The 57,671-nt window shown below is 61.0% G+C and carries 40 protein-coding genes (2 of these 40 running past the window's edge); 27 read left to right on the plus strand and 13 right to left on the minus strand.

What is annotated here, in order from left to right:
* From ND528_RS02395 to ND528_RS02415, 5 genes are all read right to left on the minus strand, one after another.
* A protein-coding gene (locus ND528_RS02395) for a non-ribosomal peptide synthase/polyketide synthase (protein ID WP_263469588.1) crosses the window boundary here: on the minus strand, positions 1 to 5,355 show its 5' end (the start). The gene continues 6,960 nt to the left of window position 1, outside the view; only the first 5,355 of its 12,315 coding nucleotides appear in the window; it begins with the start codon at positions 5,353 to 5,355; its stop codon lies beyond the left edge, outside the window.
* 13 nt (positions 5,356 to 5,368) lie between these two features.
* Positions 5,369 to 13,192 (minus strand): non-ribosomal peptide synthetase, encoded by a 7,824-nt coding sequence (locus ND528_RS02400; protein WP_263469589.1) that lies wholly within the window; start codon positions 13,190 to 13,192, stop codon positions 5,369 to 5,371.
* Positions 13,189 to 16,590: an amino acid adenylation domain-containing protein gene (locus ND528_RS02405; protein WP_263469590.1), complete on the minus strand. Its 3,402-nt coding sequence runs from the start codon at positions 16,588 to 16,590 to the stop codon at positions 13,189 to 13,191. The genes ND528_RS02400 and ND528_RS02405 overlap by 4 nt, the downstream gene beginning before the upstream one ends.
* Before the next feature lie 187 nt (positions 16,591 to 16,777).
* Positions 16,778 to 17,761 (minus strand): TauD/TfdA family dioxygenase, encoded by a 984-nt coding sequence (locus ND528_RS02410; protein ID WP_016773893.1) that lies wholly within the window; start codon positions 17,759 to 17,761, stop codon positions 16,778 to 16,780.
* Positions 17,762 to 17,796: 35 nt separating this feature from the next.
* Positions 17,797 to 18,537 (minus strand): thioesterase II family protein, encoded by a 741-nt coding sequence (locus ND528_RS02415; RefSeq protein WP_263469591.1) that lies wholly within the window; start codon positions 18,535 to 18,537, stop codon positions 17,797 to 17,799.
* A 136-nt stretch (positions 18,538 to 18,673) separates the two neighbouring features.
* Here ND528_RS02415 and ND528_RS02420 point away from each other — a divergent pair, with 136 nt between their 5' ends.
* Positions 18,674 to 19,807 carry a cupin-like domain-containing protein gene (locus tag ND528_RS02420; protein ID WP_263469592.1) on the plus strand — a complete coding sequence of 378 codons (1,134 nt, stop codon included), beginning with the start codon at positions 18,674 to 18,676 and terminating at the stop codon, positions 19,805 to 19,807.
* A 111-nt stretch (positions 19,808 to 19,918) separates the two neighbouring features.
* Here ND528_RS02420 and ND528_RS02425 read toward each other — a convergent pair whose 3' ends face one another.
* A complete protein-coding gene (locus ND528_RS02425; RefSeq protein ID WP_263469593.1) occupies positions 19,919 to 21,091 on the minus strand; it encodes an MFS transporter in 1,173 nt (390 codons plus the stop codon).
* Positions 21,092 to 21,336: 245 nt separating this feature from the next.
* Between ND528_RS02425 and ND528_RS02430 the strand changes: the two genes are divergently transcribed.
* The 4 genes from ND528_RS02430 to ND528_RS02445 all read left to right on the plus strand — a co-directional run bounded on the left by ND528_RS02430 (position 21,337) and on the right by ND528_RS02445 (position 25,828).
* Positions 21,337 to 22,341, plus strand: a complete 1,005-nt coding sequence (locus tag ND528_RS02430; RefSeq protein WP_263469594.1) for a family 2 encapsulin nanocompartment cargo protein terpene cyclase — start codon at positions 21,337 to 21,339, stop codon at positions 22,339 to 22,341.
* 90 nt (positions 22,342 to 22,431) lie between these two features.
* Positions 22,432 to 23,232, plus strand: a complete 801-nt coding sequence (locus ND528_RS02435; RefSeq protein WP_130909809.1) for a glucose 1-dehydrogenase — start codon at positions 22,432 to 22,434, stop codon at positions 23,230 to 23,232.
* Positions 23,225 to 25,051, plus strand: a complete 1,827-nt coding sequence (locus tag ND528_RS02440) for a glycoside hydrolase family 15 protein (RefSeq protein WP_263469595.1) — start codon at positions 23,225 to 23,227, stop codon at positions 25,049 to 25,051. The genes ND528_RS02435 and ND528_RS02440 overlap by 8 nt, the downstream gene beginning before the upstream one ends.
* A 387-nt stretch (positions 25,052 to 25,438) precedes the next feature.
* On the plus strand, positions 25,439 to 25,828 hold the full coding sequence (locus ND528_RS02445) for a hypothetical protein (RefSeq protein ID WP_212615755.1): 390 nt from the start codon (positions 25,439 to 25,441) through the stop codon (positions 25,826 to 25,828).
* On the opposite strand, the gene ND528_RS02450 is transcribed toward ND528_RS02445, so the two are convergent.
* On the minus strand, positions 25,800 to 26,432 hold the full coding sequence (locus ND528_RS02450) for a hypothetical protein (protein WP_263469596.1): 633 nt from the start codon (positions 26,430 to 26,432) through the stop codon (positions 25,800 to 25,802). The genes ND528_RS02445 and ND528_RS02450 overlap by 29 nt on opposite strands.
* Positions 26,433 to 26,522: 90 nt before the next feature.
* Here ND528_RS02450 and ND528_RS02455 point away from each other — a divergent pair, with 90 nt between their 5' ends.
* The gene (locus tag ND528_RS02455) at positions 26,523 to 27,410 is read left to right on the plus strand and encodes an alpha/beta fold hydrolase (RefSeq protein WP_263469597.1); all 888 of its coding nucleotides are present in this window, start codon (positions 26,523 to 26,525) and stop codon (positions 27,408 to 27,410) included.
* On the opposite strand, the gene ND528_RS02460 is transcribed toward ND528_RS02455, so the two are convergent.
* Complete coding sequence (locus ND528_RS02460; RefSeq protein WP_263469598.1) at positions 27,379 to 28,362, minus strand: GlxA family transcriptional regulator; 984 nt, start codon at positions 28,360 to 28,362, stop codon at positions 27,379 to 27,381. The genes ND528_RS02455 and ND528_RS02460 overlap by 32 nt on opposite strands.
* Before the next feature lie 89 nt (positions 28,363 to 28,451).
* On the opposite strand from ND528_RS02460, the gene inhA reads away from it, so the two are divergent.
* The 5 genes from inhA to ND528_RS02490 all read left to right on the plus strand — a co-directional run bounded on the left by inhA (position 28,452) and on the right by ND528_RS02490 (position 32,730).
* Positions 28,452 to 29,138: an isonitrile hydratase gene (gene inhA / locus ND528_RS02465; RefSeq protein WP_137215790.1), complete on the plus strand. Its 687-nt coding sequence runs from the start codon at positions 28,452 to 28,454 to the stop codon at positions 29,136 to 29,138.
* A gap of 209 nt (positions 29,139 to 29,347) precedes the next feature.
* Positions 29,348 to 30,139 carry a CPBP family intramembrane glutamic endopeptidase gene (locus tag ND528_RS02475; protein WP_263469599.1) on the plus strand — a complete coding sequence of 264 codons (792 nt, stop codon included), beginning with the start codon at positions 29,348 to 29,350 and terminating at the stop codon, positions 30,137 to 30,139.
* Between the two features lie 102 nt (positions 30,140 to 30,241).
* Positions 30,242 to 31,807 carry a methyl-accepting chemotaxis protein gene (locus ND528_RS02480; RefSeq protein ID WP_212615750.1) on the plus strand — a complete coding sequence of 522 codons (1,566 nt, stop codon included), beginning with the start codon at positions 30,242 to 30,244 and terminating at the stop codon, positions 31,805 to 31,807.
* 350 nt (positions 31,808 to 32,157) lie between these two features.
* A complete protein-coding gene (locus tag ND528_RS02485; protein ID WP_263469600.1) occupies positions 32,158 to 32,304 on the plus strand; it encodes a hypothetical protein in 147 nt (48 codons plus the stop codon).
* 6 nt (positions 32,305 to 32,310) lie between these two features.
* Positions 32,311 to 32,730, plus strand: a complete 420-nt coding sequence (locus ND528_RS02490) for a type II toxin-antitoxin system YafO family toxin (RefSeq protein WP_212615749.1) — start codon at positions 32,311 to 32,313, stop codon at positions 32,728 to 32,730.
* Positions 32,731 to 33,018: 288 nt separating this feature from the next.
* Here the strand turns inward: ND528_RS02490 and ND528_RS02495 are convergent, their stop codons facing one another.
* A complete protein-coding gene (locus ND528_RS02495; RefSeq protein WP_263469803.1) occupies positions 33,019 to 33,384 on the minus strand; it encodes a DUF6124 family protein in 366 nt (121 codons plus the stop codon).
* Between the two features lie 1,136 nt (positions 33,385 to 34,520).
* Positions 34,521 to 35,201: an alpha/beta family hydrolase gene (locus ND528_RS02500; protein ID WP_263469601.1), complete on the minus strand. Its 681-nt coding sequence runs from the start codon at positions 35,199 to 35,201 to the stop codon at positions 34,521 to 34,523.
* Between the two features lie 90 nt (positions 35,202 to 35,291).
* On the opposite strand from ND528_RS02500, the gene ccoN (ND528_RS02505) reads away from it, so the two are divergent.
* The 8 genes from ccoN (ND528_RS02505) (at position 35,292) to ccoP (ND528_RS02540) (ending at position 42,189) form a co-directional block, all read left to right on the plus strand.
* Positions 35,292 to 36,716, plus strand: coding sequence for a cytochrome-c oxidase, cbb3-type subunit I (gene ccoN / locus ND528_RS02505; RefSeq protein ID WP_263469602.1), 1,425 nt, complete (start codon positions 35,292 to 35,294; stop codon positions 36,714 to 36,716).
* A gap of 10 nt (positions 36,717 to 36,726) precedes the next feature.
* On the plus strand, positions 36,727 to 37,335 hold the full coding sequence (gene ccoO, locus ND528_RS02510; protein WP_003223389.1) for a cytochrome-c oxidase, cbb3-type subunit II: 609 nt from the start codon (positions 36,727 to 36,729) through the stop codon (positions 37,333 to 37,335).
* Positions 37,336 to 37,338: 3 nt separating this feature from the next.
* Complete coding sequence (locus ND528_RS02515) at positions 37,339 to 37,536, plus strand: cbb3-type cytochrome oxidase subunit 3 (RefSeq protein WP_042608410.1); 198 nt, start codon at positions 37,339 to 37,341, stop codon at positions 37,534 to 37,536.
* Positions 37,533 to 38,486, plus strand: coding sequence for a cytochrome-c oxidase, cbb3-type subunit III (gene ccoP / locus ND528_RS02520; protein WP_263469603.1), 954 nt, complete (start codon positions 37,533 to 37,535; stop codon positions 38,484 to 38,486). Before ND528_RS02515 ends, ccoP (ND528_RS02520) begins: the two co-directional genes overlap by 4 nt.
* 481 nt (positions 38,487 to 38,967) lie before the next feature.
* Entirely contained in the window at positions 38,968 to 40,410 is a 1,443-nt protein-coding gene (ccoN, locus tag ND528_RS02525) for a cytochrome-c oxidase, cbb3-type subunit I (RefSeq protein WP_024012334.1), read from the plus strand.
* Positions 40,410 to 41,018, plus strand: coding sequence for a cytochrome-c oxidase, cbb3-type subunit II (ccoO, locus tag ND528_RS02530; RefSeq protein ID WP_007917161.1), 609 nt, complete (start codon positions 40,410 to 40,412; stop codon positions 41,016 to 41,018). Before ccoN (ND528_RS02525) ends, ccoO (ND528_RS02530) begins: the two co-directional genes overlap by 1 nt.
* A gap of 5 nt (positions 41,019 to 41,023) precedes the next feature.
* Positions 41,024 to 41,209, plus strand: coding sequence for a CcoQ/FixQ family Cbb3-type cytochrome c oxidase assembly chaperone (locus tag ND528_RS02535; RefSeq protein WP_016775513.1), 186 nt, complete (start codon positions 41,024 to 41,026; stop codon positions 41,207 to 41,209).
* Complete coding sequence (ccoP, locus tag ND528_RS02540; RefSeq protein WP_263469604.1) at positions 41,206 to 42,189, plus strand: cytochrome-c oxidase, cbb3-type subunit III; 984 nt, start codon at positions 41,206 to 41,208, stop codon at positions 42,187 to 42,189. Before ND528_RS02535 ends, ccoP (ND528_RS02540) begins: the two co-directional genes overlap by 4 nt.
* A 122-nt stretch (positions 42,190 to 42,311) precedes the next feature.
* Here ccoP (ND528_RS02540) and ND528_RS02545 read toward each other — a convergent pair whose 3' ends face one another.
* The gene (locus tag ND528_RS02545) at positions 42,312 to 43,304 is read right to left on the minus strand and encodes a metallophosphoesterase family protein (RefSeq protein ID WP_263469605.1); all 993 of its coding nucleotides are present in this window, start codon (positions 43,302 to 43,304) and stop codon (positions 42,312 to 42,314) included.
* A gap of 420 nt (positions 43,305 to 43,724) precedes the next feature.
* Here ND528_RS02545 and ccoG point away from each other — a divergent pair, with 420 nt between their 5' ends.
* The 6 genes from ccoG to hemN all read left to right on the plus strand — a co-directional run bounded on the left by ccoG (position 43,725) and on the right by hemN (position 50,849).
* Positions 43,725 to 45,140, plus strand: a complete 1,416-nt coding sequence (ccoG, locus tag ND528_RS02550; RefSeq protein ID WP_073474016.1) for a cytochrome c oxidase accessory protein CcoG — start codon at positions 43,725 to 43,727, stop codon at positions 45,138 to 45,140.
* Between the two features lie 13 nt (positions 45,141 to 45,153).
* On the plus strand, positions 45,154 to 45,693 hold the full coding sequence (locus tag ND528_RS02555) for a FixH family protein (RefSeq protein ID WP_122705783.1): 540 nt from the start codon (positions 45,154 to 45,156) through the stop codon (positions 45,691 to 45,693).
* Positions 45,694 to 45,906: 213 nt separating this feature from the next.
* Positions 45,907 to 48,357, plus strand: a complete 2,451-nt coding sequence (locus tag ND528_RS02560) for a heavy metal translocating P-type ATPase (protein WP_263469606.1) — start codon at positions 45,907 to 45,909, stop codon at positions 48,355 to 48,357.
* 23 nt (positions 48,358 to 48,380) lie between these two features.
* Positions 48,381 to 48,593 carry a cbb3-type cytochrome oxidase assembly protein CcoS gene (ccoS, locus tag ND528_RS02565; protein WP_130911523.1) on the plus strand — a complete coding sequence of 71 codons (213 nt, stop codon included), beginning with the start codon at positions 48,381 to 48,383 and terminating at the stop codon, positions 48,591 to 48,593.
* Positions 48,586 to 49,269: a sulfite exporter TauE/SafE family protein gene (locus ND528_RS02570; protein ID WP_130911524.1), complete on the plus strand. Its 684-nt coding sequence runs from the start codon at positions 48,586 to 48,588 to the stop codon at positions 49,267 to 49,269. The genes ccoS and ND528_RS02570 overlap by 8 nt, the downstream gene beginning before the upstream one ends.
* A 197-nt stretch (positions 49,270 to 49,466) precedes the next feature.
* Positions 49,467 to 50,849, plus strand: coding sequence for an oxygen-independent coproporphyrinogen III oxidase (hemN, locus tag ND528_RS02575; protein WP_130911525.1), 1,383 nt, complete (start codon positions 49,467 to 49,469; stop codon positions 50,847 to 50,849).
* Here the strand turns inward: hemN and ND528_RS02580 are convergent.
* The gene (locus ND528_RS02580; RefSeq protein ID WP_130911526.1) at positions 50,846 to 51,328 is read right to left on the minus strand and encodes a hypothetical protein; all 483 of its coding nucleotides are present in this window, start codon (positions 51,326 to 51,328) and stop codon (positions 50,846 to 50,848) included. The genes hemN and ND528_RS02580 overlap by 4 nt on opposite strands.
* Positions 51,329 to 51,483: 155 nt before the next feature.
* Here ND528_RS02580 and fnr point away from each other — a divergent pair, with 155 nt between their 5' ends.
* Positions 51,484 to 52,218: a fumarate/nitrate reduction transcriptional regulator Fnr gene (fnr, locus tag ND528_RS02585; protein WP_016773865.1), complete on the plus strand. Its 735-nt coding sequence runs from the start codon at positions 51,484 to 51,486 to the stop codon at positions 52,216 to 52,218.
* A gap of 75 nt (positions 52,219 to 52,293) precedes the next feature.
* Complete coding sequence (locus tag ND528_RS02590; RefSeq protein ID WP_007918333.1) at positions 52,294 to 52,842, plus strand: adenine phosphoribosyltransferase; 549 nt, start codon at positions 52,294 to 52,296, stop codon at positions 52,840 to 52,842.
* A 214-nt stretch (positions 52,843 to 53,056) separates the two neighbouring features.
* Here ND528_RS02590 and ND528_RS02595 read toward each other — a convergent pair whose 3' ends face one another.
* Positions 53,057 to 57,671 carry the 3' portion of an SET domain-containing protein-lysine N-methyltransferase gene (locus ND528_RS02595; protein ID WP_263469607.1) on the minus strand. The gene runs 1,310 nt beyond the window's last position, so 4,615 of the gene's 5,925 nt are visible here — the last part of the coding sequence; the start codon falls outside the window, past its right edge — the gene reads right to left on this strand; its stop codon occupies positions 53,057 to 53,059.

Consider the following 57,671-nt stretch of genomic DNA (forward strand, 5'->3'; position numbering starts at 1 on the left):
CAGACGATGCATCTGTTTGCCCGGCCCCGGCACGGTGCGTCCGTGACAAGCCGACGCCAGTCGGGTCGGCTCGTCGAGTTCGGCCAGTTGCCCGCGCCAGAAGTCCTGCGCGGCTGCCTTGTCCTGGCCTTGCAGCCAGACCAGAAAATCGCGGTAGCGGCCCTGTGCGCTCGGCACCGGCTGGCCGGCGTAATCCTGCAGCACCTCGCCGAACATCCGCGAGTTGCTCCAGCCATCCATGAGGATGTGGTGGCAGGTGAAAATCAGTCGATGGCGATCGTCGGCAGTGCGCAACAGGCACAGGCGCAGCAGCGGCGGATTCTGCAGATCGAAGCCGCGCTCGCGGTCGGCCTGCGCCCGCGCCTCAAGCACCGCCGGCAGATCAGCGGCATCGCGTACATCAACTTCCGGCATTTCCAGGGTCAGTTGGCGATTGATCACCTGCAACGGCGCGTCAAGGCCATCTCGGCCCCAGATGAAACCGGCGCGCAGCACTTCGTGGCGATCGACCACCCGCTGCCAGGCTTGCTGAAACCGCGCAACGTCGAGGCCGTCGATGTCCAGCAGCATCTGATAGACGTAGGCGCTGGCGTCGGCGTCGTACAGGCTGTGGAACAGAATGCCCTGCTGCATCGGCGCCAGCGGATAAATGTCCTCGATGCGCTGGGCGGCAATCGGCAGGCTGTCCAGATGCGCCTGGGACAAACCGGCCAGCGGCACGTCGGACGGCGTGAGGCCGCCAGCATGGCTGAGGCAGTGGTCGATCAATTCGTTCAGTGCCACTTCGTAGGCGCGGGCAAGAGCGGCAATGGTCGCCTCCTCGAAGACGTCGCTGCTGTAGGTCCAGGTCAGGCTCAACTGGCCCTGATAAACCCGGCCATCGATGGTCAGCCAGTTGGCCATCGGCGCGTTTGCGTCCTGACCGGCGCCCTTGTCTTCGGTGGCAGGCCGCCACAAGGCGTCTTCATCGAAGTTGTTATCGAACTGGCCGAGGTAGTTGAACGTCACCTGCGGTTGCGCCAGTTCATGCAGTGCCGCTTGTGCTTCGGCGGTGCCGAGATAACGCAGCAAGCCATAGCCGATGCCCTTGTTGGGGATCGCGCGCAGTTGCTCCTTGATGCCTTTGATCGAGCTTTCCAGGCTGGCGTTTGGTGTCAGGCGTACCGGGAACATGCTGGTGAACCAACCCACGGTGCGGCTCAAATCGATGTCATCGAAGAGGTCTTCGCGGCCATGGCCTTCGAGCTGCACCAACGCACTGTCGCTTGCAGTCCACTCACACAACACTCGCGCCAGTGCGGTCAGCAGCAGGTCGTTGACCTGGGTGCGGTAGACCGCCGGGGCCTGTTGCAGCAACTGCCGGGTGCGTTCGGCATCCAGCCGCGTGTCGACGCTGCGTTCGAAGCGGTTATTCAATTGGCCCTGCGGATTATCCAGCGGCAAACCGAGCGGCGCGTCGCGCAACTGCTCGCGCCAGTAACTCAGTTCGCTGCCCAGCGCCGCGCTGCGCGCATGTTCTTGCAGGCGCAAACCCCAGTCCTTGAACGCGCTGGTCTTGGCCGGCAGATGCACGCGCTGTCCGCTGCTGATCTGCTGATAGGCGCTCTGCAGGTCTTCGAGCAGGATCCGCCACGACACGCCATCGACCACCAGGTGATGAATCACCAGCAACAGACGCTGACTGGCGTCCGGCAAATCGATCAGCGCCGCGCGGATCAGCGGGCCGTTGTGCAGGTCGAGGCTGCGTTGCAGGTCCAGGCACAGCGCTGGCAATGCCGCGCTGTCGTCCAGCATGAAAGTGCGCAACAACGCTTGTGGCTGATCCGCCGCGCCGTGGCTTTGCTGCCAGCCCTGCTCGATTTGGCGATAACGCAGACGCAAGGCGTCATGCTGTTTTTGCACCTGCGCCAAGGCCTGTTGCAGCGCCGCGGCTTGCAGGGTTTTCGCCGGGGTCAGCAGGATCGACTGGTTCCAGTGATGCCGCGCCGGGATGTCGCTGTGGAAAAAATACTGCTGGATCGGCGTCAGTGGTGCGTCGCCAAGCACCTCGCCCTGCTCCGTCTGCACGGCGTCGCTTTGTTGCGCGACGGTGGCCAGACGCTGCACGGTCTGATGCTGAAAAATGTCCTTGGGCGTAAAGCGAATGCCGGCCTGCCGCGCGCGGCTGACCACTTGAATCGAAATGATCGAATCGCCGCCCAGCTCGAAGAAATTATCGTGAAGCCCGACCCGTTCGACCTTGAGTACGTCCTGCCAGATCTCCGCCAGACGCTGTTCCAGTTCGCTGCGCGGCGCCGCGTAGGCTTCTTGCACCTGGTCAACATCCGGCTGCGGCAGTTGCTTGCGATCGAGCTTGCCGTTGGCGGTCAGCGGCAGTCGGTCGAGGAACGCCCAACTCACCGGGACCATATAGTCCGGCAGGGTTTCGCGCAGGTGCAGCTTGATCGAATCACGCAGCGCGCCCTGCTCGTCCGCGTTCAATGTCTCAACCGGCACGACCCAGGTCGCCAGTTGCTGGCCGCTGAGGCCGTCCACCGCCAGCACCACCGCTTCGCGCACCTGCGGATGCTTGAGCAGTTGCGCTTCGATTTCGCCGAGCTCGATGCGGAAACCACGGATCTTCACTTGGTGGTCGATACGACCGATGTACTCGATCACCCCGTCGCCGCGCAGCCGTGCGAGGTCGCCGGTACGGTACAGACGCTGGCCGGCCTTGCGGTTGAACGGATCGGGCACGAAGCGGGTGGCGCTCATGCCGGCCTGATTCAGATAGCCACGGGCCAAACCGGCACCGGCGATGTACAACTCACCGATGCAGCCTTGCGGTACCAGGTTCAGCGAGCTGTCGAGCAAGTACCACGACAGGTCGACAATCGGCGCGCCGATCGGGCTGCTGTGGTTGCTCTGCAGATCCGCCAGCGACAATGGCCGGTAAGTGACGTGCACGGTGGTTTCGGTGATGCCGTACATGTTGATCAGCGTCGGCGTGCGGTCGCCAAAACGCTCGAACCACGGACGCAGATTCTGTACTTCCAGCGCCTCGCCGCCGAACACCACGTAACGCAGGGCATTGCTGCGGCTCGACTCGCAGGCGACCTGCATCAACGGCTTGAACGCCGACGGCGTCTGGTTCAACACGGTGACATTTTCATCGCACAGCAGCGTGTAGAAATCCTCCGGCGAACGGCTGACATCGTGCGGCACCACCACCAGTTTGCCGCCGTACAACAGCGCGCCGAAAATCTCCCACACGGAAAAGTCGAACGCGTAGGAATGGAACAGCGTCCAGCTGTCCTGCGGGCCGAAATCGAACCAGTGCTCGGTGGCGCTGAACAGGCGCATCACGTTGCCGTGCGGCAGCAGCGCGCCTTTGGGTTTGCCGGTGGAACCGGAGGTGTAGATGACGTAGGCCAGATTGTCCGGCGTGGTCAGGCATGGCGGGTTGCTTGCGATGCCGTGCTCCGGCGTTTGATCCAGATCGAGACAGACCAGCCCCGGCGGCAGCGGCAATTGCCCGAGCAAATGGCCCTGGGTCAACAGCAATTGAATACCGCTGTCGTCGATCATGTAGCTCAAGCGGTCATCCGGGTAGCTCGGGTCCAGCGGCACATAGGCGCCGCCCGCTTTCAGCACCGCGAGAATGGCGACGATCATGTCCAGCGAACGCTCCACCGCCACGCCGACGCGCACGTCCGGGCCGACGCCCTGCTCGATCAGCGTATGCGCCCACAGGTTGGCGCGGTGATTGAGCTCGGCGTAAGTCAGGCGTTGCCCGGCACTGCTCACCGCCACCGCATCGGCATGCCGCTCGGCCTGGGCCTCGATGGCTTGCTGGAGGCACTGGGTCAGCGGTTGTTCAATCAGCGGCGGATTCCATTGCGCCAACAGCTGTTGCTGCTGGCCTGCATCGAGCATTGGCAACTGGCCGATACGCTGGCTCGGCTCGGCGACGATCGCTTGCAACAGCGCGATCCAGTGTTGCGCCAGGCACTCGATGGTCGCTGCGTCGAACAGGTCAGTGGCGTACTTGAGCACCGCTTCGATGCCGTGGGCCTGCTCGGTGGTGTTGAGGGTCAGGTCGAATTGCGCGGTCTGGCTCTGCCATTCCAGCGGTTCGATGTTCAGGCCGTTGAGGCGCGTGGCGACGCTCGCACGGCGCTCGGCCTGGTGGTTGAACATCACCTGGAACAGCGGACTGTGGCTGAGGCTGCGGCCCGGCTCCAGCGCTTCGACCAGTTGCTCGAAGGGCAAGTCCTGATGCGCCTGCGCCTCCTGCGCCGTCTGTTTGACCTGACGCAGCAGTTCGATAAACGGCAGCTCTGCGTCGATGTCCGCCTTGAGCACCTGAGTGTTGACGAAGAAGCCGATCAGCCGCTCGATTTCCACCCGGCCACGGTTGGCCACCGGCACGCCGACACGGATGTCGCTTTGCCCGCTGTAGCGATGCAGCAAGGCCTGAAACGAAGCCAGCAGCAACACGAACAGGGTGACGTTTTCCTGCCGGGCAAAGGCCTTGAGGGCATGGCTCAGCGGCGGATCAAGAATCAGGTTATGGCTGGCGCCGGCGAAGCTTTGATCGACCGCGCGCGGGCGATCCAGCGGCAGTTCCAGCACCGGTTGTTCGCCGCCGAGCTTTTCCTGCCAGTAGGTCAGTTGGCGCTCCTGCTCACCGGCCTCCATCCAGTGGCGCTGCCACAAGGCGTAATCGGCGTATTGAATCGGCAGGGCCGGCAGACCGGCGTCGTGACCGAGGTTGAAACCGGCATAGAGCTGCACCAGTTCCTCGATCATCACTTGCAGCGACCAGCCATCGGAAACGATGTGATGCAGGGTCAGCACCAGCACATGCTCATCCGGGTTGACCTGCAGCAGCGCGGCGCGCAGCAACGGGCCGTGCTGCAGATCGAAAGTCTTCTGGCTCTGGGTCTGAACGAAAGCCTCGATCGAGTGCTCCGGGTCATGCGCCAGATCAGCGCTCAGGTGATGAATATCGAGGGTAAAAGGTCCTGCGGGCAGGACCACTTGCAAGGGTTGCGCGCTGTCTTGAGAGAACACCGTGCGCAAGGTTTCGTGGCGTTCGATCAGCGCCGCAATGCTGCGTTCCAGTGCCGGCACATCCAGCGGCCCCTGCAAGCGCAGGGCCGTCGGAATGTTGTAGGCCGCGCTGTGCGGTGCCCACTGCCAGAGGAACCACTGGCGCTGCTGAGCGTAGGACAGCAGCAACGGCTCTTCAGCCGTGCGCTTGAAAACCGGAGCAATGTCAAAGAGGTTGACGCCTTTCTGCTTGAGCAGAACCGCCAGAGCCTTTCTTTGCTTAGCCGAAAGTTGTCCTACCGACTCGATTAACTCTTGCACGCGTTTTTCCCTCTCAAGAAATCAGTTTTTCCAGATCATCGAGGGATAGACGTTTGAGGGCCTCCAGTGATTTAGCCAATTCATCCTGAACGGGCGACATTTCGACGCGCAGCGCTTCGATCCGCGCGCAGAAATCCTTGAGCGTGTCGGTCTCGAACAACGCCTTGAGCGGCACCTTGTCGCCCAGACGTTCCTGCACCCGGGTCACCACCAGCGTTGCCAGTAACGAATGGCCGCCGAGCTGGAAGAAGTTGTCCGCCAGCCCTACCCGCTCGACTTCCAGCACTTCCTGCCAGATCGTCGCGACCTCCCATTGCAGATCGCTTTGCGGCGCCTGGTATTGCTCCTGCGTCGGGCTCTCGCCCAACGCCATCAGCGCCTTGCGATCGAGCTTGCCGTTGGGCGTCAGCGGGATCGCGTCGATCAGGTGCAGATGCCCCGGGACCATGTGCGCCGGCAAGCGACTGGCCAAGGCATTGCGCACCCGCTCGGCCAGCGTCGACCGCTCGCTGTCCGGCGCGGCGACGAGGTAGGCATGCAGGTGTTTGCCTGCGGCGCCGTCCTGCGCCAGTACCACCGCCTCGCGAATATCGTCGAGTTCCAGCAGGCGCGCTTCGATCTCGCTGAGTTCGATGCGGAAACCGCGAATCTTCACCTGATGGTCGGCGCGACCGATGTACTCGATGTTGCCATCGTCGCCCTGGCGCACCAGATCGCCGGTGCGGTACAGGCGCTCGCCGTTGCTCGCGTAAGGATTCGGCACAAAGCGTTCGGCGGTCAGCGCGGCGCGGCGCAGATAGCCGCGCGTCACCCCGGCACCAGCGAGGTACAGCTCGGCCGCCACGCCCTCGGGCAGCACCTGCAATTGACTGTCGAGCAGGTAGGCCACGGTGTTGTCCAGTGGCCGGCCAATGTTCGCCCGCCCCTGCGGCGTGCGCAGGGTGAAGGTCGAATAAGTGGTGTCCTCCGACGGCCCGTAAAGATCGTAGACCTGCTGCACCTGAGTGCTGGCATAGAGGCTGTCGACCAGACTCTGTTTGAGCGGTTCGCCGGCCAGATTGATGGTGCCGACCGACGACGGAATCTGCCCGGCCCGTTGCAACGCGGCAATCGCCGACGGCACGCTGTTGATCAGCGTGACCTGATCGCGCGCCGGCAAGTCCGCCAGCGCCAGGGCGTTGTCGGCCAGCACCAGGCAGCCACCGCAGGCCAGCGTGACGAAGATTTCCCACACCGAGAGATCGAAGCAGATCGAGGTCGAGGCCAGCACGCCGCGCAATTGTTCTTCGCGATAGACCCCAGCCGACCATTGAATCAGCGCCGATAGATTGCCGTGGCTGATCGCTACACCTTTCGGTTTGCCGGTGGAGCCGGAGGTGTAGATCACGTACGCCAGATTGTCTGCCGCGAGATTTACCAGTGGCGCAGTGGCCGGGTATTCGCTGGCGAGGTTCTCGTCCACCAGCAGCACCTGCGCACTCAAGGTTTCGGGCAGCATCGCCAATGCCGCTGGCTCAGTGAGCAGCACCGCCGCGCGGCTGTCGTCGAGCATGTGCAGCAAGCGTTCCTGCGGGTAATCCGGGTCCAGCGGTACGTAGGCGCCACCGGCCTTGAGGATCGCCAGCAAGCCGACCAGCATCTGCGGCGTGCGGCGCATGCACACGCCGACGCGCACTTCCGGCCCGACGCCCATGGCTTGCAGCTTGTGCGCCAGACGATTGGCCCGGGCATCGAGGTTTTGGTAATCGATGGATTGCTCAGCGAACAGCACCGCGTTCGCCTGTGGCTGTCGCTGCACTTGCGCGGCGATGTGCGCCAGCACTGTGCGTTGATCCGGCATGGTAACCGGCGCCTTGCCCCACTCGATCGCTTGTTGCCGTTGTGGCTCGGCGAGCAGTTGCAGCGCGCCCAGCGGCTGCGTGGCGTCGGCGAGGAACTGCTCGAGCAGGCCTTGCAGTTGCCCGCTCAACGCGCGGATCGCTTGAGCGTCGAAACTGGCCTGATCGTAACTCACGCCCAGACTCAGCTCGCGGCCGGTGACCGCGACCAGCGTCAGCGGATAGTTGGTCTGCTCCTGCCGGCGGATTGCCGAGAACTTCAGCCCTGTCTGCGGGCCCTGCGCCAAGGCCTCGGCCATCGGGTAGTTTTCGAATACCAGAATGCTGTCGAACAACGCCCCGGCGCCCGTGCCGGCCCAGCGCTGAATGTCATACAGCGGCGTGTGTTCGTGCTCGCGCAAGGCCAGGTTGAGGTCTTGCACCTGTTGCAGCCATTGGCTGACGCCGATTTCCGGCGATGGCGCCGCCACCACCGGCAAGGTGTTGATGAACAGGCCGATCTGCTGCTCGACGCCCGGCAAATCGGTTGGCCGTCCGGCGACCGTCGCGCCAAACGCCACGTGATCCTGCCCGGTGTAGCGCTGCAACAGCAGCAGCCACGCCGCTTGCACCAGCGTGTTGAGCGTGACTTTCTGCTCGCGGGCAAAGCGGTTCAGTTCGGCGGTCAGCGGTTCGCTGAACACATGCTCGTGATCGGCATAGCCGCTGGCGGCGTGCCTGACCGGCATGGCACTGGCCAGTCGCGTCGGCTGTTCAAGGTCCGCCAGTGCCTTGCTCCAGAACTGCCGACTGGCCTGTTGATCACGCTGGCCGAGCCATTCGATGTAATCGCGATAACGCCCCTGCCCTGCGCTCGGGGTGATGCCGGCGTAGCGTTGCAGCACTTCGCCGAACAACTGCGAAGTGCTCCAGCCGTCCATCAAAATGTGATGGCAGGTGTAGATCAGGTGATAAGTGTTTTCATCGCTGCGCACCAGCGTCACGCGCAACAGCGGTGCGTCGAGCAGATCGAAGCCGTTATGCAGATCTTCAGTGGCGAGATGATCAAGCGCGGCATCCAGGCCAGCGCGACCGCGCCAGTCCTGCACCTGCCACGGCATCTGCACGCGGCTGCGCACCACTTGCACCGGCGCGGCGGCATCCTGCGGCCAGACGAACGCCGTACGCAGAATATCGTGGGCATCGACGGTCTGCTGCCAGGCCTGGCGGAAGCGCTCGGCGTCGAGCTGCTCGACGTCGACGCGCAGCTGATTGGTGTAAGCCGGACTGTCCGGCTCGTTGCGGCTGTGGAACAGAATGCCTTGCTGCATCGGCGACAGCGGGTACAGATCGACGATGTCACGCGGCGCCATCGGCAATGCCGACAGCTGCGCCTGGGTCAGGTTGGCGAGGTTGAAATCCGAGGGTGTCACGCCACCTGTGCCGCTCGCGCAGCAATGTTCGATCAGGCGTTCCAGTTCGCGGCGGTAAGCCTCGGCCAGCGCCTCGATGGTCTCGGCGCGGTACATGCCGGTGCCGAAGGTCCAGGTCAGTTCCAGCTCTCCGCCGAGAACCTGACCGTCAACACTCAGCCAATTGCCCAGCGGCGCCTGCCCATCCTGATTGGCGCCGGTGCTGTCAGCGCTTGGCACGAACAACGCGCCCTGCTCGGCGCTGAACGCGCCGTCGAACTGACCGAGGTAATTGAAGGTCACCCGTGGTTGCGCCAGCGTCTGCAACTCGGCTGCACGCGTGAGGTAACGCAGCACGCCATAACCGATGCCTTTGCCCGGCACCGCGCGCAGTTGTTCCTTGACCGCACACAGCGACGCAGCGGGACTCGTCTGCGGGGTCAGGCGCACCGGGAACAGGCTGCTGAACCAGCCGACCGTGCGGCTCAGGTCGATGTCGTCGAACAGGTCTTCACGACCATGGCCTTCGAGCTGGATCAACACCGACGGCTGCTCGCTCCAGTCACACAACACCCGCGCCAAAGCCGTCAGCAACAGGTCGTTGATTTGCGTGCGGTACGCCGCCGGGGCGACTTTCAATAGCTTGTCGGTCAGTGTCCGGCTCAGGCGCGTACTGGCGCGCGCGGCCTGAGCGCGGGTCTGGCTGTCCTCGGCAAAATCCCGTGGCAGTGACGCGTCGCCGGCCTCAAGGGTTTGGCGCCAATAAGCGCTTTCGGCCGCCAACGTGTCGCTCTGCGCATAACGGTGCAACTGCCCGGCCCAGTCGTGCATCGAACTGCTTTTGCCCGGCGACGCGAGCGCAGTCCCCGCCGCCAATGCGTGGTAAGCCTGCTGCAAGTCTTCAAGCAGAATGCGCCACGACACGCCGTCGACCACCAGGTGATGAATCACCAGCAACAAGCGCTGCTCGGCGTTCGGCAGGTTGACCAGCACCGCGCGCAGCAAGTGCCCGCGTTGCAAATCCAGGCTGCGCTGCGCTGCGTCGGCCACGGCCGGCAACGCATCGAGGCTGTCCAGCTCGCGCAGCCAAAGCAGTTCGGCATCGCGCTGAGTCTGCGGCAACGCCTGCCAGCTATCGCCCGACTGCACAAAGCTCAAGGCCAGCGCTTCGTGCTGCTCGACCAGCGCCGCCAGCGCCTTACGCAAATGTACGGTGTCCAGCGCCAGGGTCGGTTGCAGCATCACTGACTGGTTCCAGTGCTGGCGCTGGGCAATCGGCGTGTCGAAGAAGCGCATCTGGATCGGCAGCAACGGCAACGGCCCGCGTGCCACAGGTGCGGCGACGGCAGCCGGTTTGGATTCGATCAGTCTGGCGACGGCGGCCAGTTGGCCGATGGTCTGTTTTTCGAACAACTGCTTGGGGCTGAGCTTGATGCCCTGGCGCTTGGCCCGGGCGATGATCTGCAAGCTGAGGATCGAGTCGCCACCCAGTTCAAAAAAGTTATCGCTGCTGCCGACCCGTTCGAGCTTGAGCACTTCGGCCCAGATCGCGGCGAGTTTTTCCTCGATCTCACCGACCGGCGCGACGAACTGCTGGCTGACCACGCCGGGCACTGGCAAGGCACGCTTGTCGAGCTTGCCGTTGGCGGTCAGCGGCAGCTTTTCCAGCAACAGCAACTGCGCCGGCACCATGTAATCCGGCAGCCGCGCCTGCAATTGTTCGCGCAGATCCTGCGCCTGCACCTTCGCGCCCACTGCCGGCACGCACCACGCCAGCAGTTGCAGGCGCGCCGGATCGTCATCCAGTGGCAGCGCGAGCACGGCGGCTTCGCTGACGCCATCGAGGCTGAGCAACAGCCGCGCGACCTCTGCGGGCTCGACACGGTAGCCGCGAACTTTGACCTGATCGTCGGCACGACCGATGAATTCCACTGCCTGCTCGCGGTTGCGGCGGACCCGGTCGCCACTGCGGTACACCCGCGCGCCGGGGTTCCCAAACGGATCAGGCAGGAAACGCTCAGCGGTCAGCCCCGGCTGATTCAGGTAGCCAAGGGCAACGCTGTCGCCACCGATGTACAACTCACCGGCAACCTGATCGGCTACCGGGTTGAGCACATCGTCGAGCACATAGACATGAGCACCGGCCAGCGCTGCGCCGATCGGAACACTGCGCGCCTGGGCGGCGAGTTCTTCGACCTCGTGGGTCAGCACGCCCACGGTGGTTTCGCTCGGGCCATAGTGGTTGATCAGACGACAGCCCGGTTTCAGTTGCTGCACACGCTCGACCAGCGCCGGCGAACAGGCTTCGCCGCCGACGATCAGTGCGTGTTCCGGCAGCACATCGGCAGGCTTGGCCGCCTGCAACAGCGCGGCGAGATGCCCGGGGACGATCTTCAGCACGCCAACGCGATGGCAGGCCATGTATTCGGCAAAACGATCCGGGTCGAAGCCGAGTTCTTCCGGCAACACATGCAGCAGTCGGCCAGAGCACAACGCACCGAACAGCACGGTGAAGCCAAGGTCGGCGGCGATGGTCGAGACCAGCGCCATGCTGGCCTCGGGCGCCGGCGCCAGACGTTCGAGTACGCCGCGCACGTAACTGCCCAGCGCGCCGTGGCTGACCAGCACGCCCTTCGGTTGCCCGGTGGAACCGGAGGTGTGAATCACGTAGGCCGGCGACTGCGCATACAGCGTCAGTTCAGGCGCGGACGTCGGCAGTGACTGCCATTGCCCCGGTGCAAACTCCAGACCCTGACAGCCCTCACCCGCCAATTCGCTGACCCGCACATCGCCTTCAGCACCGATCAGCGCCCGCGCCTGGGCAGCGCCGAGCATCTGCTTCAGGCGCGCACTCGGCGCCTTGACGTCGAGTGGCATGTACACCGCACCTGCCTTGAGAATCGCGAACAGGCAAGTCAGCCAGTCCAGCGAACGTTCCAGCAGCACCGCCACCGGTTCGCCGACACTGACGCCCTGCGCGCGCAAATAATGGGCGAGACGATTGGCATCCTGATCCAGCGCCTGGAAAGTGATTGTCTGCTGTAGATCACGAGCGGCCAGCGCTTCTGGTTGCCGGGCCACTTCACGCGCCCAGTGTTGCAACACCGTCAACGCCGGTTCGCGGTGAATGGCAAGCGCAGCAGGCCGCCGCGTGCCTACGGTGTGCAATGGCGCCTGCGGCGAGTTGAGCAACTGTGTAAACAGGTCCAGCAACATCGGCACAAAACCGGCGACCGTTTCCGCCCGATAGAGATCGCTGGCATAGGTCATCTGGCCGTGGATCAGTGCGCCGTCGTCGGTGATGTCCAGCGCCAGATCGAAGTGCGTGCCGTCCTTGGCCAGCGGGTATTCGCTTACAGTCAGGCCGGGCAAGGCCATCGAGCGCTGTTTCTGCATGCCGACGTTCTGGTTGAACTTCGCCTGGAACAGCGGGTTGTGGCCGAGGGTGCGTTCGGCGACCAATTCGTCGACCAGTTGCTCGAACGGCAATTCCTGATGCGCCTGCGCGCCGAACGCCGCTTCACGCACCTGCGCGAGCAAATCGGCGAAGCTGCCGCGCTCATCGACCTGGCAACGCAGCACCTGGGTGTTGACGAAGAAACCGATCAGTCCCTCGACTTCGGCGCGGCCACGGTTGGCATTCGGCACGCCGACACGAATGTCGCGCTCGCCGGCCAGACGCGAAAGGAACAGCGAGAACCCGGCCAGCACCAGCATGAACAGGCTGATGCCCTGGCTGCGCGCAAAAACGTTGAGCTGTTGCGACAGGTCGGTGCCGAAATCAAAGCTCAGGGTCTGTCCTGCAAAGCTTTGCGTCAGCGGTCGGGCAAAGTCCGGCGCCACTTCCAGCAGCGGATGTTCGTCGCCCAATTGCTGACGCCAGTAGTCGAGCTGGCGCTCGCCCTCGCCGGCCTCCAGCCAGCGCCGCTGCCAGATCGCATAGTCGGCGTATTGCAACGGCAGCGCCGGCAGTTGCGGCTCGCGCTGCAGGCTGAACGCCTGATAGCACTGCACGAATTCCTTGACCATGACGTCCATCGACCAGCCATCGGAGACGATGTGATGCATGCTCACCACCAGCACGAACTCATCGTCGGCCAAAGCAAACAGGCTGGCGCGCAACAGCGGGCCGTGGCGCAGATCGAACGGTTGCGCGGTGACGTCTTGCACGTGTTGCGCGAGCAGTTCTTCGCGCTCTTGCGCGGCGGCGCCGGTCAGATCGAAGCGTTCCAGCGCAATACTTTGCTGCTCAAGAATCAGCTGATGCGCTTGATCGCCGTCGGTGTGAAACACCGTGCGCAAGACTTCGTGGCGCGCCAGCAGATGATCGAACGAGCGGCTCAGGGCCGACTCATCCAGCCGGCCTTTGAGACGCAAGCCAGCGGCCATGTTGTATGCCGCGCTGTGCGGTTCCAGTTGCCAGAGGAACAGCAGGCGTTGCTGGGCGAATGAAAGGGGAATCTGCGCGCAGTCGTGGCGGCTGACCGGCAGCGGCAACAGGCTGAAATCCTTGCCCTCCTCGCGCAGCTTGGCGAGAAACAGCCGACGCTGTTCCAGCGGCAGGCCGACGAACCTTTTTGCAATACGTTCCGCCATCGTGCCGCTCATACTTCTTCTCCTTGCAATGCATTCATGAACTGATCCAGGTCGGACCAGTCGTCGTCGCCGCACGTCTCGGCCAGTTGCCCGAGCACCTCGGCGAGATCCGCCAGCAGCGGTTTTTCGAACAGGCTGCGCAGCGGCAGCACCACGCCCATCTGCTCCTTGACCCGGGCAATCACCTGCGCGGCCAGCAACGAATGGCCGCCCAGTTCAAAAAAGTGATCGTCCAGGCCCACACGCGGCACGTGCAGCACCTCGGCCCAGACCTGTGCCAGACACTGCTCGGCCGGCGATTGCGGAGCGCGGTAATCGCCCTGCAACTGCGCCGGATCCGGCGTCGGCAAGGCCTTGCGGTCGAGCTTGCCGCTCGGCGTCAGCGGCAGGTTCGCCAGCAACAGCAGATGCCCCGGCACCATGTAATCCGGCAGGCTGGCTTGCAGCGCAGCGCGGGTCTGCTGACGGAAGGCCGTTTGCGTCGCCGCGCTGGCAAGCACTGCCGGCTCCGTCACTACATAAGCGACCAGTTGCGCACCGCCGGCGAACGGCACCGCCAGCACCGCCGCTTCGCGAACGCCCGGAGATTGCTGCAGGCGCGATTCGATCTCGCCCAGTTCGATGCGGAAGCCGCGAATCTTCACTTGATGATCGACCCGGCCGACATATTCCAGCGCGCCATCGCCGCGCAGCCGCGCACGGTCGCCGGTGCGGTACAGGCGCTGGCCGTCGGCGAAAGGGTCGGCGATGAACCGCTCAGCGCTGAGGCTCGGCTGACGGTGATAACCGCGCGCCAGCCCCGGCCCACCGATGTACAACTCGCCCACCGCGCCTTGCGGCAGCAGGTTCAGATCATCGTCGAGCACGTACAGGCGCCGCGCTGCCAGTCCGTGGCCGATCGGCATGCCACGCCACGACACGTCTTGGGCGGTCAGCGCGGTGCAGTCATGAATCGTCGAGACCACCGTGGCCTCGGTCGGGCCGTAGGTGTTGAGCAGGCGCACATGGCCGAGCCCGGCCTGTTGCCACAAGCGCAAACCGTCCACCGCCATGGCTTCGCCGCCGACGTGAATCTGCCGCAGCGCGCCGAAACTGGCCGGCGGTTTCGCCGCGTATTCCTGCACCAGCCAATACCAATAAGCCGCCGGCAGGTCGGCCAGGGTGATGCGCTGATCGACGATGACCTGATGCAAAGTCGCGCTGTCCCACAACGGCGCGTCGCGCATGACCACGCTGGCGCCGTGGCACAGCGGTGGGAAAAACTGCTCGACGAAGCCATCAAAACTGCTGGTGGCGAATTGCAGAACACGGTCGCCTTCGCGCAGATCGCTGTAGTCGATGGCGCGAGCGATGAACTCGCTCAGCGCGCCATGACTGACCGCGACGCCTTTCGGCCGCCCGGTGGAACCCGAGGTGTAGATCACGTAAGCGAGGTTGTCAGCCTCGACCGTGACCGGCAGGTTGTCGCTCTGCTCGCTGGCGGGCAATTGCTCCAGACACAGGCACTCGATGCCGTCGAGCGGCGGCAGGCTGGCAAGGCTTTGCTGATCACTGAGCAACAGTTGCAAACCACTGTCAGCGAGCACATGGCGCAAGCGTTCGGCCGGGGTTTGCGGATCCAGCGGCACATAGGCACCACCGGCCTTGAGCACGGCCAACAGCGCTACCGCCAATTCCAGCGAACGCCCCAGCGCGACGCCGACCAGCACGTCCGGGCCGACACCCTGTGCGCGCAACTGATGGGCCAAGCGATTGCTGCGGCTGTTGAGTTCGTCGTAGCTGAATGCCCGTGAAGGCGCGGTGGCCAACAGCACCGCCGGCATTTGCGCAGTGCGTGCGACTTGCGCTTCGAACAGGCTTTGCACGCTAGTGAAACGAGGCGCTGGCGCGGTGGCCTGGATCAACCCGTGGCGTTCGCTGTCGGCGAGCATCGCCACTTCGCCGATCAACTGCTGCGGATCGCGGCACACCGACTGGAGAATGTTGCGCCAATGCCCGGCCAGCGCGGCAATGGTTGAGGCATCAAAAATATCCGTGGCGTACGTGAAGGCGGCGAACAGTTGCTCGCCCTCCTCGCGGGTGTCGAGCATCAGGTCGCTGGTGGCCGCGTGTTGCCGAGCGCTGCCGGCCAGTTGCTCTTCGCTCAAATAACCCACGCGCAAGCCTGAAGCGAGTTGCGCCTGATGCAAATCGGTAACCAGCGGCTGGTGGTTGAACATCACTTGAAACAGCGGATTGTGGCTCTGGCTGCGCGCCGGTTGCAGGGCTTCGATCAAGGCGTCGAACGGCAGGTCCTGATGGGCCTGGGCGCCGAGGGCGGCCTGGCGCAGGTTCTGCAGCAGCTCGGCGAATGGCGTTTGTGCAGTAACCGCGCTGCGCAGGATCTGGGTGTTGACGAAGAAGCCGATCAACCCTTCGGTTTCACTGCGGGTGCGGTTGGCGATCAGCCCGCCGACACGAATATCGGTCTGGCCGCTGTAGCGATGCAACAGGGTCTTGAACGCTGCCAGCAACACCACGAACAAGGTCACGCCCTGACGCTGGGCAAGGTTTTTCAGCTCTTCGCGCAGGGCTGCGTCGATCACCGTTTCCAGGCGTGCGCCTTGATGGCTGGCTTGCGCCGGATAAGCGCGGTCGGTGGGCAATTCCAGCACTGGATGTTCGTCGCCCAGTTGCGTGCGCCAGTAGTCCAGTTGCCGCTCGCGCTCACCGGCCTCCAGCCAGCTGCGCTGCCACAGCGCATAGTCGCGGTAATGCACGGTCAGCGGCGCCAGGGTCGGTTCACGCCCGGCGACCAACGCGTCGTAGGTGCGCATGAATTCGTCGATCAGAATGTTCATCGACCAGCCGTCGGCGATGATGTGATGCAGGGTCAGCAGCAATACATGTTCCTGCGCGGCCAGACGCAACAGACGCAGACTCAGCAACGGGCCGTTGTGCAGGTCGAAGGCCTGGGTCGCCTCGGCCATCATGTGCTGCTGCGCCAGCGGCCAGCGCTGGGCTTGGGGCAACTCGCTCAGGTCAGTCACTGGCAGTTTCAGAGGCTGAGGTTCGGCCACGCGCTGGAATGCACGCTCGCCGTCCTGGCCGAAGGTGGTGCGCAAACATTCGTGGCGCGCCGCCAGACGGCTGAAGGCTTGCTCCAATGCCTCGACTTGCAATTCACCATCCAGACGCACCGCCATCGGCAAGTTATAGGCTGCGCTGGTCGGCTCCAGTTGCCAGAGAAACCACATGCGCTGCTGCGCGTAAGACAGGCCGTCACGCTCGGCGATGCCGTCGCAGGCGGTCATGGGAAGCTGCGCAAAATCGATGCCCTCGCGGGCCATGCCAGCGAGGAACAGACGGCGTTTGTCCTGGGGCAATTCGATAAAGCGGCGGGCTAGTTTCTGTGCGTCTGCGGCATTCATGCGTGGAGTCCTTGCTGATCGGCGGCGTGACCTGGAGACCCGGTCGTATCAACAAGAACGAATGGCCCGCGCGATGATTTAGCGCGCCAGCGGCAATCACGGCCCGACGGTACAAAGGCCAGACAGACAAATGCCGAAGCCGGTACAGGCCCGGATTCGGCATTTGAGTTGAAGGGTTGCGAACAGGTCAGCGCACGTCCTGCGAATGCCCCTCGGCCATCGCCACGATGACTTTGCGCGGCCCTTCGAACGGTGAGCGCGCGTGAGCCGAAAGCATGTTGTCGAGCATCAGCACATCGCCCTCCTGCCAGGGGAAACTGATCGCACAGTCGTCGAGCACCGCCCGAATCTGCGCCAGCACCTCGTCTTCGATCGGCGAGCCGTCGCCGTAGTAGACGTTACGCGGCAGGTCTTCTTCGTCAACGATGTCGAGCAGGCTTTCGCGCACGTCCGCTGGCAGGTTGGAGATGTGAAACAGGTGCGCCTGATTGAACCAGACGTGGTCGCCGGTTACCGGGTGCACCGCCACCGCCTGACAGGTCTGCCGCGTGCGCAGCTCACCGTCGTCCTTCCACTCGCAGACAATGCCGTGTGCCTTGCAGTACGCCTCGACGACTTCGCGGTCTTCGGTGTTGAACACATCTTCCCAAGCGACATCTAGGCCATTGCCGAAGTTGCGCACGTACATAAGGCCTTTGCTGACAAAACGCTCGCGGATCGCCACGGGGATGCGCCGGTAGACTTCGCGGCTGTCGGCAATCGGCGTCTCGCCGCCGGACCTGGCGGCGATCATGCTGTAGAACCAGATCTTCATCGGCCAGTCGCGGGAATAGGCCTGTTCGTTGTGCAGCGGAATGCTCTGGTGCGCCGGGTATTCGGTGGAGGTGTACACGCCTTGAGTGACGTTGGTGCGCGGCGTCGAGCCGAACTCGTAGTTCAGCAGCGGATGGCCGAAATTCGCGGCGAACTGGCGAAACTGCTCGGCGCCGTCGAGGCGGAAGCCGCGAAACAGCACGCCACCGTCGCGCAGCAGATGCTCGTCGACCAACGCCTTCAATTCATCGAATACCGCCAACAGATCGGTGTCGGCATCGCCCGCCTCGACCAACAGCGGCAAACGTCCGCGCTGCGGCAGCAACGGCCGCACGGAAAACCCCAGAGCAACAGCCATGACTGGCCTCCTGAAAATGATAGATGAGGCGCGTCTCAGAACGCCGGTTGCACGGCCTGCGCAAGGCGTCGGTGATGCACTTCCAGATGGGTCTTGATCGTGCGAATGACCCGCGCTTCATGTTCATGAATGAAGAAATGCCCGCCGGTCATCATGTCCACCGAGAAACTGCCCAGGGTCTCTTTGCTCCAGCCGATCAGTTGTTCGGTGGTGGCGCGGTCTTCCTTGCCACCGAGCACGTGCACCGGGCAATTGAGCAAGGGCCGCTCGGCAGGCGTGAAGCGGCCGCACATCATGAAATCGGCACGCAGCACTGGCAGGGTCAGGCTCATCAGCTCTTTATTGGCGAGGACTTCTTCGCTGGTGCCCTGAAAGGTGCGCAACTGTTCGATGAGTTCTTCATCACTGCGCGGTTCGGCAAAGCCGCGGTCGTAATCGCTGCGCATGGACGGTGCGGCGGTGCCGGAGGCGAACAGCGCCAGCGGCTCCGGCACACCCAATTCGCGAAAGGCATGGGCCATTTCGCAGGCGAGCAATGCACCGAGGCTATGCCCGAACAACGCGTACGGGCCTTGCAGCCCCGCTTTGTGCTCGCGCGCCAGTTGTCGCGCCAGTGCGCGCATGTCGGTTTGCAGCGGTTCATCGAACCGCGCGCCACGCCCCGGCAGTTCCACCGGTTGCAATTGCAGCCACGTCGGCAGTTGACGCCGCCAGCGGCTGTAAACCATGGCGCTGGCGCCCGAATAGGGCAGGCACAGCAATGTCAGCTTGGTCACCGCGCTTTCCTTGAAAAATGTGTCTGCAAGAAAGACGGATCACTGGCCGGACAAATTAGTCGCCAGGTCGCTAAATTCCCCCGCCAGCCGCTCGTTGCCTGTTCAGGAAAAAAACAACAATCGCGAGGGAATCACCGTGGACCTGCAGAGCATTCTGGGCAAGTTGTTCGCCAACGCCGGCGCGGTCGGCATCGAGGGGGTTTTCCAGTTCATCTTCAGTGCGCAGCAGGCGTACTGGTACGACATCAAGACCAGCCAGCGCACGGAAATCGGGCGCCATCCAAGCCCGGACGTGACCATCGAAGTCGCGGAAAAAGATTTTCTCGGGATCATGGCCGGCGTGGTCAATGTCGAGGAACTGTTCGCCAGCGGTCGCTTGAAGATTGGCGGCAACATGGGCCTGGCGACGATGTTGCCGCAGATCATCGACCACGCCCGCCAGGGTGGCGGCACGGTGGAAAAAGTCGATATGAACACGCGCTACCCGACGCCGCCACGCTTCAGCGAAAAGCTCACTGCCGCGATGCCTCGCCAGACCAGCGTCGAACGTCGTGCGCGCGCCGAGTTGAGCCGGCACGAATTCGAAACTCGTTATTTGCCCAACGGCATTCCGTTGGTGATCAGCAATGCCCTGCACGACTGGCCATTGTTCAGCCTGAGTCGCGAAGAGTCGCTGGTGCATTTCGCCGAACTGCAAGGCATCACCCGCCATGGCGATTACGTGAAGAAGACCTTTTCCACTGAGCGTGATTTCCGCTCGACCTCGATGGCCGAGTTCATCGCCTCGCTGGACAGTCCGGCGGTCAAAGGCGCGGATGGCGAGCCGCCGGCGTACATGGGCAACAACATCCTGCCGGCGCAGTTGTTGCAGCAGATCCAGTACCCGCCCTACTTCGACACGTCGCTGTTCATCCCGCCGCGCATCTGGATCGGCCCCAAGGGCACGCTGACGCCGTTGCACCGCGATGACACCGACAACCTCTTCGCTCAGGTCTGGGGGCAGAAGAAATTCACCCTTGCCGCGCCGCATCACCGCGAGGCACTGGGCACCTGGTCGACCGCGCCCAAGGGTGGTCTGGATGGCTGCGATTTCAACCCCGATGCGCCGGACTATGAACGTTTCCCGGCGGCGCGGGAGGTGACGTTTTTGCAGGTGACGCTGGAGGCTGGGGATCTGCTGTTCCTGCCCGAGGGCTGGTTTCATCAGGTGGAGTCGGTGTCGACCTCGCTGTCAGTCAACTTCTGGGTCGACTCAGGACGCGGCTGGTAACACCGCAAAATAACTGTGGGAGCGAGCCTGCTCGCGAAAGCGTTGTATCAGGTATGAAGATATTTACTGACACACCGCCTTCGCGAGCAGGCTCGCTCCCACAGTGGAATTTCATTTCAAGTGGCGGTAGCTCTGGATCGCTGAAACCAGCACCACCGCCCCCGCCGCTATCGCCAGCCAGAAGCCGCTACGCGCGCCAAACGCATCCACCAGCGCGCCGGAACCGGCGGCGCCGATCGCCACGCCGATGCTCAACCCGGTCACCAGCCAGGTCAGGCCTTCGGTCAGTTTGGCCGCGGGCACGATGCGTTCGATCAGCGCCATCGCAACAATCAGCGTCGGTGAAAAGAACAGCCCGGCGATGAATACCGCGATCGACAAGCCGAGGATGTTGCTCGCCAAAAGCAGCGGCAGCGTGGTCACCGCCGTCGCCACGCCGCCGTAGAGAAACAGGCGCGGCAACGGCAGTTTCGAACGCATCGCACCGAAGGCGATGCCGGCCAGGCATGAACCAATCGCGTACACCGACAAAACAATACTCGCCGCTGCCGGCTGCCCCTGATGTTGAGCGAAAGCGACGCTGACCACATCGATGACTCCGACGATCACGCCCATCGCCAGCATCAACGCCAGCAGCCATTGCACGTCGGTCGAGCGAATGATCGAGCCCTGATGCTGCGACTCCTGCGCGTGCACCGGTGGTTCGGTGCTGCGCTGGGCGACAAACGCCGTCACGCCAATGGCCAGCGCCAACAACGCTGCCAGCGGCCCGGCCTCGGGAAACACCGCGACCGACAGGCCCACCGACAGCGGAGGCCCGACGATAAAACACACTTCGTCGAGCACCGATTCCAGCGCATACGCCGTCTGCAAGTGCGGCTGGCCACGGTAGATTTCGGTCCAGCGCGCCCGCACCATCGCCGACATGCTCGGCATGCACCCGGCCAGCGCGGCGAACAAAAACAATGTCCAGTCCGGCGCCTGCAAACGCGTGCACAGCAGCAACATCAACAACCCGCCGCCACCGGTCAGCGCTGCGATCGGCAGCACCCGCCCCTGCCCGTAACGGTCCACCAACCGCGATACCTGCGGCGCGCAAAACGCCGTGGCCAAAGCAAAAGTCGCCGCCACCGCACCCGCCAGCGCATAACCGCCGTTCAACTGCGCAAGCATGGTGATCAGGCCAATGCCGGTCATGGAAATCGGCATGCGCGCCAGCATCCCGGCCAGTACAAAAGCACGGGCACCGGGGGCGGTGAACAATTCGCGGTAGGGGTTTGCCATCGATTGCAGCCTCATCAGGGGCGGCCAAGTTGCCATAGGCTTGAATGCCGTGGAAGCGCGCAATTGTTGGTGGAATGTGAAAGCCCCTGATCTTTCCAGTGCTGAACAACGATGACCATTGGTCGAAAACCAACGCTGACCTGTCAGACCTGACAGGTGCGCTTCCTTGTCGTTTGCGCTCTGATGAGGCCTTGGATCTTCGCGTATCACCGTGGAACCCTGTACACGCACTCAGGAGCCTCGCCATGGACGAATCGTCAATGCTCGTCTCACCCGAAGCGGAAAAGGCGCCGTGGGCCGTGCCCGCCCTGTATGGCCTGGCGCCATTTCGCAACGACGCCGTGCTGGCGGCCCAGGTGGATGATCGGCTGACGCCGTGGATCGAGCAGGTGGGGATTTTTCCAGGGCGGCACGACAAAGTCCGCGCCATGGGTTTCGGTCGCTTCGCCATGCTCTGTCATACCGACACCGATGAGCCGGATCGGCTGCTGCTCGCCGCGCAATGTTTCGCCGCGCTGTTCGCCGTGGACGATTACTACTGCGACGATGAGCGAACCGGCTCCGAGCCGAGAATGGTCGGGCCGCGCCTTTCCTCGGCGCTGGCGGCGCTGGAGCCGGTTCACTTGAGCGCACGGTTCCGCCCGGGGCTCGAGCAGGCCTTGAACAGCGATCCGGTGCTGGTCGCACTGCGGGCCTATCTGAGGCGGGTCGAGACTTTTGCAACAGCGGCGCAGGTTGCCCGCGTACGCCATGAAATCATTGCCATGTTCGTCACCATGACCGCCGAAGCGGCCTGGCGGATCGAAGGGCTCACGCCCGCGCTCTGGGAATATCTGGCTCAGCGTCAGGTCAACAGTTTCCTGCCGTGCCTGTCGCTGATCGACATCATCGGCGGGTATGAATTGCCCGCCAATGTCTACAGCGCTCCCGAGGTGCGCAAGGTCACGACGCTGGCCGCCAGCGCCACGATCATTGCCAATGATCTGTTTTCCGCGCTGAAGGAACAGCAGGCCGGTATCGGCGATTTCAATCTGCCTATGTTGCTGATCCAGGAACAGGGCTGCTCCCCCGCGCAGGCCATGGCGCAAAGCGCTGCCGTTCACGATGACATCATGCATCTGTATGAGGCGGCGGAACGGGCGGTATTGCCGCACGCCTCGCCGCTGCTCAAACGCTATCTGCGCGGAATCAAGAGCTGGCTGGCCGGCAACGTCGAATGGCATCGCAGCAGTGGCCGCTATCAGGTCTGACGCTGGCGAACTTTTCATGGTTGCAGATGAACTCTCGCCGCAGGCCATCAGTCAGCTACTTAAGTCTCTTGAACCAAGGCGTGAATCGTCATGCAGATTTCCCTCGCTCATCAGGTGGCGCTGGTCACTGGCGCCAGCTCCGGCATCGGCCATGCTGCCGCCAAAGCACTGGCCGCCGCCGGCGCTGCGGTCGTGATCAATTACAACAGCAGCGCCAAACCCGCCGAAGAACTGGCTGCGCAAATCAACGCCGAAGGCGGCAAGGCCCTCGCCATCGGCGCGGATGTTTCGAAAGAGGACGAGGTCGAGCGACTGTTCGCCAAGACCGTCGAAGCCTTCGGCTCGCTGGACATTCTGGTGGCCAACTCCGGTCTGCAAAAAGACGCCGCTGCCGTGGACATGACGCTCGACGACTGGAACACGGTAATCGGCGTCAACCTCACCGGGCAGTTCCTTTGCGCGCGGGCGGCGTTGCGGATTTTCCAGCGTCAGGGCGTGCGCGAAGGCGTGTCGCGCGCGGCGGGCAAGATCATTCACATGAGTTCGGTGCACCAGCGCATTCCATGGGCCGGGCATGTCAATTACGCGGCGTCCAAGGGCGGCGTCGATCAGTTGATGCAGAGCCTCGCCCAGGAAGTCAGCCACCAGCGCATCCGCATCAACAGCATCGCGCCCGGTGCGATCAGCACAGCCATCAACACCGAAGCCACTGAAGGCGCGGCCGGCGACAAACTTCTTGAGCTGATTCCCTACGGACGCATTGGCGATGTCGAGGATGTTGCCAACGCAGTGGTTTTCCTCGCTTCCGATTTGTCCGATTACATCGTCGGCACCACCCTGTTCATTGATGGCGGGATGAGCCTCTATCCGGAGTTTCGCGGCAATGGCTGAGGCTGAAATGGAACAACAAAGTCCCATCGGTGCCCACGGCATCATCGGCGACATGCGCAGCGCCGCTCTAGTCAACGATAAAGGCAGCGTGGATTTTTTCTGCTGGCCGGAGTTCGACAGCCCGACGATCTTCTGCTCGTTGCTCGACACACCTGAAGCAGGGATTTTCCAGCTCGCGCCGGACTTGCCCGATGCGCGCCGCGAACAGATTTACCTGCCCGACACCAACGTTTTGCAGACCCGTTGGCTGAGTGAACACGCGGTGGTGGAAATCACCGACCTGTTGCCGATCGGCGACGATGTCGACGCCCTGCCCCTGCTGATGCGCCGGGTGCGCGTGGTCAGCGGCTCGGCGACGTTCAACCTGCGTTGCGCGGTGCGCCACGACTATGGTCGTGCCGACACCCGGGCCGAGATGGACGCACAGGACGTGACGTTCCACGCCGCTGGCCAGCCGTCGATACGCCTGGCTTCAGATCAGGCGCTGCAGATCGATGCGCAAGCGGCCGTCGCGCAATTTACCCTCGAGCACAACGAAAGCGCCGCGTTCATGCTCGGCGGCAGCGACGACCCGCGCTTTGCCGAGGGTGCCGCCGAATTGTGCATGGAGCGTACCTTGAAGTACTGGCGTGGCTGGATCGGCCAATCCAACTATCGCGGACGCTGGCGGGAAATGGTCAACCGTTCCGCCCTCGCCCTGAAACTGCTGACCTCGCGTCGCCAAGGTGCGATTCTCGCCGCTGCCACTTTCGGCCTGCCGGAAACTCCCGGCGGCGAGCGCAATTGGGATTACCGCTACACGTGGATCCGCGATGCCTCGTTCACCGTTTACGCGTTCATGCGCCTGGGCTTCGTCGATGAGGCCAATCACTACATGCAATGGCTACGCGGGCGAGTCAGCGATTGCTGCGGCAAACCGATGAAACTCAACATCCTCTATGCCATCGACGGTCAGCAGGAATTGCCGGAAACCGAACTCACGCACCTGTCCGGTCACGGCGGTGCGCAACCGGTGCGCATTGGCAATGGTGCTTATGATCAGATCCAGCTGGACATCTTCGGCGAGCTGATGGATGCGGTGTATCTGGTCAACAAGTACGGTGATGCGATTTCCCACGAAGGCTGGCGGCACGTCGGCGAAGTGGTCGATCAGGTCTGTGAGAACTGGCAGAACGAAGATGTCGGCATCTGGGAAATGCGCGGTGAAACCCATCATTTTCTGCACTCGCGGCTGATGTGCTGGGTGGCGCTGGATCGCGCCATCCGGCTGGCTTCCAAGCGTTCGCTGCCGGCGCCGTTCGCCCGTTGGGATCAGACCCGGCAAGCGATCTACACCGACATCTGGGACAACTTCTGGGATGAGGAACGCGGACATTTCGTCCAGTACAAGGGCGGCACTGCGCTGGACGGCTCGATGCTGCTGATGCCGCTGGTGCGTTTCGTCAGCGCCAAGGATCCGCGCTGGCTGTCGACTCTGGAAGCGATCGAAAAAACCCTGGTGCGCGACGGCATGGTCTATCGCTATCGCAACGAAGACGCCAACATCGATGGCCTCAGCGGCACCGAAGGCGCGTTCGCCGCCTGCTCGTTCTGGTACGTCGAATGCCTGGCCCGGGCCGGTCAGGTGGAAAAAGCCCATCTGGAGTTCGAGCAGTTGCTGCGATACGCCAATCCGCTGGGGCTGTACGCCGAAGAGTTCGACAGCCATGGCCGGCATTTGGGCAACACGCCGCAAGCGCTGACGCATCTGGCGCTGATCAGTGCCGCTAGTTTTCTTGATCGCAAATTGAGCGGGGAGAAGAGTTCCTGGCAGCCATAGCGCTGTTTTATCGTCAGCGCATGTCAGACCGATCCCTGACTGGACGGGATTTTTCCGCACCGGGCCTGCCCGCCAGCCAACGGGTACAGGCCCATGCCCAACGTGAAACCTGCGCGGCGGTTACGTCAGGCGACAGTCTGTGTAAAAACTGCGCCTACAAAGACCACTCACGTCATGTTGAAACGCTTGCCGCAACGTGTGCTTACACGCCGAAATACCTTGTTGCCAGCCGTTACATCCACACCTACCATCCAACGCAACGGTCGATATGAAGCCATTACCTCAGTCAGTCCCCTCTCCCTCCGGGAGAGGGCTAGGGTGAGGCGCTTTTGATCTTCTACGGGCACAGCGGAGCTGTCCAACCACCCCCGAATTCAAGGAACCGGAATGCCTCACCACGTCCAGCGCAGCATCGAATCCCCTCTTCGCACCGGCCTGACCCGCACCCAGCTCTGGGAAGACGGCGACCAGGGCCTGATCAAATGCTGGGAAATCGGCCGCCAGCGCGCCGAACGCTTTCCCGAACTGGCCCAGCGCTGCCTGGCCGATGAATTGCCAGTGCTGGGCTGGAAGGGTGGCGTCAGTCGCAGCCTGAAGAAAAACGAGAAGTACGGCTCACTGAAATATCTGGCGCAGTGGCAGGGTCTGCGCGGTGAGGATCTGGATATTGATCTGGCGCAGGAGCGTTCGCTGGTGTGTTCGCGGACGAAGATGAAGGTGACGTTTACCCCGGATCGGACGAAGTATTTCAATCAGATCGCGGAGCTTGAGGCTTAGCCGTGCGGAAGTCCGGGTGGTAGCAATCCGGGTACAGGGCACAGACGCCGTACTGGGCGTCCAGATCGGCCATGTGCTGGTAGAACTGGTCGATTTCCCAAAACGTTTCATCCGCAACGGTCATCAGGTAGAAGTAACTGAGCTGATGATCATTGGGCAGCACCAATGGAAACTCTGCCAGCGCGTCCATCCTCGGCGCATTGGCCAGCGCCGCGAGCATCGGCGTCGGTGCCTGGGACAATTGCTCGAAGTACTTTTGCTTGTATGCCGCCAGACCGATGGCTTCACCTTTTGCTCTGGCATCGATAAGTTGCGCGAGGTTTGCCCGGCGCTGCTCCCAGTACGCCGCCGGCAGGTCGACATTCATTTGTTTCTTGTGTCTGGCCAATGCCTCATCGGCGCTGAGCTGGCGTTGCGGTTCGCCCGGCGCGGCGGCGGATCGTGCGTCCAACTCCTTGAAGGACAGCATGATCGTCGACTTGGCAAACATGCGCTCCATCAGTTCACGGCGCTGCGGGGTGTCCGGCAGTGCCGGTGGCGGCGATGCGCAACCGGTCAGCATCACGACAAGTCCCAACACAACAAGCAGCAGTTTGAGTGACATGTATCGTCCTTGAAGCCAGTCGACAGAATGAGCTGCGCAGTCTATCCGATGGTCTAGGGTTTGGAAGACGTTTGCACGGAGTTGTCAGTCATGATTCAGTCAGTCCTTACCCCTTTTCTGACCATCGCCTATGAACAGCATGGCCCTGCCGGCGGCGACTCGGTGATTCTGCTCCACGGCTTCCCCTACTCGCCGCGTGCCTTCGACGAAGTCGCCCCGGCGCTGGCCGCGCAAGGCTACCGCGTCATCGTGCCGTACTTGCGCGGTTACGGGCCGACCCGGTTCAACAGTGCGCAAACCCTGCGCTCCGGCCAGCAAGTTGCGATGGCGCAGGACCTGCTCGATCTGATGGACGCGCTGGGCATCGAACAAGCCATGCTTTGCGGCTATGACTGGGGCGGTCGGGCGGCCTGCATTGTCGCGGCGTTGTTTCCGGCGCGTGTGCGCGGGCTGGTCAGCGGCGACGGCTACCTCGTGCAGGACATCGCCCATGCGAACCAGCCGTTGGACCCCGAAGACGAGCATAGGCTCTGGTATCAGTACTACTTCCACACGCCGCGTGGCGTCGAGGGCCTTAAGCAGAATCGCCGGGAGTTGTGTCAGTTGCTCTGGCGGCTGTGGTCGCCGACATGGGCGCAAAAGGACGAACGCTACCCGCTGACCGCTGGCGCTTTTGATAATCCTGATTTTCTCGACGTGGTGATTCATTCCTATCGGCATCGCTTCGGATACGCCCCGGGCGATCCAGCCCTGGAGTGGATGGAGGAAGCGCTGGCCACACAGCCGGTGATCAGCGTGCCGAGCATTTCGCTGTGCGGCGCCGATGATGGCGTCGGCCCGCCTTCGCTGATTGATGAAGATGCCGGGCATTTCAGCGGCGTTTACCAGCGGCGCGTGCTCGCGGGCGTCGGCCACAACATTCCCGAAGAAGCGCCGCAGGAAACCCTCAAGGCGATACTGGATCTATTGCAACGCTGACCGAAAAGCGCTCGCGATAAGCCTGCGGTGTCACGCCAATCGCTCGGAGAAAACTGCGCCGCAGCGTCTCTTCACTGCCAAACCCGCAATTGGCGGCGATGCGTTTCACCGGCAGGCCGGTATCGCTGAGCAGTCGCCGAGCGGTTTCGACGCGGATCAATTCGATCGCCCGCGCCGGGGTCTGGCCGGTGTCGGCGCGGTAGTGGCGGATGAAGCTGCGTTCGCTCATGCCGGCCTGTTCGGCGAGGGTCGGGATGCCGAGGTCGCAGGTCAGGTTTTCGGCGATCCAGGCGTGCAGTTCATCGAAGCGGTTGCCCTGTTGTTGCAGCGACAGCGTCACGCTGAATTGCGACTGCCCGCCCGGGCGTTTCAGGAAGACGACCAAGTGCCGGGCGACGTCGAGGGCGATGTCGCGGCCGAGGTCTTCTTCGACCATGGCCAGCGCCAGATCGATACCGGCCGTGACCCCGGCGGAAGTCCACACCGGGCCGTCGTTGATGAAAATCGGATTGGCCTCGACGCGCAGATTGGGATGTTGCGCGGCCAATTGCTCGCAGCGCGTCCAGTGGGTGACCACGCGGCGGCCATCGAGCCAGCCGCTGGCCGCGAGCAGAAAGGCCCCGGTGCATACCGAAGCCACGCGCCGACAATGAGTGCCGTGATCGCGCACCCAGCCAACCAGTTGCTGGTCTTCGGCGGCGGGATAAATGCCCCAGCCACCGGCGATGATCAAGGTATCGCTGGGCGTTTGCGGCAACGGTTCGGCCAGCACCGCCAGACCCGCCGATGACATCACCGCCCCGCCGCCGCTGGCGATCACGCTCGGCGCATACGGCACCGACATTCCGCGCTGGCGGGCCAGATCGTTGGCCGAGGCGAACACCTGCAACGGCCCGGTGACATCGAGAATCTGCATGTTGGCAAACGCGAGGACGTGAATGGCTTTAGGCATTTGGCGTAATTCGTGGGGTGATTGGCGTATGCGCCAGAACCTACGCGCCTACAGTGCAGTCGTCCACTTCTTTCAACGGAGCCACAACGATGACGCTGCAGATCGGTTTTCTGTTATTCCCGCAGGTTCAGCAACTCGACCTGACCGGCCCTTACGACGTGCTCGCCTCGTTGCCCGGCGTGCAGGTGCATCTGGTCTGGAAGGACCTGATGCCGGTGACGTCCAGCACCGGCCTGCTGCTGAAACCGACCACGACGTTCGACGATTGCCCGGATCTGGATGTGATCTGCGTGCCAGGCGGTGGCGGCGTCGGGCCGTTGATGGAAGACCAGCAGACGCTGGATTTCATCAAACGCCAGGCCGCGCAGGCACGTTATGTGACCTCGGTGTGCACCGGCTCGCTGGTGCTCGGCGCGGCGGGTCTGTTGCAGGGCAAGCGGGCGACCACGCATTGGGCGTATCACCAGTTGCTGCCGACGCTGGGAGCAATTGCGGTGAAGGATCGGGTGGTGCGCGACGGCAATCTTTTTACCGGCGGCGGGATCACCGCCGGGATCGATTTTGCCTTGGTGCTGGCGGCGGAACTGGTCGATGCCGACACGGCGCAACTGGTGCAGTTGCAACTGGAATATGCCCCGGCACCGCCGTTCAATGCCGGCAGTCCGGATGTGGCGCCAAGTGCGGTGGTCGATGAAGCGCGGTTGCGCGCGGCGCCTTCGTTGAAGCTGCGCACCGAGATTACCGAACGCGCGGCCGCCAAACTGGGCCTGCGCTGATCTTCAGCCGAATGCAAAACCTGTGGGAGCGAGCCTGCTCGCGAAAGCGGAGTGTCAGTCGCCAGTGACGTCATCTGCAAAACCGCTTTCGCGAGCAGGCTCGCTCCCACATTTGATTTGTGTCTGGCATCACTGCCACACCTTCACTTGTCCCACCTCCCTCGCCCGTGTAGAAAGCCCCTTCCAGAAATCTCGCACAAGGACTTTCGATGAAGGCGCTGCCCTGGCTCTATCTCGCGCTGCTCGGCCTCGGTTACGGATTGGCCCTGAGCTACGGCCAGCTCGGTTGGCTGGCATTGATCTCCGTGGGGCTTCTGTTGTTCGCCGCGTTCGCCGTGCGCCAGCAACAAGTACCGTTTGCGCGCTGGCTCGGCCATGGCCTGTTCATTGTTCTGGCCGTGGCACTTGCGCTGCACTGGCTGCCGGGCTTCGCCAACGGCCGGGTGATCAATCCGCAACGTTTCACTGACAACGCGGTGCCGTTCGCGATGTATTTCAATCTGGATAAACCGCTGGTGGGCTTCTGGTTGCTGCTGGTTTGTCCGTGGATTGTCGCGCGGCGTTCGTTGCGCCTGACGGTCTATGCCACCGCCCTCGCCTTGACGCTGTGCGCAATTCTCGCCCTCGGCGGCGCATTGTTGCTGGGCGTAATCGCCTGGGCGCCGAAGTGGCCGGATCAGGCCTGGCTGTGGGTGCTGAACAATCTGCTGCTGGTGACGCTGGTCGAGGAAGCGCTGTTTCGCGGTTATATACAGGGCGGACTCAGCCGTCGCCTTAAACACCTGCCCTACGGCGATAACCTCGCACTGCTGTCGGCTTCGCTGCTGTTTGGTCTGGTGCACGCCGGCGCCGGCTGGACCTGGGTGTTGCTGGCGGGACTGGCCGGGGTCGGCTATGGTCTGGCCTATCGTTTCGGCGGACTGGGCGCGGCGATCGCCACCCATTTCGGCCTGAATCTGTTGCACTTCGGCCTGTTCACCTATCCGATGCTGGCCAGTTGACGCAAGCGCGGTTTTGCGACGGCGTACTTGAATCTGAAAAAAAACTTCAATAAAAACCTGTCAGCGCCGACAACCTTTCAAAGCCTTGCGGATTGAAAAACCATGCGTAACAACCAGCCCATTACACAACGCGAGCGGACCTTTCCAGCTCAGCAGCGGTTGATTTCCACCACCGATGCCAAGGGCGTGATCACCTACTGCAACGACGCGTTCGTTGAAATCAGCGGGTTTTCGCGGGAGGAACTGATCCGGGCGCCGCACAATCTGGTCCGTCACCCTGACGTGCCGTCGGCGGTGTTCTCGCACATGTGGGGCACACTGAAACAAGGCTTGCCATGGATGGGCATTGTCAAGAATCGCTGCAAATCCGGTGACCACTACTGGGTTAACGCCTACGTCACGCCGGTGTTTGATGGCAGCCAGGTGGTCGGTTACGAGTCGGTGCGCGTCAAGCCCACCGCCGAACAGATCCGCCGTGCCGAAGCGCTTTACCAACGCATCAACCAGGGCAAGTCGGCAATTCCTTCGACGGACAAATGGCTGCCGATCCTGCAGGACTGGCTGCCGTTCATTCTGGTCAGCCAACTGAGCTTCATGATCGGCGCGACGCTGAACTCGCAATGGGGCTTTGCCCTCGCCGCCGGTTTGTCGGTGCCGCTGGGCCTGATGGGCCTGCAATGGCAGCAACGCGGGCTCAAGCGCCTGCTGCGCCTGGCCGAGCAGACCACCTCCGACCCGCTGATCGCGCAGATGTACACCGACAGCCGTGGCGCGCAGGCGCGTCTGGAGATGTCGATCCTCAGCCAGGAAGCGCGCCTGAAAACCTGCCTGACTCGCCTGCAGGACACCGCCGAACACCTGACCGATCAGGCCAAACAGTCCGACGCCCTGGCGCACAACAGCTCGACCGGCCTGGAACGCCAGCGCGTGGAAACCGAACAGGTCGCCACCGCCGTCAACCAGATGGCCGCCACCACCCAGGAAGTCGCCAGCCACGTACAGCGCACCGCTGACGCCACCCAAGAAGCCAACCGCCTGACCGGCCGTGGCCGCGACATCGCCGGGGAAACCCGCGAAGCGATCCAGCGCCTGTCGGTGGTCGTCGGCGAAACCGGCCTGACCGTGACGCAACTGGCCAAGGACAGCGACGAAATCGGCGGCGTGGTCGACGTGATCAAAGGCATCGCCGACCAGACCAACCTGCTCGCCCTCAACGCCGCCATCGAAGCGGCGCGTGCTGGCGAGATGGGCCGTGGTTTCGCCGTGGTGGCTGACGAAGTACGCCAACTGGCGCAACGCACCAGCGAATCCACCGGGCAGATCCATGCCCTGATCGCCAAGCTGCAACAGACAGCGTCGAGCGCCGTGCAAACCATGGAAGCCGGGCATCGCCAGGCCGAAGAAGGCGTGGCGCGGGTACTGGAAGCCGACCAGGCGTTGGTCGGCATCAGCGAAGCGGTGGCCAACATCACCGACATGACCACGCAGATCGCGGCGGCGACGGAAGAGCAAAGTGCCGTGGCTGAAGAAATCAGCCGCAACATCAGCAATATTTCGGAGTTGGCGGATCAGACCTCGGAACAGGCGCATAACTCGGCGTTGCTCAGTGAAGAGCTGACGAAGACGGCCAACACGCAGTATTCGTTGGTGGCGCGGTTTAACCGCTGACTGGAAGGCTGGAATGAAAAAACCCGGATGGCGTGAGCCTTTCGGGTTTTTTGTTTTTGATCTGGAGTATTTGGAGTTTGGCAGACCGCCATCGCGAGCAGGCTCACTCCTACATTGGATCTGCGGCGACCACAGATTGTGTGCCTGACCACGCCCCCCTGTAGGAGTGAGCCTGCTCGCGAAGACGCTTTCTCTGCCAACGACGATCTCCCTCAAGCAATGCAGACAATGCCTACAACTCGCCCAGAATGCGCCGACTGGTGCTCGTTGAGGCTAGGTTCTATTGTTTGCCGGTCAAAACTTATTCACATAAGCTGGTCAGCATGAATACACATTCTTCGGAGGCTCCGATGGCCACCACTCGAAAAACCGACAAACCCAGCAAAAAGGAAGTTCGTGACGAACTGACATTCCTTGATGTTCGGCAGGCCGCGCGTGATGGGCAGAAAGTGTTCGATAAATTTGTGATCACTGGCAGGCTACCGATCACAAAGTAGGCCTGAATGCCAGCAATCAAAATCTCTGCACTTTTTGAACGAATCAATAACTGGCAAAACTTCGCTGCACACTTCTACAACTACAAAATCTGCGATGAATTACCTGCCATTTTCGGACGGGATGAACGACTCGATCTGAACGACATGCACCATATCCACCTTGCCAGTACACAGGCACTGCAGGCTCGATGGGCAAAAATCAATCGTCAGTATTACCGGACAGCATTGATAAATGATGCTGACAATGACTTTTGGCTGATTTATGCCTATGACTCTTTTCGGGATGAGTACTTGCTACTGACGATCACCGGCCCGGATGCCCATAACCGAAGCGAGTGGGGGTCATTTTTGCGTACCGTGCATTGTGAAATCGTTGAACCCTGGGCACTAGGCAGGATTTTCTTTCCCGATCTGGATGATTTGTGATTCAAAGAGCTGATCGAGATGAGCAACAAGCGAAAGATCGCTACCTGCGCACCGTCCATACCGATCATCCGTAAGAGCTGTGGCAGCTGAGATCATTTGAGCCTGCAAAACCAGGTAAAAGCTTCAGTTTTTTTATTGACTGTCTGAAATTGATAGTGCTCGGCAAATCACCCTCGCGAGCAGGGCTCGCTCCCACTTCGGAACGTAGTGGGATCACAGAATTGTGTCCGACGACAATCCCCTGTGGGAGCGAGCCTGCTCGCGAAGAGGCCATAAAAGCCAGCGAACTTATTGAGGCAAATTCAGCTTATCCAGCAGTCGATTGACCAACAGTTCGTTGAGCATGATCACCTGTTGCAGCGCCAGCAGTGGTTTGCGTTCCGGGCCGCCTATTGAGTTGGCGATGTTACCGGCCATGGCATGCGCGTATGAAAGCGACTCGCAGGCCTCGACCAACAGGGTTTCGTCATCCAGCGTGGGGTCGACAACATAGACCGGGCGATGTTTTGGCGAACTTGGCGGGGCTGCCAGGTCTTCGGGTTTGAGGTAGTAGTTGAGGGCGCGGTCGGTGGCTTCTTTTAGTTTTTGCGAGTCGAGGTCGGGGCCGTGGGGGATTGGATCAGCGGCTGGTGGGTTTGGTGTGATTTTGAACATAGATAAAGCTCCAATTTGAAAAACGGGAGCCATCACCCTCGCTACCAAACGGCGGGTGGCGGCCATGCGCAGGTTGGTAGACCGGTCAAATCGGGAAACCCGGCGCTCACAGAGGAGCCCCACGCATGCCCACCATACAAAGCCATATCTCAAAAAATGAGACAGCATCGAAGGTGTCGCGACAACGACAATTTAAAGCGGGCTACCAAACCCGGCCACTGTTTTGCAGTGACTGGCCAACGATATAGCCTGCCCTATAGCCGTGTAAGCCGGGGGATTCTGGCGTACGTGTAGGCAACGGCGCAAGGAGTTGTAGCCGGGATGGCGTAACGGATCGTGTAGTTTAAACGCGCGAAAAAAATCGTGTTTACGGACAGGAAATGCCGGACCATGAAGGCTTCCGGCACTTTATCGTGCCAGCAAAAATGCCCCTCACCCTAACCCTCTCCCAAAGGGAGAGGGGACTAACCGAGGTGTTTAGGCGAAATACGCCGATATGAGATACCGAGCCGAATGCAGGTTTTGAACACCACACAAATCGGCTGCCTCTCCCTCAGGAGTGGGGACTGATCGAGATGTTTAGACGAAGTACGCCGACCTGAGATACCGAGCCGAATGCAGGTTTTGAACACCACACATATCGGCCCCCTCTCCCTCGGGAGAGGGCTGGGGTGAGGGGCAGCAACAACACAAATCAAAAGCCGAATATCCACGCTTTTCACCACTCAATAGGCCGAGTGTCAGCTCGCCTGCTCTTGATCTTGATCCACCGGCGACGTCGGAAGGCTGAGTGGAGGGATTGATCCGGGGGTGGGAGCGCAGCGACCGTTCGACGAAGTCGAACACAGCGCAAGGAGGTGCAGCGAAGCAAACCGGAGCCGCTGCGCCCGGATCGATCCCGGAGCGAAGGGACCCGAGCCTGCGAGGGCCGAACGTAGGAGCTAGCGTTTTTTGCTTACTTTTTTTGGCGCTTGTAAAAAAGTAAGTCGCCGTCAGGCGAAACCGCCAGCCGCAGCTCCCGAAACAATGGATATGCCCCCAAAAGCAAGATCAACAGCTACCCCCTCACCCCAACCCTCTCCCCCAAGGGGGCGAGGGGGAAAGGGAGCCGATCTCCATGGAAAACAGAATCTCGGTTAACCCTTGAGAAACTCGGCCACTTTCTGCACAGCACTGCCCAAATGATCCGCATGCGTAAACCCGGAAGCCTTGAGCGGCTTCAAATCATGATCCCCCGCCGCCAGCCACATCACCTCAATACTCGGTGACAAGGTATAAGCCTCAACCGCCTCGCGATTCCCCAGAGCATCCCGCTCCCCCTGCACAATCAACGTCCGCGTCTTCAACCCAGCCAAATGCTCAACCCGCGGCTTCTCCGGCTTCCCCACCGCATAAAACGGATACCCCAGACACACCAACGCATCCACCCCCAACTCATCCGCCACCAGACTCGCCATCCGCCCGCCCATCGACTTGCCGCCAACCGCCAAAACCCCAGCGACATGACGCCGCACAAGCGCAAACACCTCCCGCCAGCAATCCAACAGTTTCGGCGCAGGATTCGGCGGCCGCTTCACCCCATCCACTCGCCGCTGCGCCATATACGGAAACTCAAATCGCAACACGTTGACCCCAAGCCCGGCAAGGCGCCCAGCCATGTCGTTCATCCACTCGCTATCCATCGGCGCCCCCGCCCCGTGCGCCAGAATCAGCGTTGCTGAAGCCTCACCAACAGCGGCATCCCACAACCATCCATGATCGAGCACACACTGCGCCCATTGATCCCCGTCAATACTGGCCTTGTGCTGTTTGTCCATGCTTGCCTCGCTTTTAGTCTGCCTATAACTCCAGGCGAAGGATTCGCGCCGTTTGCGCGCTCACTTCGGCTGAACCGTGGATGGGGAACCATGAACACTTCTATCAGTACCGCCTACAACTACAAGGTGGTCCGCCAATTCGCCATTATGACGGTGGTGTGGGGCATCGTCGGCATGGGCCTCGGGGTTTTTCTCGCGGCGCAATTGGTCTGGCCGGAACTCAACTTCAATCTGCCCTGGACCAGTTTCGGCCGTCTGCGCCCGCTGCACACCAACGCGGTGATCTTCGCCTTCGGCGGCTGTGCGCTGTTCGCCAGCTCTTTCTACTCGGTGCAACGCACCTGCCAGACGCAATTGTTCGCACCAAAAATCGCCGCGTTCTGCTTCTGGGGCTGGCAGCTGGTGATCCTGTTGGCGGCGATTAGCCTGCCGTTGGGTTACACCAGCTCCAAGGAATATGCCGAGCTGGAATGGCCGATCGACATCCTGATCACCATCGTCTGGGTCGCCTACGCCATCGTGTTCTTCGGCACGATCATGCAGCGCAAGACCAAGCACATCTATGTGGGCAACTGGTTTTTCGGCGCGTTCATCATCACCGTGGCGATCTTGCACATCGTCAACAACCTCGAGTTGCCGGTGAGTTTCACCAAGTCCTACTCGGTGTACGCCGGTGCAACCGACGCCATGGTGCAGTGGTGGTACGGCCACAACGCTGTGGGCTTTTTCCTCACCGCCGGCTTCCTCGGCATGATGTATTACTTCGTGCCGAAACAGGCCGAGCGTCCGGTGTATTCGTATCGCCTGTCGATCGTGCACTTCTGGGCCTTGATCACCCTGTACATCTGGGCCGGCCCGCACCACCTGCACTACACCGCGCTGCCGGACTGGGCGCAATCGCTGGGCATGGTGATGTCGCTGATCCTGCTGGCACCGAGCTGGGGCGGGATGATCAACGGCATGATGACCCTCTCGGGCGCGTGGCATAAGTTGCGCAGCGACCCGATCCTGCGTTTCCTCGTGGTGTCGCTGGCGTTCTACGGCATGTCGACCTTCGAAGGTCCGATGATGGCCATCAAGACCGTCAACGCCCTCTCCCACTACACCGACTGGACCATCGGCCACGTTCACGCTGGCGCACTCGGCTGGGTGGCGATGATTTCCATCGGCGCGCTGTATCACATGATCCCGAAAATCTTCGGCAAGGCGCAGATGCACAGCGTCGGCCTGATCAACGCGCATTTCTGGCTGGCAACCATCGGCACCGTGCTCTACATCGCGTCGATGTGGGTCAACGGCATCGCCCAGGGCCTGATGTGGCGCGCGGTCAACGAGGACGGCACGCTGACCTATTCCTTCGTCGAAACCCTGGTGGCCAGCCATCCAGGTTTTGTCGTGCGGCTGATTGGTGGAGCGATTTTCTTAAGCGGCATGTTGCTGATGGCTTACAACACCTGGCGCACCGTGCGGGCCTCGCAGCCTGCCGAAGTCGTCGCCGCCGCGCAGATGGCCTGAGGAGTCCGCCATGAAACACGAAACGATTGAAAAGAACGTCGGCCTGCTGATGCTGCTGATGGTGTTCGCCGTGAGCATCGGCGGCCTGACCCAGATCGTCCCGCTGTTCTTCCAGGACGTCACCAACAAACCGGTGGAAGGCATGAAGCCCTACACCGCGCTGCAACTGGAAGGCCGCGACATCTATATCCGCGAAGGCTGCGTCGGTTGCCACTCGCAGATGATCCGCCCGTTCCGCGCCGAGACCGAGCGCTACGGGCACTACTCGGTAGCGGGCGAAAGCGTTTGGGATCACCCGTTCCTGTGGGGCTCGAAACGTACCGGTCCGGACCTTGCCCGGGTCGGCGCGCGCTACTCGGATGACTGGCACCGCGCGCATTTGTACAACCCGCGCAACGTTGTGCCGGAATCAAAGATGCCGGCCTATCCGTGGCTGGTCACACAAGCGGTCGACAGCAGCCACACCGAAACCAAGCTGAAAACCATGCGCACCCTCGGCGTGCCGTACACCGACGACGACATCAGCGGCGCGGTCGCCAGCCTCAAGGGCAAGACCGAAATGGACGCCCTCGTTTCCTATCTGCAAGTGCTCGGCACTGCGATCAAGAGCAAGAGGTGAACCATGGTCATTGAAATGAGTGCTGGCCTGATTCGCGGCCTCGGCACGGTCGTGGTGTTCGTCGCCTTCGTCGGCCTGACCTTGTGGGTGTTCAACCGCAAGCGCACCCCTGAGTTTGCCGAAGCACGTCTGCTGCCGTTCGCCGATGAACCGCAACCTGACACTACCCAAGCACCTGAAACAAGGAGTACCCGGCCATGACCACCTTCTGGAGTACGTGGATCTGCGTACTGACCATTGGCAGCCTGATCGGCCTGACCTGGCTGCTGATCGGCACCCGTCGGGGCGAGACCAAGGGCAGCGTCGACCAGACCATGGGCCACAGCTTCGACGGCATCGAGGAATACGACAATCCGCTGCCGCAGTGGTGGTTCATGCTGTTCGCCGGCACGCTGGTGTTCTCGGTGGGCTATCTGGTTCTGTATCCAGGCCTGGGCAACTGGAAAGGCATCCTGCCCGGCTATGAGGATGGCTGGACCGGCGTGCACGAGTGGGAAAAGGAAATGAACAAGGCGGACGCCCGTTTCGGGCCGATCTTCGCCAAATTCGCGGCGATGCCCCTGGAAGAAGTGGCCAAGGATCCGCAGGCGCTGAAAATGGGCGGTCGTCTGTTCGCCTCCAATTGCTCGGTGTGCCACGGCTCGGATGCCAAAGGCGCGTTCGGCTTCCCTAACCTTGCCGACAGCGACTGGCGCTGGGGCGGCGATGCCGAGACGATCAAGACCACCATCATGGGCGGGCGGATGGCGGCAATGCCGGCCTGGGGTGAAGTGCTCGGCGAAGCCGGGGTGAAAAACGTCGCCGCCTATGTGCGCCACGAACTGGCCGGCCTGCCGCTACCTGCCGACAGCAAGGCGGATCTGCAAGCCGGGCAGCAGGCGTTCAGTACCACTTGCGTGGCGTGCCACGGCGCAACTGGCCAAGGCACCCCCGCGATGGGCGCACCGAATCTTACCCATCCGGCCGGCTTCATCTACGGCACCAGCCTGACCCAACTGGAACAGACCATTCGCCATGGTCGTCAGGGGCATATGCCAGCGCAGAACGAATTGCTGGGCAACGATAAAGTTCAATTGCTTGCCGCTTATGTGTACAGCCTTAGCCACGGATTGAACACAGAAAAACTGATAACTGAAGACAACAAGAAATAGCAATTGCGTACACCACTGCCGCAGCTTTCTCGCTGCGGCAGTTTCCCGCCCCTTTGCGACGCATTGTCGCACCCCTTGGATCCTCTCCTTTCGGAACCCCGGATTCGGGTCTACGCTTCATCGAAGCGGACCGGCTGAAGTCGGTTTCCAGATCAATCCCGAACGATGCGCGCCGTGAACCGGCTGATGGACTCGCCGCAAACGCAGGCAGATAACGGCTGTTGCGCCGGTTGCCCGCAATTTCCCGATCACGACCTGTGAACGGGCACCGTTGACGGCGATCCGGATTGCGAGCTTTTTACGCGCACTGCGACATTTTGTCAGAGGCCATTTTTGACCCTACGCGGCGCATGGAAAGGCCGCAGAATCAGCGTTGGAAAGCATTGACCCAGGTCATGGCGCGTTGCAATGACCCCCTGCTTTATACATACTTGCGGCCGATTTTATCCCTATAAAAATACCCAAACCGTGGAACCTTAGAATGAGCACAGCAATCAGTCCGACTGCTTATAACTATAAGGTAGTCCGCCAGTTCGCCATCATGACGGTGGTCTGGGGGATCCTTGGCATGGGGCTCGGTGTCTTCATCGCCTCGCAACTGGTCTGGCCGGAACTGAACTTCGGTCTGCCGTGGACGAGCTTTGGACGCTTGCGCCCGTTGCACACAAACCTGGTGATTTTCGCCTTCGGCGGTTGTGCACTGTTTGCCACTTCCTACTATGTCGTGCAGCGAACCTGCCAGACGCGACTGATTTCCGACAGCCTCGCTGCCTTCACCTTCTGGGGCTGGCAAGCGGTCATCGTCGGCGCCATCATCACCTTGCCGCTGGGTTACACCACCACCAAGGAATACGCCGAGCTGGAATGGCCGATCGCGATTCTGCTGGCGATTGTCTGGGTCACTTACGGTCTGGTGTTCTTCGGCACCATCACCAAGCGCAAAACCAAGCACATCTATGTCGGCAACTGGTTCTACGGCGCGTTCATCGTGGTCACCGCGATGCTGCACATCGTCAACCACATGTCGCTGCCGGTCAGCCTGTTCAAGTCTTATTCGGCCTACTCCGGTGCCACTGACGCGATGATCCAGTGGTGGTACGGCCACAACGCGGTGGGTTTCTTCCTGACCACCGGTTTCCTCGGGATGATGTACTACTTCGTGCCGAAACAGGCCGAACGCCCGATCTACTCCTATCGTCTGTCGATCGTGCACTTCTGGGCGCTGATCACCCTGTATATCTGGGCCGGCCCGCACCACCTGCACTACACCGCCCTGCCGGACTGGGCACAATCGCTGGGCATGGCGATGTCGATCATCCTCCTGGCGCCAAGCTGGGGCGGCATGATCAACGGCATGATGACCCTGTCGGGCGCCTGGCATAAGTTGCGCACCGACCCGATCCTGCGCTTCCTCGTGGTGTCGCTGGCGTTCTACGGCATGTCGACCTTCGAAGGGCCGATGATGGCGATCAAGACCGTCAACTCGCTCTCGCACTACACCGACTGGACCATCGGCCACGTACACGCCGGCGCCCTCGGTTGGGTAGCGATGATCTCGATCGGCGCGATCTACCACATGATTCCGAAACTGTTCGGCCGGGCGCAAATGCACAGCACCGGGCTGATCAATGCGCACTTCTGGCTCGCCACTATCGGCACCGTGCTTTACATCGCCTCGATGTGGGTCAACGGCATCACCCAGGGCCTGATGTGGCGTGCAATCAACGATGACGGCACCCTCACCTACTCGTTCGTCGAAGCGCTGCAGGCCAGCCACCCGGGCTTCATCGTCCGTGCGCTGGGCGGTGCTTTCTTTGCCAGCGGCATGCTGCTGATGGCTTACAACGTGTACCGCACCGTTCGCGCGTCGGATCCGGTTGAAGCCGAAGCCGCCGCCAAGATTGCCGTCGTTGGAGCTCACTGATGAAGCATGAAGCTGTCGAGAAGAATATTGGCCTGCTGGCCTTCTTCATGGTCATCGCCGTCAGCGTCGGTGGCCTGACCCAAATCGTTCCGCTGTTCTTCCAGGACGTCACCAACAAGCCGGTCGAGGGCATGAAGCCTCGTTCGGCGCTGGAACTGGAAGGCCGCGACGTGTACATCGCCAACGGTTGTGTCGGCTGCCACTCGCAGATGATCCGCCCGTTCCGCGCTGAAACCGAACGCTACGGCCACTATTCGGTTGCCGGTGAAAGCGTCTGGGACCACCCGTTCCTGTGGGGTTCCAAACGTACCGGTCCGGACCTGGCCCGTGTGGGCGGTCGTTACTCCGATGACTGGCAACGTGCGCACTTGTATAACCCGCGCAACGTGGTCCCCGAGTCGAAAATGCCGGCTTACCCGTTCCTCGTGGAAAACAAGCTCGACGGCAAGGAAACCGCGAAAAAAATGGAAGTCTTGCGCACCCTCGGCGTGCCGTACACCGACGAAGACATCGCCGGTGCACAGGATGCCGTGAAGGGCAAAACCGAAATGGACGCGCTGGTGGCCTATCTGCAAGGCCTGGGCACCATCATCAAAAGCAAACGGTGAATCTGATGGATATCGGGATGATTCGAGGCCTGGGCACCGTGGTCGTGATGGTGGCCTTCATCGGTCTGGCCTTGTGGGTGTTCAGCCCCAAGCGCAAGTCGGAATTCGACGACGCGACCATGCTGCCTTTTGCCGATGATCCCGAAGCCATCAAGCACGTCGAGCAAGCTTCTAGGAGTAACAAAGAATGACTACATTCTGGAGTCTGTACGTCACAGTCCTCAGTCTCGGTACGATCTTCGCCCTGACCTGGCTGCTACTGTCGACCCGCAAGGGCCAGCGCAGCGAACAGACGGACGAGACGGTCGGCCACTCCTTCGACGGGATCGAGGAGTACGACAACCCGCTGCCGAAATGGTGGTTCATGCTGTTCGTCGGCACGATCATTTTTGCTCTGGGTTACCTGGTGCTGTACCCGGGTCTGGGCAACTGGAAAGGTCTGCTGCCGGGCTACAACTATCTGGATACCGAGAAGCAGACCGCGTTCGCCAACGGCCAGACCGGCTGGACCGGCGTCCACGAGTGGGAAAAGGAAATGGCCCGTTCGGACGCCCGCTTCGGTCCGATCTTCGCCAAGTTCGCGGCGATGCCGATCGAAGAATTGGCCAAGGATCCGCAAGCACTGAAGATGGGCGGCCGTCTGTTCGCGTCCAACTGCTCGGTGTGCCACGGTTCCGACGCCAAGGGCGCCTATGGCTTCCCCAACCTGACCGACGCCGACTGGCGCTGGGGCGGTGAGCCGGAAACCATCAAGACCACCATCATGGGCGGCCGCCACGCGGTGATGCCGGCATGGGCGGAAGTGATCGGCGAGCAAGGCGTGGCTGACGTAGCGGCCTTCGTGGTGACCAACCTCGACGGGCGCAAACTGCCGGAAGGCACCAAGGCCGACCCGGCCAACGGCCAGAAACTCTTCGCCGCCAACTGCGTGGCTTGCCACGGCCCTGCTGGTAAAGGCACCCCGGCCATGGGTGCGCCTGACCTGACCCATCCGGGCGCATTCATCTACGGCTCGAGCTTCGCGCAACTGCAGCAGACCATCCGCTACGGCCGTCAGGGCCAGATGCCTGCGCAGGAACAATTGCAAGGCAACGACAAGGTTCACTTGCTGGCAGCGTATGTCTACAGCTTGTCGCATGGTGAAAAAGCACCAGAGGCGCAGGCCGAGTAAGGCCAACGCTTGAAGTATGAAAGGCCTCGCCAATGCAAATTGGCGGGGCCTTTTCATGACCGGAATTCACGCCCTGAGACACTCGATAAATATGAATGTCTTCGCGCGCAAGTCTGCTGTACTTACTTGACGGGGATCGTATCCACCGCCACCCGACTCGGCCAGTTATTATTCTCAACCTTGCTGATGACCAGACTCTTCCGGTCTTTGGAAAAGCTGGCGATCAGATAAGTTTGCTGCGAAGCGGAACCGCTCAGATAAACTGGCACACTGCCGAAATTTTCCGTCCACCAGTAGCGCCCTGCTCTTGTATGCAAATGGCCTGCGAACACCGCAGTGACATTGTAATCCTCGATGATCTTTGTGAATCGCTTGATCTGCTTATCGTCACCCTGCCAGCGAGAAGGCTTATGCATATTAAGGATAATAATCCGTCCCTTCTCACGCGCCGCCTTCAGATCCTTTTCCAGCCAGTCCAGGGAATTCCTGATGTCGAACGTCGTCGGATTCAAGAAATGTGAAATCCATACCGAATACGTCGGCTCGTTGTGCAACTGGACAAGGTGTACATCTCCAACATCTATGGAGTAGGCCAGACTCCCAGAAAACAGCCTGTTAATCGGACTACCGCTTATATTCAGGTCTAGATTTCCGACTTTGCCACGATGATGCTCTTCGAAATCGGTAATACTACCTGCAGCACAACTTTCAGAAAAACAATCATTCTTTTCATAGTCGGGATTACCGAGGCCGTAGAAGACATTGCCACCGAAGTATTTATTCAAAACCGGTCGCAACCAACTCCGCTGCCACCCATGCCCATAGGCCGTTATATCGCCATTGATCATGATCGGAATATGTTCCGGAGATATGCTGAAGTTTTTGCGAAAGTTTGCGATATCCGAAAACTGGCTTTCGATCAGCGCGCGGGAACGCGCTTCCTTTTCCGACTCAGATTCAGCTTCACCACTGTCCGTTTTTTCCGTCCACGGATATTGCGGATCAGACGCAAATATCATGTGATTTGGATTTTGCTCGGCCAGCACCACTGCAGGCATTAAACTGAAAACCCATAACAGCGCACAGACATGCCGAACCTTGAACATGCTCTTCATATAATTCCTTTTATCTTTATTGAAATAACAGCAACCAAAAACGATCACAGACAAAAGCTATGTGAAAAACCAGAACAATAAAACCGCGATTTCATTGCAAGTTAATTAAGCAACTTCACGACAACTCTCCCCCTAAAAAGACATTTAGCCGAAGTGATACCTTCACGAAATCGCTGCAAAAACCCTACCCGCCGTTTTACCTGCATCTGCCGAAAACTCAGCCATACTCAACAAGTCAATTGATCTGCATCAGGCTTTTCTGCAATCGCTACACCATCTGCATTTTTTACCCAACGCGACCAAAGGTCGCACCCTTGAGCCAGAGCTGCAGGCGTATCATCGCGCTACTGCAACAGCCCTTTTTGACCTTGGTTGGCACGTATCGACCGAGGCATTTTTCCACTGCCGTGGGATGCAATGATGAGCAATCAGATTCCGGTACACGACGTCACGCCGCCGAGCAAGAACGCGAACAACAGCGTCGATCTTTATGCCTCACGAGAAAAAATCTACACCCGTGCCTTCACCGGCCTGTTCCGCAATCTGCGGATGCTCGGCGGTGCGGCGTTGTTTCTGCTGTATTTCGGCACGGTGTGGCTGAACTGGGGCGGTCACCAGGCGGTGTGGTGGAACCTGCCGGAGCGCAAGTTCTTCATCTTCGGCGCGACCTTCTGGCCACAGGATTTCATCCTGCTCTCGGGGCTGTTGATCATTGCCGCGTTCGGCCTGTTCTTCATCACTGTCTATGCTGGGCGCGTCTGGTGTGGTTATACCTGCCCGCAGAGTGTGTGGACGTGGATTTTCATGTGGTGCGAAAAGGTCACCGAAGGCGACCGCAACCAGCGCATCAAGCTCGACAAGGCGCCGATGAGCGCTAACAAATTCCTGCGCAAGCTGGCCAAGCACTCGCTGTGGCTGCTGATCGGGTTTGTCACCGGCATGACCTTTGTCGGCTACTTCTCGCCGATCCGCGAACTGGTCATCGAATTCTTCACCGGTCAGGCCGATGGCTGGTCGTATTTCTGGGTCGGTTTTTTCACCCTCGCCACGTACGGCAATGCCGGCTGGTTGCGTGAGCAAGTGTGCATCTACATGTGCCCGTATGCGCGCTTCCAGAGCGTGATGTTCGACAAGGACACGCTGATCGTTTCCTACGACCCGCGCCGTGGCGAAAGCCGTGGGCCGCGCAAGAAAGGCATCGACTACAAGGCGCTGGGGCTGGGCGACTGCATTGACTGCACGATGTGCGTGCAGGTCTGCCCGACCGGCATCGATATCCGCGATGGCCTGCAGATCGAGTGCATCGGCTGCGCTGCGTGCATCGATGCCTGCGACAGCATCATGGACAAGATGGATTACCCGCGCGGGCTGATCAGCTACACCACCGAACACAACCTCTCCGGCCAGAAAACCCATAAACTGCGACCGCGCCTGATCGGCTATGCCGTGGTGCTGCTGGCGATGATCAGCCTGTTGGTCGCCGCGTTCTTCATGCGTTCGCTGGTCGGGTTCGACGTCAGCAAAGACCGCGTGCTGTACCGCGAAAACGCTGAAGGCCGGATCGAAAACGTCTACAGCCTGAAGATCATGAACAAGGATCAGCGCGACCACACTTACCTGCTGCAAGCCGAGGGTCTGCCGGACCTGCGCCTGCAAGGCAAACGCGAGATCAAGGTTGCCGCCGGCGATATCGTCAGCATGCCGGTCGAGTTGTCGAGCGCACCGGAACAATTGCCATCGAGCACCAACGAGGTGAAATTCATCCTCAAGGACGCCGATGACGACAGCGTCCACGTTGAAGCCAAGAGCCGATTCATCGGCCCACAAATCCGTTGAGAGAATTTTGAACATGCCCGCTGCAAACGCCGCAAGTCCTTGGTACAAGCACCTCTGGCCGTGGATCATCATCGCGATTCTGGCCTGCTCGGTGGCCTTGACCCTGTCGATGGTGACCATCGCGGTGAACAACCCGGACAATCTGGTCAACGACAACTATTACGAAGCAGGCAAAGGCATCAACCGTTCACTGGATCGCGAGCTGCTGGCGCAAACCCTGAAGCTGCGTGCGGCGGTGCATCTGGATGACGTGACCGGTGAAGTCGATTTGCGCTTGAACGGTGACAGCCAGCCGCAAACCCTGGAACTGAACCTGATTTCGCCGACCCAGCCGGAGAAGGATCGCAAGATCGTGCTGACCCGCAGCGCAAGCGAAAGCGGGCGCTACATCGGCCAGTTGAGCGACAAGGTTGAAGGGCGACGGTTTGTCGAGTTGCTTGGCAGCCAGGATGAGCACGTGTGGCGCATGTTTGAAGAAGAGCTGGTCAGCCATGACAAGGAACTGCTGCTGGGTGATGAGCCATTGCAGGGTGCGGAAGATCTGAAGAAGTGAATCAAAATCAAGAGCCCCTCACCCTGGCCCTCTCCCGGAGGGAGAGGGGACTGATCTCGGTTGCCTGGAAGCGGGGCGTATGACAGTGACAATGTCGGCGACTGAAACCGCTCTTCAGGCTCACACCGATCGGCTCCCTCTCCCTCCGGGAGAGGGCTGGGGTGAGGGCAAGCGAACACCCCCAATGCAAGGGCTCACACCCTCATCAATGCCATGACCACCCCAGTTCCCTGCTACCACTGCGCCCTGCCCGTCCCGTCCGGCAGCCGCTTCACCGCCGTCGTCCTCGGGCAGGCCCGCGAGTTCTGCTGCCCGGGCTGTCAGGCGGTGGCCGAAGCCATCGTCGCCGGTGGTCTGGAAAGCTATTACCAGCATCGCAGCGAAGCCTCGGCCAATCCCGAAGCGCTGCCGGTGCAACTGACGGATGAACTGGCGCTGTACGACCGCGCCGACGTGCAGCAACCCTTCGTCCGTCATGAAGGCGATCTGGCCGAAACCACCTTGTTGATGGAAGGCATCAGTTGCGCCGCCTGCGGCTGGCTGATCGAGAAACACCTGCGCACCCTGCCCGCCGTCGCCGAGGCGCGGCTGAACCTGTCCAACCAACGCCTGCACGTACGCTGGGCCGACGCCCAATTGCCGCTGAGCCAGATCCTCGCCGAGCTGCGCCACATCGGTTACGCCGCTCACCCGTACCAGGCCGACCGTGCCAGCGAACAATTGGCCAGCGAGAATCGCCTGGCCCTGCGCCAGCTCGGCGTCGCCGGTCTGCTGTGGTTTCAGGCGATGATGGCGACCATGGCCACCTGGCCGGAATTCAACATCGACCTCAGTCCCGAGCTGCACACGATCCTGCGCTGGGTCGCGCTGTTTCTGACCACGCCAATCGTGTTCTACAGCTGCGCGCCGTTCTTCAAAGGTGCGATGCGTGATTTGCGCACCCGCCACCTGACCATGGACGTATCGGTGTCGCTGGCGATCGGGAGTGCTTACATCGCCGGGATCTGGACATCGATCACCGGGGTCGGCGAGCTGTACTTCGATGCAGTCGGCATGTTCGCGCTGTTTTTGCTCGCCGGGCGTTATCTGGAACGCCGCGCCCGCGAACGCACCGCTGCTGCCACCGCGCAACTGGTCAATCTGTTACCCGCCTCGTGCCTGCGCCTGGATAACAACGGTCAGAGCGAACGCATCCTGCTCAGCGAGTTGCGTGTGGGCGAGCGGATTCTGGTGCAGCCGGGCTCGATTCTGCCGGCTGACGGCAAGATCATCGACGGTCAGTCGAGCATCGACGAATCGCTGCTGACTGGCGAATACCTGCCTCAGCCACGTACGCTCGGCGATGCAGTAACTGCGGGCACGCTCAATGTCGAAGGCGCATTGACCGTGCAAGTGCAGGCGCTGGGACAGGACACGCGTCTCTCCGCGATCGTGCGCCTGCTCGATCGCGCTCAGGCGGAGAAGCCGCGCTTGGCAGAAATCGCCGACCGCGCCGCGCAATGGTTCCTGTTGCTGTCGCTGATTGCGGCGGCAGTGATCGGCCTGCTGTGGTGGCAGTTGGACTCAGCGCGGGCGTTCTGGATCGTCCTCGCCATGCTGGTTGCAACCTGCCCATGCGCGCTGTCGCTGGCGACGCCGACCGCCCTCACCGCCGCCACCGGCACCCTGCACAAACTCGGCCTGCTGCTGACACGCGGCCATGTGCTGGAAGGCTTGAACCAGATCGACACGGTGATTTTCGACAAGACCGGCACGCTCACTGAAGGTCGCTTGGTGCTGCGCTCGATTCGCCCGCTCGGCGCGCTCGACAGCGAGCAATGCCTGAGCCTTGCCGCTGCGCTGGAAAACCGTTCGGAACACCCGATCGCCCGGGCGTTCGGCCGTGCTCCACTGGCCGCTGACGATGTGCAGAGCACACCGGGGCTGGGCCTGGAAGGCGTGGTCGGTGAGCAACGCTTGCGCATCGGTCAGGCCGAATTTGCCTGCGCCCTGAGCGGCGCGGCACTGCCGTCAATGCCTGATGAAGCCGGACAATGGTTGCTGCTCGCCGACACGCACGGACCGCTGGCGTGGCTGGTGCTCGATGATCGCCTGCGTGACGATGCCCCCGCCCTGCTCGCGGCTTGCAAAGCGCGGGGCTGGCGCACCTTACTGTTGTCCGGCGACAGTTCGCCGATGGTCGCCAGTGTCGCCGCCGAACTGGGCATCGACGAGGCCCGTGGCGGTTTGCGCCCCGATGACAAACTGCAAGTGCTGCAACAACTGCACAAGGAAGGACGCAAAGTGTTGATGCTCGGTGACGGCGTCAACGACGTGCCGGTATTGGCTGCAGCCGACATCAGCGTGGCCATGGGCTCGGCCACCGATCTGGCGAAAACCAGCGCCGATGCGGTGTTGCTGTCCAACCGCCTCGACGCCCTGGTACAAGCCTTCACACTGGCGCGGCGCACGCGCCGGGTAATCATCGAAAACCTGCTGTGGGCAGCGCTGTACAATGGCCTCATGTTGCCGTTCGCCGCCCTCGGCTGGATCACTCCGGTGTGGGCGGCGGTCGGCATGTCGATCAGTTCGCTGACCGTGGTGCTCAACGCCCTGCGCCTGACTCGTCTGCCGAGCGCGCCGGCCGCCAGCAGCCCGACCCAAACCCGCCCGCTGCCGGCCTGAGCCGCGCGGGCCTGGAGTTACCGATGCCAGCTCTCTACGTGATGATTCCCGCTGCCTTGCTCATCGTCGCCATCGCCGTGTACATCTTCTTCTGGGCGGTAGACAGCGGCCAGTACGACGACCTCGACGGCCCGGCCCACAGCATCCTGTTTGACGATCAGGATCCCAACCACACCGCCGCGGTCGACGAAGCCAACGCACGCAAACCGGACGACAAGGCGCCACCCCATGCTTGAACTGGCGCCTCTGCTGGTTTCAGCGCTGATCCTCGGCCTGCTCGGTGGCGGCCATTGCCTGGGCATGTGCGGCGGCCTGATGGGCGCGCTGACCCTGGCGATTCCCAAAGAACAGCGCAGCCGGCGCTTCCGTCTGTTGCTCGCGTATAACCTCGGGCGGATTCTCAGTTATGCCACGGCGGGGTTGCTCATCGGCCTGGCCGGCTGGGCCGTCGCCAACAGCCCGGCGGCGCTGTTCATGCGCGTACTGGCCGGGTTGCTGCTGATTGCCATGGGCTTGTATCTGGCCGGTTGGTGGAGCGGGTTGACGCGTATCGAAGCGCTCGGGCGGGGTTTGTGGCGTTTCATTCAACCGGTGGCGAACCGCTTGCTGCCGGTTTCCAGCCTGCCGCGCGCCTTGCTGCTCGGTGCGCTGTGGGGCTGGCTGCCGTGCGGGCTGGTTTACAGCACCTTGCTGTGGAGCGCCAGCCAAGGCAATGCGCTGGACAGCGCGCTGTTGATGCTTGCGTTTGGCCTCGGCACGTGGCCGGTGCTGCTCGCCACCGGTCTCGCGGCTGAACGAGTCACCGCGATCCTGCGCAAACGCAGCGTGCGCATGGCGGGGGGCTTGCTGGTGATTGTGTTCGGGATCTGGACCTTGCCCGGGCCGCATCAGCATTGGCTCATGGGTCATTAGACCGCCGGCGCGGCCTTCGCGAGCAGGCTCGCTCCCACATGAGACTTGCAGCGAACACAAGACCTGTGGGAGCGAGCCTGCTCGCGAAGAGGCCCGCACGAACAACCCAAATCCTCGCCGTTGATGCAAATCAACATGCCCTGTCACGCCCTCCCCTAGACTCGCCACACTGCCAGCCTATCCGGGGGAATGCCCGCATGCTCGACGCCATTCGTTGGGACTCTGATCTGATCCGCCGCTACGATCTGGCGGGGCCACGCTACACCTCGTACCCGACCGCCGTGCAATTTCACGGTCAGGTCGGCACTTTCGACCTGTTCCACGCCCTGCGCGACAGCCGCAAGGCGCAGCGGCCGTTGTCGCTGTACGTGCATGTGCCGTTCTGCGCGAACATTTGCTACTACTGCGCCTGCAACAAGGTCATCACCAAGGATCGCGGTCGCGCGCAGCCATATCTGCAACGGCTCGAGCAGGAAATCCAGTTGATCGCCTGCCACCTCGACCCGGCGCAAACCGTCGAGCAACTGCATTTCGGCGGTGGCACACCGACCTTTCTCAGCCACGACGAGTTGCGTCAGTTGATGGCGCACCTGCGCAAGCATTTCAATTTGCTCAACGATGATTCCGGCGATTACGGCATTGAAATCGACCCGCGCGAAGCCGACTGGTCGACCATGGGCCTGCTGCGCGAACTGGGTTTCAACCGGGTCAGCATTGGCCTGCAAGACCTTGACCCGGCGGTGCAGCGCGCAGTCAATCGCCTGCAAAGCCTGGAAGAAACCCGCGCGGTGATCGATGCGGCGCGCACTTTGCAGTTTCGCTCGATCAACATCGATCTGATCTACGGCCTGCCAAAGCAGACACCGGACAATTTCGCCCGCACCGTCGAGGAAGTGATCAGTCTGCAACCGGATCGCCTGTCGGTATTCAACTACGCGCACCTGCCGGAACGCTTCATGCCCCAGCGGCGGATCAACAGCAGCGACTTGCCGAGCCCGGCGCACAAGCTGGAGATGCTCCAGCGCACCATCGAGCAACTGACCGCTGCCGGCTACCGCTACATCGGCATGGATCACTTCGCCCTGCCCGATGACGAGTTGGCGATCGCTCAGGAAGAACACACCCTGCAACGCAACTTTCAGGGCTATACCACCCACGGCCATTGCGACCTGATTGGTCTGGGCGTGTCGGCGATCAGCCAGATTGGCGATTTGTACTGCCAGAACAGCAGCGACCTCAACGCCTATCAGAACAGCCTCGCCAGCGCGCAGCTGGCGACCAGTCGCGGCCTGGTGTGCAACGCCGACGACCGCTTGCGCCGCGCAGTGATTCAGCAGCTGATCTGCAATTTCAAACTCGAATTCGCCGAGATCGAGCAGCAATTCAACATCGATTTCCAGGGCTATTTCGGTGCGCTGTGGCCGCAGCTGCAAGGCATGGCCGAGGATGGCCTGATCAGGCTCGAGCGCGAGCGCATCGAGGTGTTGCCGGCGGGCCGATTGCTGGTGCGTTCGGTGTGCATGGTCTTCGATGCGTACCTGGAGCAGCAGAACCGCCAGCGTTTCTCCCGAGTGATTTAAGGCTTGGTCAGCAACGAACCGACCTTGAGGTTCTGATCAGGGTTGAGCGCCGACTGGTTCATGACTTTCGACAAGGAAAGGTTGGCGGTGATCAGGCCGCTGTTGAGGGCGGCGATGGCGCCACGTAATGCGGCGAGCTTGTTGATCTTTTCCTCGTTGGAGAGGGTTCTGTCTGACATGACCGCCGCCATGCGCGCTTTTTTCTCGATGATTTCCTTTTGGATCTTGCGAATCATCTTCAGCAACTGCTGGATGTTCTCCGGCAAGCCACTGTTGTCGATGTCACTGTTTTCGCCGCCGACAGCGGCGGATTTGGCGATGGCCGCGCCGGACAGCGACACTTTGACACCCTCGACCAAGGTCGGGGTTGCGGTACGTGACAAGGTGTCCTCGCGGCCCACTGCAGCGTCGGGACCGGTTACCTCCGGCGAAGCAGCAATACCGCTGCTACCGGGGCTTAGCGTGCCAATGGCGGTCATCGGGGGCCTTCCTTGGATGAATGCTGATAACGGGTTATCGGCCGTAGGTGCTGCGGCTTTATGTCTGTAGGACAACGCCGCAGCGCGCTGGCCTGAATGTCCTTTGCTGGGTTACCCTTACGGCTTATGTGTGTTTTCCCACAAGGATTGAAGAAATGTCCGAGCCAGTCAAACTGCGCGCTCACAACCAGGCCCACTGCAAGGATTGCAGCCTGGCCCCGCTCTGCCTGCCACTTTCTCTGAATCTGGAAGACATGGATGCGCTCGACGAAATCGTTAAACGCGGCCGCCCGCTGAAGAAAGGCGAATTCCTCTTTCGCCAAGGCGACACCTTCGATTCTGTTTATGCAGTCCGCTCCGGCGCGCTGAAAACCTTCAGTCTGAGCGATGCCGGCGAAGAGCAACTGACCGGTTTCCACCTGCCAAGCGAACTGGTTGGTCTGTCGGGCATGGACACCGAAAAACACCCGGTCTCGGCCCAGGCGCTGGAGACTACGTCAGTCTGCGAAATTCCCTTCGAGCGCCTCGACGAACTGGCGCTGCAATTGCCACAACTGCGCCGCCAGTTGATGCGGGTGATGAGCCGCGAGATTCGCGACGATCAGCAAATGATGCTGCTGCTGTCGAAGAAGACCGCTGACGAGCGCATCGCCACTTTTCTGGTCAACCTGTCGGCACGCTTCCGCGCTCGCGGCTTCTCGGCCAACCAGTTCCGCCTGAGCATGTCGCGCAATGAAATCGGCAATTACCTGGGCCTGGCGGTGGAAACCGTGTCGCGGGTGTTCACCCGTTTCCAGCAGAACGAGCTGATTGCCGCCGAGGGCAAGGAGATCCATATCCTCGACCCGATCCAGCTGTGCGCGCTGGCCGGCGGTTCGATCGAAGGCTGATCACGACCCGCGGTTGAGCGAATCGTTTCAGCCGCGGGTATACTGCGCCGTTTGCAGCCCTGCCAGGACACCCCGATGGTCTTCGACTCCTTCGACATCAAATCCCTGATCCGCCCCGTGATCGACTTCCCCAAGCCGGGCGTGATCTTTCGCGACATCACCCCGCTGTTCCAGTCGCCGACGGCCCTGCGCCTGGTGATGGACAGCTTCGCCCACCGCTACGTCGAAGCCGACTTCACCCACATCGGCGCCATGGATGCCCGTGGTTTCCTGATCGGTTCTGTACTGGCTTATCAGTTGAACAAGCCGCTGGTGCTGTTCCGCAAGCAAGGCAAACTGCCGGCGGACGTGCTGGCCGAAGGTTATGCGACCGAATACGGCGAAGCGTTTCTGGAAGTGCACGCCGACAGCCTGTGCGAAGGCGATTCGGTGGTGATGTTCGATGACCTGATCGCTACTGGCGGGACGTTGATTGCAGCGGCCAACCTGATTCGCCGCATGGGCGCGCGGGTGCATGAAGCGGCGGCGATCATTGACTTGCCAGAGCTGCAAGGTTCGCAGCGCCTTGAGGACATGGGCATTCCTACGTTCTGCCTGACGCAGTTTGCTTTGACCGATAAATAAGCAGCGTCTGACAGGCCGCTTTCGCGAGCAGGCTCGCTCCCACAGGGCAATGCATTTCAACTGTGGGAGCGAGCCTGCTCGCGAAGGGGCCGTCAGCTGCACTGCAAGATCTAAAGCCCTATCTGCATTCTGATGATCTCGTCCATCACTTCCCTGTCCCGCCGCGTCTTCCTGGATTGCCAGTGTTGACAATCAAACCAGAGATCACTTCAACTCATTGGTCCGGATCTGGCTTGATCGCGATATCAGGCACTGGCTGATAGAACGGCCCATAGTCCAACAACAATTCATCTCCCTTCTTGATATCCGAAAGCGCCACATAGAACGTCAGGTTTTTCCCGACCGCAATGGAGATGACATTATTCGACTTCCACACAGGTCCGCTTTTCAGTTGCGAAGTGTTGATCAGGCTCAAGGTATTGCCAGTGTGCAGCCCGCTCACCGTACGCTTCACCGAACGTGTGCCGAAAATATAAGTCAGCACGGCCTCTGAACCTTGCTTGCGCTGCTCCTGAAACAACGATGCCTCTGATGGATGGTACTTGCCCGCATAAGGTCCGAGTACTTCAAATTGGGAGATATCGCGCCGCGCCCATACCGAAGCGCCTCGGGTCGGCCCACCATCATCCAACGAGATGATTACCTCCAGGCACTCATCAAATCGGGACTGATGTTGACCCTCGGTACGCAGCCAGTCTTTTATCGACGCCTTGATCTGAGCCGAAACCCGCTTCTTCGTTGCACTGTCGAGTCCATCACGCAGACCATTCCAGTAGGCGATACGAATGTCATCAATGGGTCCTTCAAGTGACCGGGTCAAGCTGAGTCTCGGATTCGCCGGATCCTGCAGAATCGGCAGAGTATTGTCGATCTGATGGCGACGTAACGGCGTAGAGACACCGGGCTCGGTCTTGATTACAACAGGCTCGACCGCCGAAGACGGCCCGGGGACTTCTGCATCCTCCGGCGTATCGGTCGAGCTGGCCTGGGCCGCCGCCTTCGGCGGCGGCGGCGGCGGATCCAAAGGATCTGATGCTGGCCGCTTTCGTGTCGTGCTCGCACCCGCCTGCTCCGCCGCGATATGTTGCTCCGCTCGATCGAGACGGCGCGTGGCGGCCTCTTTCAAGGTGCCGTCTGCGTCAACCAAAATTGCCCAACGGCTCGGGTTGAGCTCGTATTTGCGTATGAACTGCTCAGGTGTCATTGAGTTGTCAGGCTGCAAGAACTGCTCTCGCCAATGGTGTAAATGGTCGTCGGTAATCGTCTTGTAGGTGCGACCGACCAGCCTGTTCATCAGCGCCTCGCCGCTGGGGGTCAAACGGCCATTTAGCCGCACAAACGATTTCAGCCGTTCGGGATTCAGGTGGTAGTGATCAGCAAAAACTTTCATGGTCATTGCATCACGCGCCTGCTGGGTCATGCTCTGCCAACGACGAATGTTGACTTCGCTTATCTTATTGAAAGGCATTCCAGCAGGGCGATCACGCACAATCACGCCAGTAGCGCTCAGCGTGCCATCAGGCTCTACGTAATGTGCGAAGGTTTTAGGGAAGAGATTATGCTTGCGGGCAAACTCTTCAGGGGGCAGCCCTAACCGCTTCTTGAGCCATAATGCCTCCCAGGCCCGCAAATGTTCAGCCGTCACCTTGGTTGTTTTGGCGTCCAGATCCGCTTCGGTAACGTCAGGAGACGGCGTGCTGTTCTGCCCTGCACGATCCAGACGTCGCACCGCTTCATCTTTTAATGAACCGTTGTCATTAACGTATCTTTTCCATTTGATTGGGTTCAGTTTGTTGCGCCTGACGAATTGTTCTGGCGTGACAGCGTCGTCCGCACTGGCAACGAGCTCGCTCCAATCGCGTAAATGCTTATTGGTAATCGGTTCATAGATACCACCCTCTGCCTTGAACAAAAGCGTCTCACCAATCGCAGTCAGGCGCCCGTCCGCATGCACGTGGTTTTTCAGTGTTCCCGGGTTTAAATGGTGCTGACCGGCAAATCCTTCCAGGGTCGTTGCGTCTCGCACTTGCTCTGACATGCCTTGCCAGCTGCGGACGTGCGTGGCAGTCACCATATTGAAGGGCATGTTGGCGGGGCGGTCGCGCACCAGCACGCCGACGTCACTCAGCCGGCCGTCAGAGTTCACATAGTGGGCAAAGGTTTTCAAAGACAGGTGGTGCTGTTGGGCAAAGCCTGGCGGGGTCAGCTTGCGCTGCTCTTGAGGTGAATGCGCCTCCCAGGCCCGCAAATGCTCGGCGGTGATCCTGTTCCTGTGTGTACCCAGCGCCTGGACCGCGGGTAGTGCGGGGTTTTTCTTTGCCTGTTGCAGACGTTGCTCAGTCGCCTTTCTAAAGGAACCATCGGGGTTGACTTGAAACCTCCACAGGTTCGGGTTCAGCTCATGCTGACGCAGGAACGCCTCCTCGGCAATCGATCCATCCCCTTGGGCCAAGAGCTTGCTCCACTCACGCAAATGCTCATCGGTAATCGTCTTGTAGGCCCCCCCACCCGCCTTGAACAACAGGGCTTCTCCGCCAGGAGTCAACGTCCCTTTGCTCCGTACGTACGACCTGAATGTATTGAGATACAAATGGTGATGTGCGGCAAATCCATCTATGGTCATTGCATCGCGCGCCGGCTGTGTCATGTTTTGCCAACTACGGACGTGCTCGGCGGTTATCTCATTGTAGGGCGAGCCCATTGGACGGTCTCGCACAAGTACGCCCGTAGCGCTTAGCTGACCGTCAGGTTGTACAAAGTGCTCAAAGGTTTTTATGGACAGATGATGTTCCTGCGCAAACCCCTTCCGTGTAATCCGCAACTGTTCCTCGGCTGACAGGGCTTCCCACGCTCGCAGATTTGCGCCCGTGATTCTCTGCACGCTTGAACGGCCTGCTGCCGGCCCGGTGGTGCTGATCCGCGCGACACGTTGCAGAGCAGCGTCTTTCAGAGAATCATTGCTGTGAACGTATTTCTCCCACAGTCGTGGATCGAGCCCGTGTTGTTGCCTGAACTGCCCTGCCGTGACTGAGTTGTCCGGTTGGTCGTATAGCTCCTGCCACAAGCGTAAATGTTCATCGGTAATTTTGTTATATATGCCACCACCCTCCCGGTACAGCAGCGATTCACCTTGGAGCGACAGGCTGCCATCGACGTGTACGTGATTTTTGAACGTCTGCGGCTGCAGGTGATGGTGAGCGGCAAATCCTTCAAGGGTCATCGCATCGCGCGCTTGCTGCGTCATGGATTGCCAGCTACGAACCTGCGCTGCAGTGACCGCATTGAAGGCCGTCCCGGCAGCGCGGTCACGCAGGAGCAGTCCTGTAGCACTTAGTTGGCCGTCAGCGTTTACGTAATATTCAAAGGTTCTTGCAGAGACGCGCTTCTGACGTGCAAAGCCCCGACGAGTGAGTGTCAGCTGTTCCTCGCGCGACAACGCCTCCCACGCTCGCAAATGTTCAGCGGTAATATTCCCACCACCGGATAAACCCAGGCGTTGCCACTGGTCACCGTGAACATGCTGGATCAGCAACTCGGTTTGCCGGGTATTGTGATAAACCCGCGCCTGAACGACGCCGTCTTCCGTGCGCGTGACCTGTCGCACTTCGTACACAGCCGTTGTACCCCGGTTATCAATATGGCGTACATGGGAAAGATACCCATCGGCAGCAACATAGACACCCTGGCTGTTGCGCGTAAGCCCGGCGATACGCGATTCAGGTACGGCAAGGCGACCGTAGCGCTCATGACTCAGCGCCAGCGCCTCGTCTATATGGGCTGTCCAGACCTGGCCTGCAACAGCCTGGGTCGCAACTTCGAAGTCCTCGAGCGGACGACCGAAAGGCCTCATGGAATCGGCGTCAAAGGCGTACCAGTGTCCGCTCCTGAGGACCGCAGCGACCTCCAACTTGTGTCCCGCTATATTCAACCCCCCGATCGCCGCAGCGTCGTACTGTTTGCTCACCGCCTTCAAGACATCGTAACTGGCAGCTGCCCCCCTGAGCCTGTTGATCGCTCTGACGCCTTTGGACACTACGTACAAGCCGCCAACGCCGGCAAGTCTGGCCAAATCTCCCACCCCACCGACGGGATTGAGCAATTCTATGGCCGACACACCGATAACGTTGGCCGACCTTAATACCTTGGCTCCGGCAGAAACGGCAGTACGTCCGATCTTCAGGAGTTTGCCGGCAGTGGCGGCACCAGCAGTGAGAAATCCGAACACGTCCAGCAGCAGATCAAATACTGCCTCGCCATAACTACCGGCCCGAAGATTGGCTATTGCAGAGCGGAAAGGAATCAGGTTCAGCAGAAAATCGTTCAAGGGCCTTGGAGCGAAATATTCATCTAACGGGGTTTGCCCGCGTGCCAACTGCTTTATTGCAGGATCATCGAGATCAAGGTGCTGGACAAATACATCGGCAATGCCACGGGCACGCGCGCTGTTGAAGCTGTCCAATAGTGAGTCGTTCAAGGATTGCTCGCGACCCAGATCATTTTCGGTGTCTCCTGGTTTGAGCTCTCTGGTCGTGAAGTATTTGTTGGCATCTCTTGATTGCTTGCTCTTCGCTCTGTTCAGGTTCGCCTGTTCAATCGCACCTTTTTCGAAATTGATTTCGTATGCCTGGAAGCTTCCGCGCAGCTCGGTTCTGAGGAGCAGCCAGGGCTCTTTTTGTTCCGGACTGTTATTGAAAAAACCGTCGGATGTATACGAACTCTCCTGAAAGAAGGTGAGTTTTGCGAATTGCAGAGTTTTCCTGTCTGCCAATGGAAGCTGCGCGATCATGTGCCTGACCGTTGCAGCGACGGCGGATTTTTTCTCGCTGATT

Source organism: Pseudomonas mercuritolerans (genome assembly GCF_025706525.1).
In the GTDB taxonomy this organism is placed as follows: Bacteria; Pseudomonadota; Gammaproteobacteria; order Pseudomonadales; family Pseudomonadaceae; genus Aquipseudomonas; species Aquipseudomonas mercuritolerans.

What these genes read in the sequence shown, in the direction of transcription:
- ccoG (WP_073474016.1), top strand. Translation starts at nt 43,725, where the DNA reads ATGAGCAATCAGATTCCGGTACACGACGTCACGCCGCCGAGCAAGAAC.
- ND528_RS02410 (WP_016773893.1), bottom strand. Translation starts at nt 17,761, where the DNA reads ATGGCTGTTGCTCTGGGGTTTTCCGTGCGGCCGTTGCTGCCGCAGCGC.
- fnr (WP_016773865.1), top strand. Translation starts at nt 51,484, where the DNA reads ATGTCCGAGCCAGTCAAACTGCGCGCTCACAACCAGGCCCACTGCAAG.
- inhA (WP_137215790.1), top strand. Translation starts at nt 28,452, where the DNA reads ATGACGCTGCAGATCGGTTTTCTGTTATTCCCGCAGGTTCAGCAACTC.
- ND528_RS02480 (WP_212615750.1), top strand. Translation starts at nt 30,242, where the DNA reads ATGCGTAACAACCAGCCCATTACACAACGCGAGCGGACCTTTCCAGCT.
- ND528_RS02435 (WP_130909809.1), top strand. Translation starts at nt 22,432, where the DNA reads ATGCAGATTTCCCTCGCTCATCAGGTGGCGCTGGTCACTGGCGCCAGC.
- ND528_RS02425 (WP_263469593.1), bottom strand. Translation starts at nt 21,091, where the DNA reads ATGGCAAACCCCTACCGCGAATTGTTCACCGCCCCCGGTGCCCGTGCT.
- ccoP (WP_263469604.1), top strand. Translation starts at nt 41,206, where the DNA reads ATGACTACATTCTGGAGTCTGTACGTCACAGTCCTCAGTCTCGGTACG.
- ND528_RS02570 (WP_130911524.1), top strand. Translation starts at nt 48,586, where the DNA reads ATGCTTGAACTGGCGCCTCTGCTGGTTTCAGCGCTGATCCTCGGCCTG.
- ND528_RS02475 (WP_263469599.1), top strand. Translation starts at nt 29,348, where the DNA reads ATGAAGGCGCTGCCCTGGCTCTATCTCGCGCTGCTCGGCCTCGGTTAC.
- ND528_RS02485 (WP_263469600.1), top strand. Translation starts at nt 32,158, where the DNA reads ATGGCCACCACTCGAAAAACCGACAAACCCAGCAAAAAGGAAGTTCGT.
- ccoO (WP_007917161.1), top strand. Translation starts at nt 40,410, where the DNA reads ATGAAGCATGAAGCTGTCGAGAAGAATATTGGCCTGCTGGCCTTCTTC.
- ND528_RS02495 (WP_263469803.1), bottom strand. Translation starts at nt 33,384, where the DNA reads ATGTTCAAAATCACACCAAACCCACCAGCCGCTGATCCAATCCCCCAC.
- ND528_RS02500 (WP_263469601.1), bottom strand. Translation starts at nt 35,201, where the DNA reads ATGGACAAACAGCACAAGGCCAGTATTGACGGGGATCAATGGGCGCAG.
- hemN (WP_130911525.1), top strand. Translation starts at nt 49,467, where the DNA reads ATGCTCGACGCCATTCGTTGGGACTCTGATCTGATCCGCCGCTACGAT.
- ccoN (WP_024012334.1), top strand. Translation starts at nt 38,968, where the DNA reads ATGAGCACAGCAATCAGTCCGACTGCTTATAACTATAAGGTAGTCCGC.
- ND528_RS02430 (WP_263469594.1), top strand. Translation starts at nt 21,337, where the DNA reads ATGGACGAATCGTCAATGCTCGTCTCACCCGAAGCGGAAAAGGCGCCG.
- ccoN (WP_263469602.1), top strand. Translation starts at nt 35,292, where the DNA reads ATGAACACTTCTATCAGTACCGCCTACAACTACAAGGTGGTCCGCCAA.
- ND528_RS02580 (WP_130911526.1), bottom strand. Translation starts at nt 51,328, where the DNA reads ATGACCGCCATTGGCACGCTAAGCCCCGGTAGCAGCGGTATTGCTGCT.
- ND528_RS02455 (WP_263469597.1), top strand. Translation starts at nt 26,523, where the DNA reads ATGATTCAGTCAGTCCTTACCCCTTTTCTGACCATCGCCTATGAACAG.
- ND528_RS02515 (WP_042608410.1), top strand. Translation starts at nt 37,339, where the DNA reads ATGGTCATTGAAATGAGTGCTGGCCTGATTCGCGGCCTCGGCACGGTC.
- ND528_RS02450 (WP_263469596.1), bottom strand. Translation starts at nt 26,432, where the DNA reads ATGTCACTCAAACTGCTGCTTGTTGTGTTGGGACTTGTCGTGATGCTG.
- ND528_RS02490 (WP_212615749.1), top strand. Translation starts at nt 32,311, where the DNA reads ATGCCAGCAATCAAAATCTCTGCACTTTTTGAACGAATCAATAACTGG.
- ND528_RS02440 (WP_263469595.1), top strand. Translation starts at nt 23,225, where the DNA reads ATGGCTGAGGCTGAAATGGAACAACAAAGTCCCATCGGTGCCCACGGC.
- ND528_RS02535 (WP_016775513.1), top strand. Translation starts at nt 41,024, where the DNA reads ATGGATATCGGGATGATTCGAGGCCTGGGCACCGTGGTCGTGATGGTG.
- ND528_RS02445 (WP_212615755.1), top strand. Translation starts at nt 25,439, where the DNA reads ATGCCTCACCACGTCCAGCGCAGCATCGAATCCCCTCTTCGCACCGGC.
- ND528_RS02545 (WP_263469605.1), bottom strand. Translation starts at nt 43,304, where the DNA reads ATGAAGAGCATGTTCAAGGTTCGGCATGTCTGTGCGCTGTTATGGGTT.
- ND528_RS02590 (WP_007918333.1), top strand. Translation starts at nt 52,294, where the DNA reads ATGGTCTTCGACTCCTTCGACATCAAATCCCTGATCCGCCCCGTGATC.
- ND528_RS02400 (WP_263469589.1), bottom strand. Translation starts at nt 13,192, where the DNA reads ATGAGCGGCACGATGGCGGAACGTATTGCAAAAAGGTTCGTCGGCCTG.
- ccoS (WP_130911523.1), top strand. Translation starts at nt 48,381, where the DNA reads ATGCCAGCTCTCTACGTGATGATTCCCGCTGCCTTGCTCATCGTCGCC.
- ND528_RS02555 (WP_122705783.1), top strand. Translation starts at nt 45,154, where the DNA reads ATGCCCGCTGCAAACGCCGCAAGTCCTTGGTACAAGCACCTCTGGCCG.
- ccoP (WP_263469603.1), top strand. Translation starts at nt 37,533, where the DNA reads ATGACCACCTTCTGGAGTACGTGGATCTGCGTACTGACCATTGGCAGC.
- ND528_RS02405 (WP_263469590.1), bottom strand. Translation starts at nt 16,590, where the DNA reads ATGAATGCCGCAGACGCACAGAAACTAGCCCGCCGCTTTATCGAATTG.
- ccoO (WP_003223389.1), top strand. Translation starts at nt 36,727, where the DNA reads ATGAAACACGAAACGATTGAAAAGAACGTCGGCCTGCTGATGCTGCTG.
- ND528_RS02460 (WP_263469598.1), bottom strand. Translation starts at nt 28,362, where the DNA reads ATGCCTAAAGCCATTCACGTCCTCGCGTTTGCCAACATGCAGATTCTC.
- ND528_RS02560 (WP_263469606.1), top strand. Translation starts at nt 45,907, where the DNA reads ATGACCACCCCAGTTCCCTGCTACCACTGCGCCCTGCCCGTCCCGTCC.